The organism is Coprococcus sp. BIOML-A2 (assembly GCF_009875795.1).
GTDB classification, from domain to species: Bacteria; Bacillota; Clostridia; order Lachnospirales; family Lachnospiraceae; genus Coprococcus; species Coprococcus aceti.
Map to the genome: position 1 here is coordinate 57,672 of NZ_WWSI01000004.1, position 57,671 is coordinate 115,342.

At 42.5% G+C, this 57,671-nt stretch carries 45 protein-coding genes and 1 other RNA gene (2 of these 46 cut by a window edge); 2 read left to right on the forward strand and 44 right to left on the reverse strand.

The features are described 5' to 3' along the window. The 34 genes from GT575_RS09865 to GT575_RS10030 form a co-directional block, all read right to left on the reverse strand. Positions 1-81, reverse strand: partial view of a HipA domain-containing protein gene (locus GT575_RS09865; protein ID WP_015534970.1) — the beginning only. Its footprint begins 870 nt before the window's first position; only the first 81 of its 951 coding nucleotides appear in the window; it begins with the start codon at positions 79-81; its stop codon lies off the left edge, out of view. After that, positions 78-413, reverse strand: a complete 336-nt coding sequence (locus tag GT575_RS09870) for a HipA N-terminal domain-containing protein (protein ID WP_022216427.1) — start codon at positions 411-413, stop codon at positions 78-80. Before GT575_RS09870 ends, GT575_RS09865 begins: the two co-directional genes overlap by 4 nt. Further along, positions 413-613: a type II toxin-antitoxin system Y4mF family antitoxin gene (locus tag GT575_RS09875; protein ID WP_015534972.1), complete on the reverse strand. Its 201-nt coding sequence runs from the start codon at positions 611-613 to the stop codon at positions 413-415. The genes GT575_RS09870 and GT575_RS09875 overlap by 1 nt, the downstream gene beginning before the upstream one ends. Before the next feature lie 232 nt (positions 614-845). Further along, a complete protein-coding gene (locus GT575_RS09880; RefSeq protein WP_015534973.1) occupies positions 846-1,427 on the reverse strand; it encodes a dipicolinate synthase subunit B in 582 nt (193 codons plus the stop codon). 47 nt (positions 1,428-1,474) lie between these two features. Next, positions 1,475-2,392, reverse strand: coding sequence for a dipicolinate synthase subunit DpsA (locus GT575_RS09885; protein ID WP_055144393.1), 918 nt, complete (start codon positions 2,390-2,392; stop codon positions 1,475-1,477). A 60-nt stretch (positions 2,393-2,452) separates the two neighbouring features. Continuing rightward, the gene (locus tag GT575_RS09890; protein WP_161171932.1) at positions 2,453-3,640 is read right to left on the reverse strand and encodes a D-alanyl-D-alanine carboxypeptidase family protein; all 1,188 of its coding nucleotides are present in this window, start codon (positions 3,638-3,640) and stop codon (positions 2,453-2,455) included. A 101-nt stretch (positions 3,641-3,741) separates the two neighbouring features. Beyond that, positions 3,742-4,416 carry an SMC-Scp complex subunit ScpB gene (gene scpB, locus GT575_RS09895; protein ID WP_015534975.1) on the reverse strand — a complete coding sequence of 225 codons (675 nt, stop codon included), beginning with the start codon at positions 4,414-4,416 and terminating at the stop codon, positions 3,742-3,744. A gap of 13 nt (positions 4,417-4,429) precedes the next feature. Continuing rightward, the gene (locus tag GT575_RS09900; RefSeq protein WP_022216424.1) at positions 4,430-5,188 is read right to left on the reverse strand and encodes a segregation and condensation protein A; all 759 of its coding nucleotides are present in this window, start codon (positions 5,186-5,188) and stop codon (positions 4,430-4,432) included. A 122-nt stretch (positions 5,189-5,310) separates the two neighbouring features. Then, positions 5,311-6,777, reverse strand: a complete 1,467-nt coding sequence (gene spoIVA / locus GT575_RS09905; protein ID WP_022216423.1) for a stage IV sporulation protein A — start codon at positions 6,775-6,777, stop codon at positions 5,311-5,313. 174 nt (positions 6,778-6,951) lie between these two features. After that, positions 6,952-17,607 (reverse strand): Cna B-type domain-containing protein, encoded by a 10,656-nt coding sequence (locus tag GT575_RS15325; RefSeq protein WP_161171933.1) that lies wholly within the window; start codon positions 17,605-17,607, stop codon positions 6,952-6,954. Positions 17,608-17,824: 217 nt separating this feature from the next. Next, a complete protein-coding gene (locus GT575_RS09915) occupies positions 17,825-18,814 on the reverse strand; it encodes an NAD(P)H-dependent glycerol-3-phosphate dehydrogenase (RefSeq protein WP_022216421.1) in 990 nt (329 codons plus the stop codon). Positions 18,815-19,189: 375 nt separating this feature from the next. Next, a complete protein-coding gene (gene plsY / locus GT575_RS09920; protein ID WP_015534979.1) occupies positions 19,190-19,849 on the reverse strand; it encodes a glycerol-3-phosphate 1-O-acyltransferase PlsY in 660 nt (219 codons plus the stop codon). 2 nt (positions 19,850-19,851) lie between these two features. Next, positions 19,852-21,174 carry a ribosome biogenesis GTPase Der gene (gene der, locus GT575_RS09925; protein WP_022216420.1) on the reverse strand — a complete coding sequence of 441 codons (1,323 nt, stop codon included), beginning with the start codon at positions 21,172-21,174 and terminating at the stop codon, positions 19,852-19,854. A gap of 25 nt (positions 21,175-21,199) precedes the next feature. Next, entirely contained in the window at positions 21,200-22,510 is a 1,311-nt protein-coding gene (locus GT575_RS09930; protein WP_015534981.1) for a DUF512 domain-containing protein, read from the reverse strand. 62 nt (positions 22,511-22,572) lie between these two features. After that, positions 22,573-23,418 carry a peptidoglycan editing factor PgeF gene (gene pgeF, locus GT575_RS09935; protein WP_055222865.1) on the reverse strand — a complete coding sequence of 282 codons (846 nt, stop codon included), beginning with the start codon at positions 23,416-23,418 and terminating at the stop codon, positions 22,573-22,575. A gap of 13 nt (positions 23,419-23,431) precedes the next feature. Beyond that, a complete protein-coding gene (locus GT575_RS09940) occupies positions 23,432-23,791 on the reverse strand; it encodes a YraN family protein (protein WP_015534983.1) in 360 nt (119 codons plus the stop codon). 40 nt (positions 23,792-23,831) lie between these two features. Beyond that, a complete protein-coding gene (locus GT575_RS09945; protein ID WP_161171934.1) occupies positions 23,832-24,587 on the reverse strand; it encodes a ribonuclease HII in 756 nt (251 codons plus the stop codon). 64 nt (positions 24,588-24,651) lie between these two features. Continuing rightward, positions 24,652-25,677, reverse strand: coding sequence for a signal peptidase I (gene lepB / locus GT575_RS15435; protein WP_161171935.1), 1,026 nt, complete (start codon positions 25,675-25,677; stop codon positions 24,652-24,654). Beyond that, a complete protein-coding gene (ylqF, locus tag GT575_RS09955) occupies positions 25,678-26,526 on the reverse strand; it encodes a ribosome biogenesis GTPase YlqF (RefSeq protein WP_015534986.1) in 849 nt (282 codons plus the stop codon). Positions 26,527-26,536: 10 nt separating this feature from the next. Further along, positions 26,537-27,109: a signal peptidase I gene (lepB, locus tag GT575_RS09960; protein WP_082418040.1), complete on the reverse strand. Its 573-nt coding sequence runs from the start codon at positions 27,107-27,109 to the stop codon at positions 26,537-26,539. A gap of 110 nt (positions 27,110-27,219) precedes the next feature. After that, complete coding sequence (rplS, locus tag GT575_RS09965; protein ID WP_055272925.1) at positions 27,220-27,567, reverse strand: 50S ribosomal protein L19; 348 nt, start codon at positions 27,565-27,567, stop codon at positions 27,220-27,222. A 319-nt stretch (positions 27,568-27,886) separates the two neighbouring features. After that, positions 27,887-28,228, reverse strand: a transfer-messenger RNA (tmRNA) gene (ssrA, locus tag GT575_RS09970). Between the two features lie 94 nt (positions 28,229-28,322). Further along, entirely contained in the window at positions 28,323-28,670 is a 348-nt protein-coding gene (locus tag GT575_RS09975) for a hypothetical protein (RefSeq protein WP_015534988.1), read from the reverse strand. A 154-nt stretch (positions 28,671-28,824) separates the two neighbouring features. Continuing rightward, complete coding sequence (gene smpB / locus GT575_RS09980) at positions 28,825-29,298, reverse strand: SsrA-binding protein SmpB (RefSeq protein WP_022216414.1); 474 nt, start codon at positions 29,296-29,298, stop codon at positions 28,825-28,827. Beyond that, positions 29,261-31,444 (reverse strand): ribonuclease R, encoded by a 2,184-nt coding sequence (rnr, locus tag GT575_RS09985; RefSeq protein ID WP_022216413.1) that lies wholly within the window; start codon positions 31,442-31,444, stop codon positions 29,261-29,263. Before rnr ends, smpB begins: the two co-directional genes overlap by 38 nt. A 116-nt stretch (positions 31,445-31,560) precedes the next feature. Then, positions 31,561-31,812: a preprotein translocase subunit SecG gene (gene secG, locus GT575_RS09990; protein WP_015534991.1), complete on the reverse strand. Its 252-nt coding sequence runs from the start codon at positions 31,810-31,812 to the stop codon at positions 31,561-31,563. 91 nt (positions 31,813-31,903) lie between these two features. Next, positions 31,904-34,567, reverse strand: coding sequence for a YfhO family protein (locus GT575_RS09995; RefSeq protein WP_161171936.1), 2,664 nt, complete (start codon positions 34,565-34,567; stop codon positions 31,904-31,906). Between the two features lie 107 nt (positions 34,568-34,674). Then, on the reverse strand, positions 34,675-36,156 hold the full coding sequence (gene thiD, locus GT575_RS15440; protein WP_082431249.1) for a bifunctional hydroxymethylpyrimidine kinase/phosphomethylpyrimidine kinase: 1,482 nt from the start codon (positions 36,154-36,156) through the stop codon (positions 34,675-34,677). 25 nt (positions 36,157-36,181) lie between these two features. After that, on the reverse strand, positions 36,182-36,826 hold the full coding sequence (gene thiE / locus GT575_RS10005; protein ID WP_192934976.1) for a thiamine phosphate synthase: 645 nt from the start codon (positions 36,824-36,826) through the stop codon (positions 36,182-36,184). 71 nt (positions 36,827-36,897) lie between these two features. Beyond that, on the reverse strand, positions 36,898-37,719 hold the full coding sequence (thiM, locus tag GT575_RS10010; protein WP_055144359.1) for a hydroxyethylthiazole kinase: 822 nt from the start codon (positions 37,717-37,719) through the stop codon (positions 36,898-36,900). Between the two features lie 140 nt (positions 37,720-37,859). Further along, positions 37,860-38,279, reverse strand: a complete 420-nt coding sequence (mscL, locus tag GT575_RS10015) for a large conductance mechanosensitive channel protein MscL (RefSeq protein ID WP_015534993.1) — start codon at positions 38,277-38,279, stop codon at positions 37,860-37,862. 145 nt (positions 38,280-38,424) lie between these two features. Next, positions 38,425-39,969 carry a 2,3-bisphosphoglycerate-independent phosphoglycerate mutase gene (gene gpmI / locus GT575_RS10020; RefSeq protein WP_015534994.1) on the reverse strand — a complete coding sequence of 515 codons (1,545 nt, stop codon included), beginning with the start codon at positions 39,967-39,969 and terminating at the stop codon, positions 38,425-38,427. A gap of 109 nt (positions 39,970-40,078) precedes the next feature. Then, positions 40,079-40,837 carry an exodeoxyribonuclease III gene (locus tag GT575_RS10025; protein ID WP_055144946.1) on the reverse strand — a complete coding sequence of 253 codons (759 nt, stop codon included), beginning with the start codon at positions 40,835-40,837 and terminating at the stop codon, positions 40,079-40,081. A gap of 269 nt (positions 40,838-41,106) precedes the next feature. After that, positions 41,107-44,742, reverse strand: coding sequence for an Ig-like domain-containing protein (locus GT575_RS10030; protein ID WP_161171937.1), 3,636 nt, complete (start codon positions 44,740-44,742; stop codon positions 41,107-41,109). 224 nt (positions 44,743-44,966) lie between these two features. Between GT575_RS10030 and GT575_RS10035 the strand changes: the two genes are divergently transcribed. Then, positions 44,967-45,725: a helix-turn-helix domain-containing protein gene (locus GT575_RS10035; protein WP_022216405.1), complete on the forward strand. Its 759-nt coding sequence runs from the start codon at positions 44,967-44,969 to the stop codon at positions 45,723-45,725. 133 nt (positions 45,726-45,858) lie between these two features. On the opposite strand, the gene tpiA is transcribed toward GT575_RS10035, so the two are convergent. From tpiA to gap, 3 genes are all read right to left on the reverse strand, one after another. Beyond that, positions 45,859-46,611, reverse strand: a complete 753-nt coding sequence (gene tpiA / locus GT575_RS10040) for a triose-phosphate isomerase (protein ID WP_004852916.1) — start codon at positions 46,609-46,611, stop codon at positions 45,859-45,861. Between the two features lie 92 nt (positions 46,612-46,703). Further along, positions 46,704-47,918 carry a phosphoglycerate kinase gene (locus GT575_RS10045; protein WP_022216404.1) on the reverse strand — a complete coding sequence of 405 codons (1,215 nt, stop codon included), beginning with the start codon at positions 47,916-47,918 and terminating at the stop codon, positions 46,704-46,706. Positions 47,919-48,132: 214 nt separating this feature from the next. Continuing rightward, positions 48,133-49,170 carry a type I glyceraldehyde-3-phosphate dehydrogenase gene (gene gap / locus GT575_RS10050; RefSeq protein ID WP_004852921.1) on the reverse strand — a complete coding sequence of 346 codons (1,038 nt, stop codon included), beginning with the start codon at positions 49,168-49,170 and terminating at the stop codon, positions 48,133-48,135. Positions 49,171-49,504: 334 nt separating this feature from the next. Between gap and GT575_RS10055 the strand changes: the two genes are divergently transcribed. Next, a complete protein-coding gene (locus GT575_RS10055) occupies positions 49,505-50,326 on the forward strand; it encodes a histidinol-phosphatase HisJ family protein (protein WP_022216403.1) in 822 nt (273 codons plus the stop codon). A gap of 149 nt (positions 50,327-50,475) precedes the next feature. Here the strand turns inward: GT575_RS10055 and GT575_RS10060 are convergent, their stop codons facing one another. The 7 genes from GT575_RS10060 to GT575_RS10090 form a co-directional block, all read right to left on the reverse strand. Beyond that, complete coding sequence (locus tag GT575_RS10060; protein ID WP_055272917.1) at positions 50,476-50,865, reverse strand: hypothetical protein; 390 nt, start codon at positions 50,863-50,865, stop codon at positions 50,476-50,478. A 317-nt stretch (positions 50,866-51,182) separates the two neighbouring features. Then, complete coding sequence (gene mnmA / locus GT575_RS10065; RefSeq protein WP_256364704.1) at positions 51,183-52,268, reverse strand: tRNA 2-thiouridine(34) synthase MnmA; 1,086 nt, start codon at positions 52,266-52,268, stop codon at positions 51,183-51,185. A 39-nt stretch (positions 52,269-52,307) separates the two neighbouring features. After that, positions 52,308-53,489, reverse strand: a complete 1,182-nt coding sequence (nifS, locus tag GT575_RS10070; RefSeq protein WP_161171938.1) for a cysteine desulfurase NifS — start codon at positions 53,487-53,489, stop codon at positions 52,308-52,310. A 173-nt stretch (positions 53,490-53,662) separates the two neighbouring features. Then, positions 53,663-55,141, reverse strand: coding sequence for an MATE family efflux transporter (locus GT575_RS10075; protein ID WP_161171939.1), 1,479 nt, complete (start codon positions 55,139-55,141; stop codon positions 53,663-53,665). A gap of 600 nt (positions 55,142-55,741) precedes the next feature. Next, on the reverse strand, positions 55,742-56,803 hold the full coding sequence (locus GT575_RS10080) for an electron transfer flavoprotein subunit alpha/FixB family protein (RefSeq protein WP_015535002.1): 1,062 nt from the start codon (positions 56,801-56,803) through the stop codon (positions 55,742-55,744). A 27-nt stretch (positions 56,804-56,830) separates the two neighbouring features. After that, entirely contained in the window at positions 56,831-57,616 is a 786-nt protein-coding gene (locus GT575_RS10085; RefSeq protein ID WP_022058361.1) for an electron transfer flavoprotein subunit beta/FixA family protein, read from the reverse strand. Positions 57,617-57,633: 17 nt separating this feature from the next. Beyond that, positions 57,634-57,671: the 3' portion of an acyl-CoA dehydrogenase gene (locus tag GT575_RS10090; protein ID WP_004852934.1), read on the reverse strand. 1,129 nt of this gene lie beyond the right edge of the window; the window shows 38 of its 1,167 coding nt (coding positions 1,130-1,167); its start codon lies beyond the right edge, outside the window; the stop codon is at positions 57,634-57,636.

Below are 57,671 nucleotides of genomic sequence, written 5' to 3' on the forward strand. Positions count from 1 at the left end.
AAAAAATCTCTTCACACAAGCTTTATGCCAGCCTGTTCCGTCGTCATTTTTCAAAGTTTTTCCACAGCACAAACAATTCATATGCGATCCTCCCTGACACTTACATTGCCTATCGCATCGCGGCATGCAACAAGCAGCAATCCAAACCTGTCCCTTACATCTATTTTCCAATTTCTACTGACCACATCAAGCAGCCAGCCCTCGGGGATGAGTCCATCAAAAAAAGAAAATAAAGTCTTGGATCGATACATGTCCTTCGACAATGGCATGGTAAGTGATACAGCACTGGCATTTTCTCTATCAAGATATTCTTCATCGTAAGAAAATGTATATCCCTCGTCGGTCTCACATAAAATTCCCGCAAATTCATTTCTTATATATACATAAGCCGTTCTAAAAGTATTATCCACCATCAATCATCCTTTCTCCCTGGAACCGCCTCCATGCCGAACATTGCAAGAGCTTCATTGACCTTGTCCATACGCACAGTTTCTTTCCCCTGTTCAAGTTCGCGGACAAATCTGAGTCCGAGGCCTGATCTTATTGCGAATTCTTCCTGTGTAAGACCCGCTTCTTTTCTGTTAGTCTTTATAAATTCAGCTATCTTATTCATCGTTATTACCTCTTATATGTGATTCCTCCTACACGTGATTCCTCTTACACGTGATTCTTCTTATACGCTATTCTCCTTATATATTACACCCGATAAGGTATAATTTCAATCAAATATAATATTTTTTATACCATAACGGGTATAAAAAATATTATATAAAACAAAACTACACCCGATGGGGTATAATAGCCGCAATAAGCAACAAACTTATACCCTATCGGGTGCAGTAAAACTACTTTATGAGAACCGGCTGTATCTGCCTTCCCTCAAGAGCCTCCTCTATGGTGGCTGGGATGAGATCAAGTCTGCTTATGAGTGAATTGGGTTTCTTCACACAGTTATCCTGTTCAAATGGAACAAAATAAATATTTTTCATGTTCATGAGCTGGCCGATATTCTTGAAGTTCATACCCATGGCATCATTTGTCGAAACCGATATGATGAGCGGCTTATTGTTCCTCAGATGTGCCTTCGCAGCCATGAGAACCGATGTGTCTGTTATTCCATTTGTCAGCTTGGCGATGGTGTTTCCGGTACAAGGTGCTATGACCAGCGCATCAAGATAGGCCTTGGGACCTATAGGCTCAGCCTCCTGTATAGTGTAAATACCCTTTCGCCCTGCTATCGTCTCAACGTCATTTACGAATTTGTCAGCTTTTCCAAATCTTGTGTCGTACTCTGCGGAGTGAGGCGAGAATATCGGATACACATTTATTCCCATCTCAACCATTTTCTTTATTTCTATCTTAATCTTATCAAAGGTACAAAATGAACCGGTTATAGCCATACCTACATTGCACTTTGATAAATCCATGTTATATACACTCCTATTTATTAAGCGTCAGTTCATACAAATCCATTTCAGCGGTGAGCCGACACTGCCTCTATCACTGCATCGGCAAGAATCATCCCCGAGGTCTTTGGAGACAGCTTACCCGGGATTCCCAGGCTGTGTTTATAAGGAATATCATGTTCCTTGCAATAATCAAAATCCACCCCTCCCGGCATAGATGCTATATCTATTACAACCGCATGTCTGCTGAGCAGAGACAGGATATCTTCACATACAACTCTCGCAGGTACTGTATTGAAGCAAAAATCCACTTCTGACAGTATATGCTTATATATCGGAATATCCTCAAATGACATAACCTTGTAGCCTATGAGCGCCGCATCACTCCTCTGCTTTGGACGTCTTGCCATAACTATTACATCTGCTCCCCAGGATGCAAGCCTTTCGGCAAGAACCCTGGCACATTTGCCAAATCCCGTCACCAGACATACGCTTCCGTCTATATTAATATCAGACAGCTCCTCCGCATCGCAGACTGCCCCCTCCGCGGTTGCAACTGCATTTCTCTCGGCCACAACATCGTCTGCAAGAAAATCAAATACATAAGGACTATTTTCGTTTGTATCAGACATATATTTGCCTATCCCGCCTCCAAACACAATGTCAAATTCCTTGCTGCATTCCAGAATGCTGTTCACGGTGAGAAGGGTTCTGCCGTTGACAAATTCACCATCCCTCGTAACAGGCACAGGAAGAATGATAGCTTTCAGCATTTCTACAGATGGAGACGCACATTCGCCCTCTATCAGTCTGCGAAAGCCCACTCCTGAAGCCCCCGAAATAATGGTGACCGGCGAATGTCTCAGCAGATCGGCATCATATGGATCGAAATGAAACACATTACTGCCTTTCTCCGCCAGACTGAGAGACATATAGCAGCTTCTCCTGTCACCGCCTACCACGTAGTATACACAATCCATATCCATACCTCAGTGCACCGCCCTTATATTATTGATAATTTAGGATATGCCTGTGCCAGGCAAATGTTACATTGCAGCACGATATAAAACTTTTATTATCTCATCCTTAAATGTCACATCTGCTATCTCCTCGGACACAATAACATTCTCAACATCTATAAGTTCATCGTCCAGGTACACTTCAAGCGAACCGGCCACAGCGCCTTTATGCACAGGTGCCTTTAATGTATCCGAGACTTTGTATACATACTGTATACTACCTTCAGATGCTGTCACAGTCCTGTTCAGCCTGCATTTTGTCGCTGTGCTTCCATCTGCCGACGAGCCCGATGAATATGTTATCCTGATGTCAGGCGAAGCAGGCGCCTTAAGCTCCGTGTATATGGTGTGTTCCTGCGCAAATGCCACAAGTGCCCTGGAATCTTTCCATTTATAAGTCTTATTATTCGGCCATCCGCAGCCAAGGAGAGCCCATATATATGTATGTCCCTCAACCTCCGCAGCTCCTATATAGCAATATCCAGCATCGCAGGTAAAGCCGGTCTTTCCTGACAATGCGCATGGCATCATATCGAGAAATGCATTGTGATTAATGCATGCAAATGTTCTATTTCCGGTATTATCAGTGAATGTGTATGATTTTGTTCGGGTAATCTTCAGAAATTCATCCTTTTGGGGTGAAATAAGAATACAATACCTCATGATCCTGACAAGATCCTCCGCGGAGGTGCCATGGACGCCATTTTCATCCTGGGCATCCAGACCATTTGGCGTGATAAAATATGTAGAATGGCAGCCTATCTCCTCAGCCTTTGCGTTCATCATCTCCGCAAAGTGCTGTACACTGCCACCGATATGTTCCGCTATGACTACAGCGGCGTCGTTGTAGCTCTCGAGCATCATGGCGTACAACATGTCTTCAAGTGTGTACTTCTCGCCGTCACGAACCCCAAGTCTGACCTCAGGCATCTTGGATGCATAGGATGAAGCTGTCACATCATCCGCCAGATTCCCGCACTCGATTGCAAGTATGCATGTAAGTATCTTGGTCGTGCTGGCGTTGGGTCTGTGCTCATCACTACATTTGTCATATAGTATATCTCCAGTCTCCCCATCCAGCAGAATCGCATTTCTGGCAAATAGCTGTACATCCGCTGTATTGTCTTCCTCAGCATACGCTTTTATAAATATATTGTTACCAACGAGAAACTGTATTACCAGACTTGCTGCAGTCCAGGCTGCAACAAGCAACATAAACCGCCTTATGCGTGATCTTTTTCCTGTAGAAAACATATGCATATACCGTCATATCCTCATAATATTGGTCATGATATTATATTACAGGAACATGTCTGTTATTCTTCGGATGTCGTATCTACACTGAGCGTGAAATCTGCTTCCTCCAGCGCTTCTTTCTTGAAGTCCTCTATCTTATCAGGGCTTATCATCGGAAGATCATTTGTCGATGACACTCCAAAGCATCTGAGGAATTCCTCTGTTGTTCCAAACATGATAGGTCGTCCAGGAGCATCAAGTCTTCCAACCTCCTGCACGAGATTGTACTCTATGAGCTTGTTTATGGCATGTACACATGAAACTCCTCTTATAGCCTCGATCTCGGGCCTTGTTATCGGCTGTTTGTATGCAATTATAGACAAAGTCTCAAGAACAACATCCGTGAGGGAAAGCTTCTTCGGTGTATTGACAACCTTGGCGAGAATTCCATAGTATTCGTTGCGCGTACAGAGCTGAAGCGAACCGTCAAGATCTATGATCCTGATACCCCTGTCGCTGTTGTTGTAATTATATATGATACCCTCAAGCTGCTTTGTAAGCTTCCTCTTGTCCATCTCAAGAGCTGAGGCAAGTCTGTCGATCGATACAGACTCACCCACTGAGAAAAGTATAGCCTCGATGGCGGATGTGAGATAATCGTCACTGTACTCCTTGTCCGTCCTGGCCTCCTCATTCTCTTCTGAAGGGGTATTTACTTCATCTATTTCCTCATTCTGTAAATCTTCGTTATTCATCGTTACCTCATCTCTATATAGTATCCAGAGAATCAATGATTATCTCTCCGAATATATCTTCCTGTCTGATCGCTATTGCGCCTATCTTCATAAGCTCAAGTATGGCAAGGAATGTGACTATGATATTCATCTTTGATGCCTGCATCTCAAGCAGTGTCCTGAAGTTTATGCCCTCCAGTCCTCTGACTTCTTCTCTTACCTCCGCCATCTTCTCCTCAAGGGAAATCTCCTCCCTCTCGATCTCTTTGAATTTGCTTCGTATCGGATCTACCTTGTCGACCTGCTTACGCATAACCGATTTGAATATCTCATTGAGCTTCTGGAGATCCACATCAGCCTTGGAGATCAACTCATAAGGATCGACCTCCTGCTTGACATTCTTCACCTCAGCCGGTATGGTCGCCTTCTTGAAAAATGCCTTGTTTCCCTCAATCTCCAGATCCTTCAGTTCACCGGCAGCATACTTGTACATCTTGTACTCAAGCAGTCGTCTGACGAGCTCTTCTCTAGGATCCTCTTCATCCTCAGGATCCTCCTCATCCTTCGGCAGGAGCATCTTGGACTTGATCTTGATCAGAGTCGCCGCCATGACCAGAAATTCGCTCATGACGTCAAGATCTTCTTCCTCCATGTTGTTCACATATTCCAGATACTGCTCTGTGATAGTGACGATCGGAATATCGTATATATTGACTTTGTTTTTCTCTATCAAATGCAAAAGAAGATCCAGTGGACCCTCAAATACATTAAGCTTTACATCTATCGCAGACATATGTACGTCTCCATCCTGAATTGATAACCACCATAATGTTCCATGCCCGGACAATCAAATGTCTAAGGCATCCACCAGAACACCTTAGACATTTTAACATAGCCTGCCATAAATATGCAATCTTATATTATTATGCACACCATTCCGCCATTTCCGTCATTTACGATCTTCTCCATGGTATTCTGAAGCTTCTGCTGACTCTCCGCACCTATCTTGCTGACTTTGTTGTTAAGTCCATCGTCAACGAGTTGTTCTATGGTCTTGCCAAATATATTAACTCCCCACATATCTCCATCATCGCTGTTGTCAGATATGTATGTAACAAGATCATCCGCCTGCTCCTTGCTTCCCACAAGCGGCATGATCTCGGTGGTGATATTCGCCTTGATCATATGTACCGATGGCGCGCTTGCCGATATCTTCACTCCAAATTTTCCTCCGGTCTTTATAACCTCAGGACTTCCGAGCTGGACATTCGACTTATCCGGCATAACGAGGCCATAACCTCCATTGTTCACCTGCTCAAGCGCTCCCATGACACTCACACAATACTTACGATTATCTGCCATGGATTTGAGCTCAGTGATAAAATCGTACTCGTTTGTTATATCTGCGCCCATCATATCTGACAGCATTGCGTAATAATAATTATCGTAGATATCGACGTCTATATTCACACATCCATCCGCCATATTTATGCTGGAACACTTATATCTCTTGACATATTCATTCTCAGGGTAGTCCATATGATCGATATCCCTCAGGCTGTCTGCAGCCGCCATTATCTGGACTGCATCACATATAACGCTGCTCTTGATCTCATTGTCATCATCGACAACCTCAAGCCATTTCGGTATCTCAAAATATATAGATGTGACAGGGAAGCTCATAAGAAGTTCTGTAAAAATATATGTAATATCCGATTCTCTGAGCTGCTCCACGTTTACCGGAATAACACTTGCACCATATGTATCGCTCATTTCTGCCGAGAGCGCGGCTGTCTGACTGCTGGATGGTTTGTCGGTGTTGAGAAGAATGACAAATGGCTTCCCAATGGCCTTCAGCTCATCAACAGTCTTCTGCTCAGCTTCAAGATAGCTCTCCCTCGGAAGCTCACCAAAGCTGCCATCCGTGGTCACAACAATCCCAACAGTTGAATGGTTATTTATAACCTTGTTTGTGCCTATCTCCGCCGCCTTGGAAAACGGAATGTCATAGTCAAACCACGGCGTTCTCACCATTCTCTCCTTGCCATCCTCAAACTGACCCTCGGCATCCTTGACGACATATCCCACGCAATCGATCATCTTTACCTTCATATCCAGATTGTCAGCAACATTGATTGATACAGCTTCCTTTGGTATAAATTTCGGCTCAGTCGTCATTATGGTCTTTCCTGATGCCGACTGCGGCAGTTCATCCTGTGCAAGCTGCCTGTCATTTTCCCCTGAAATGTTAGGAATAACCATCTGGTTCATAAATCTTTTTATGAATGTTGATTTTCCTGTTCTTACCGGTCCAACTACGCCGATGTATATTTCTCCGTTTGTTCTCGCCTTGATATCCTGATATACCTGATACTCCTCCATACATCCTCCTGACATGCTATTTATTTACATAATTACATTACTGTAAACACAATAGATCTACGGTCATTTTCTATATATAGCATATGAATGTAACTGCTGTTTTATGAACAAAAAAATCCCCCAGAATACCACCATATAAGGTGATATTCCCGGGGGACATGTCACAGCTTTGTATTACTTGCTGCTCTGATTATCTTTTCTCTTTTTAGATGCCACAATAACACCGCATCCGGCAAGACTTATTAAGAGCACAACTGCTATTGGTACAACAGGAGCTCTGTCACCAGTATCCGGCTTGTTCTTGTCCTCTGTTGTTATTTCAGTAGTCTCAGTTGTCTGTGTTGTCTCGGTTGTCTCTGTGGTTTCCGTAGTCTCGGTCGTTGTTGTCTTCTTATCAACCATTGTGATAGTAACAACAATATCCTCGCCAGCTGCAACCTTATCATCAGAAACTGTGAACAGTATATCATCAGCCTTGTCATAGCCCGAAGGAGCCTTAACCTCTATGAGTGCATAGATCTTGCCAATTACAAGTACATTGTTGACTTCATGCGCACTGCCATCTGTTACCCACTCATCAATGAGTTTTCCATCAGCATCCTCGAGTCGAAGTGTTGCGCCCTTTACAGGAACACCATCCTCATCTACTTTCTCAAAGCTGTATTTTACTGAAGGTTCAAGCCATGTAATGTTTCCATTCTCATCAACTCTGGCTGTGACTTTACCTGTGTCAGTATTAAAACCACCGTCAAATGATTCAACTGTAATCTTTCCGTTCTCATCTTTCTTGAACTTGATTGATATTGGCTGTTCAGATACATAGTATCCATCCGGCGCCTGTATCTCTCTGATCGTATACTCTGTGCCGATCAAAATACCGTCAAACTTGAGAACTCCGTTGCTGTCTGTTGTAGCCTTAGCGACAAGCTCTTCCTCACCATTCTCGTTCTCCTTGTAGAGTCCGTATACTGAATTTGGAAGCTTTATGCCATTGTTCTCCTCTGCAACCTTCTCTATCTTGAGATCTGTTCTAGGAAGATCATTTATCAGTGTGTTATCCTGAACACCATTTAACACTGCATAAGTGTCAATGTTTGCCTCTGTTACCTCTGCTGTGTAGACTGTGTTATCGATAATATAATCTCCGATAGTCTTACTCTCTTTTACAAGATACGTACCAATCTTAAGATCCTTGAATGTCACAACACCATTTACACTTGTTGCTGTCATTACAGGATTCTCACACTCTGTATCTGTACCCTCATAGAGCGCAAACTCTACACCATCAAGCATTTTTACATCATCAGGGTCTTCAGCACATGACTCCTTATAAAGTCCAGCCTTAGTGAACTTGACAGTGCCAAGCTTGTAGGTATCAACGAACTCTACATCGGCTGTATTTCCACCAATAAGTGTTATTCCGGATGCCTCTGTTCCTTCACCGTCTATTCCATCCACAGTATAGCTGACTGTTACCGCTGCTCCATCATATGCATATGATGTTTCCTCAACTGTATATGTACCATCCGGCACATTTACAAGAGTTATCTCATACTTGCCATTTCCAAGCTTTGCAACCTCAGAGTCTGTAAGCTTTATGATCTTACTGTAGCCTGCATTGTTTGTAACATTGAACTTTACATTTGTCGCTGCATCATCTGCTGTAATATCTCCATTTATGGTCTTGGTAAGTTTTATAACATTTGGCTTGTATGTGTTTGTTATGTCATATCCAGTAACAGATGCCTTGTATCCCGAAACAGCATTCTCTGATACAGAATACTTGATCAGGGTTCCATTATCTTTGTACTTTGGTAAATCTGTAAAGCTGTAATTCCAGTCAGTATCTGCTGTAACCACGAGGCTCTTTATAACAGTACCATCTGCAAGAAGCTTAACTGTTATTGAATCTGGTCTCTGACCATCGTGATCATCGTCATCAACCCACGTCTTAGTACCTGATACATTGATCGTCTCAGGTGTGTGCTGATTGTCAACCACATATCCATCAGCTGCATTTCCTGTTATGACTGTTGTGTAACCATCTATAGTTGTAGTCTCCTCAACTGTGTAGTCGATGGTCTGTCCATTTTTCTTCTCGTCAAGAGCATTCCATGTATGTGTCCAGTTATTTGCCTTGCTGAGTGTTACCCCAGAGCCAGCTACAACCTGTCCATCAGCCAGAAGACGAACCATTACGCTAGGTGTTCTCTTGCCGTCCTGGTTATCATTATCACTCCACTTCTTTGTAACTGATACACTTGTCTTTCCCGGTGTGTAACTGTTCGTGATATTATAACCTGTAACCTCACCTGTATATTCTGGTACATCAACCTCAGATACAGAATACTTGATCTGAATTCCACCATCTCTATACTTTGGAAGATTTGTAAAACTATACTCCCAGTTTTCTGCCTCGGTTACCGTCTTTGTAGCATATACGCTGCCATCTGCAAGAAGGTTTACCTTGATATTTCCAGGTCTCTTGCCATCCTGATCGTCCGCATCATCCCATGTCTTGCTGCCGCTCACTGATGTCGTCTCTGGTGTATAGCTGTTCTTTATTGTGAATCCTGTCTCAGCATCGCCTGTGACTGTGGTTGTATATCCATCAATTGCGGTTATCTCTCTTACACTGTAGACGATATTCACACCACTCTTCTTGACATCAAGTCCTGCCCATGTATATGTCCAGTTGTTGTCAGCACTGAGAGTTGTTTCTGATCCAACGACAGGAGTTCCATCAGCAAGAAGTTCAACCTTTACTGAACTCTCTCTCTTGCCGTCCTGATTGTCGGCATCATCCCAAGCCTTTGTAACTGATACACTTGTCTTTCCTGGTGTGTAACTGTTCGTGATATCATATCCATTTACAAGTGTCTGATAATCCTCAACAGCATTTTCTGTGATACTGTATGTGATCTCGTTGCCACCTGCGTACTTTGGAAGATCTGTAAAGCTGTACTTCCAGCCGTTCGCAGCTGTAACTTCCTTATCAGCCACCTTCACTCCGTTTGCAAGAAGATTTACTGTGATTTTTCCTGGTCTCTTACCATCCTGATCATTTGCATCATTCCATATCTTCTTACCACTTATTGAAGTTGTCTCTGGTGTGTAACTGTTCTTGATGATATAACCGGTCTTCGCAGATCCTGTGATAACTGTTGCATATCCTTCAACCGATGTAATCTCTTCAACAGTATATTCAATAGGTGATCCACTCTTATTGATATCAAGATCACTCCATGTATGACTCCAGTTGTTGGCATCACTGAGATCCACCTCAGAATCTGCAACTACGTTTCCGTCGGCAAGAAGTCTTACTTTTATATTTCTAGCTCTCTTGCCATCCTGGTTATCAGCATCATCCCAGGCCTTTGTAACTGATACACTTGTCTTTCCTGGCGTATAACTGTTCGTGATATCATATCCGTTGACAAGTGTCTGATAGTCCTCAACAGCATCCTCTGTGATGGTGTACGTGATTTTATTGCCATTTTTGTACTTTGGAAGATCCGTGAAATTGTACTTCCAACCATCTGCCTCTGTTACTTCCTTCGTAGCATATATGTCTCCATCTGCAAGAAGATTTACCGTAATCTTTCCTGGTCTCTTGCCATCCTGATCGTTTGCATCGTTCCAGGTCTTTGTTCCTTCTATATTGATCGTTTCAGGCGTGTGACTATTGGTAAATGTATATCCGTTTTCTGCGTCTCCTGTCACAGCTGTAGTGTATTCGGAAACAGCATCCTCAGTTACTTCGTATGTTATCTCTGATCCTTCTGCATATTTAGGAAGGTCTGTAAAACTAAACTTCCAGTCATTTGCTGCTGTGACTTCAAGACTCTTGATCTTTGTTCCGTTTGCAAGCAGGTTGACTGTGATACTTGGAGGTCTGATACCATCCTGATTCTCACCGTCGTCCCAGATCTTAATACCCTTTACCGATGTCGTCTCTGGTGTGTAGCTGTTCGTAACTGTGTATCCTGTTGTCATATCTCCGGTTATCACTGGAGTATATCCTTCAGTAATATCTGTTTCTTCTACAGTGTAAGCTATCGCAGCTCCATCCTTGTTCACATCAAGGTCTGTCCATGTATGTGTCCAGTTGTTATCTGCGCTTAATATAGTCTCTGAGCCATCTACTGCTATTCCGTTCGCAAGTAGCTGAACCGTTACACTCGTAGGTCTCTTTCTGTCCTGATTGTCTGCATCATCCCAGCTCTTTGTGACTGATACACTTGTCTTTGCCGGTGTATATGTGTTTGTAATGTTATATCCGTCTATTACGGTTGCATAATCACCGACCGCATCCTCTGTGATGGTATAAATGATCTTGTTGCCACCACTATACTTTGGAAGATCTTTGAAACTATACTTCCAGTCTTCTTCAGCTGTAACAGTCTTTGTCTTGTATAACTGACCATCCGCAAGAAGATTTACAGTGATGCTCTCAGGTCTCTTTCTATCCTGATTGTTTGCATCATCCCATGTCTTTGTACCAGCTATATTGATGGTCTCTGGTATGTAGCTGTTTGTTATGACAAATCCTGTCTTGGCATCACCCGTGACCTTCTTCGTATATCCGGTCACTGTGGCTGTCTCATCTACTGTATAACCTATAGCTGTACCGTTCTTATAAACTGCAAGATCTTTCCATGTATACGTCCAGTTGTTGTCCTCTTTAAGAGTTACCTCTGAACCGGCAACCTCTGTGCCATCAGCAAATAATTTGACAGTGATTTCTTTTGCCCTCTTGCCGTCCTGATTTCCAGCGTCATCCCAGATCTTCGTGACATTGACATCTGTAGTCTCTGGAACATGTGTGTTTGTAATATCATAACCATTTGGAGCTGCTGTATATCCCTCCACACTGTCCTCTGTGATGGTATACTTTATCTCCTGACCATTGCTGTACTTTGGAAGACCTGTAAAGCTGTACTTCCAACCTTCTGCCTCTGTAACAGTCTTTGTCTTGTAAGTCTGACCATTTGCAAGGAGATTTACTGTGATGCTCTTAGGTCTCTTACCATCCTGATCATTTGCATCATTCCAGGTCTTTATTCCATCGATATCTATCGTCTCAGGTGTATGACTATTGGTAACAGTGAAACCTGTCTTGACATCTCCTGTAACTTCAGCCTTATATCCTGGCACATTGCTTGTCTCTTCAACAGTATATGTTATATCCTTACCGCCGGACTTAAGTGGAATATCGTTCCATGTGTTTGTCCAGTTGTTATCGGCATTCAGTGTTACTTCTGAATCTGCAACATCTGATCCATCAGCAAGGAGCTTGACCTTAACACTGGTTTCTCTCTTGCCATCCTGATTATTGTTATCATCCCAAACCTTTGTCACTGAAATGCTTGTCTTACCAGGTGTGTAGCTGTTGGTGATGTTATATCCATCTATCAAAGTTGTATAATCTTTAACAGCATCCTCTGTTATTGTATACACGATCTCTGATCCGTTGTCATACTTAGGAAGATCTGTGAAACTGTACTTCCAGTTATCATTCTTTGAAACCTTCTTTGAAGCAACCTCATTGCCATTTGCAAGAAGTCTTACTGTAATCTCAGGAGCTCTCTTTCCGTCCTGGTTATCTGCATCATTCCATGTCTTTGTTCCGCTGATATCAATTGTCTCAGGTGTATGACTGTTGGTGATTACAAATCCAGTCTTCACGTCGCCGGTTATCTTGGTATCATAACCCGCAACCGCATCCTCTTTAACGGTATAAGCTATCTCATTGCCGTTATCATCGTACTTTGGAAGATCAGCAAAGCTGAAATACCAGTTACCTGACGCATCAGGGGTAACCGTCTTACTTGCGACCTCAGTCGTTCCATTCATAAGACGGACTTTAATATCCTCAGCTCTCTTGCCATCCTGATTATTATTGTCATCCCAAACCTTGGTTCCACTTACCGTGATAAATGCCTTGTATTCATTCGCCACAGTCACAAGTGATGATGACGATGATGAAATAACAACATCCGCAGCCGTATTGCCTGTTGATGAACCTACAGTATATGTAACTTTATGTGTATATCCATCAAACGCTGCACCTGTCTCTGTTACAGTGTATTTTCCATATGGAGCATTATTGATAACGTAGCTTCCTAAGTAAAACTGATCATATGTTACGATTGTAGGTCCCTTGTATCCCTCAGGGCCTGATATTGTAAATGTGATCTGCTTCTTCTGTGCATCTGTAAGCTTTGTATCATCGAGGTCTCCGCTGAAGAACTTCGTGATAACAAGGCTTCCAACATTCAGCTTGTTTGTGATCGTTGCAGCGGTAACTACATCGTTCTCATCCTTTGTGAGCTGAACATCGCTTGTATATCCTTCTACGTCATCCTCATCTACAGTGTAGTTGATAAGATTGCCATCGGCATCCTTCTTATCAAGATCTGTAAATGTTCCACTCCAGTTATTTGAATCATTGAGTGTAAGTGTCTTGTCAACGATCTTTGTTATATTGCCCGCCGCATCCTCTGTGGCAAGTGTAACTTTGATGTTCTTTGGTCTTGCTGACAGAATGTTGTCGCTGTCATCCCACTTCTTGGTTACAGGAATATCGATCGTCTCATTTGTCACCTTTGTGTTGGTGTTCGTGATGGTGATCGTTCCGGTTGCTGTTCCATTATTACTTATTGTGACCTGGTAATCAGCATTATCGAAATCCTCTTCTGCAAAGTAGTAGAGGTAGTTGCCATTTGCATCAGCTACTTTAAGCTCTATCTCATCGCTTGTCCACTTATTTGCACTATTTAAGGTAATTGTCTTTACAACAGGATCTGTGTTCTTGTCATAACTTGATGGATTAGTTGATGCATAAATCTTAACTGTTATACTGTCAACCGGAATATCCTTCAGTGTTCCACCTGCGGCATCCTTCCATACCTTTTTAACAGTTATCTTTCTGTTCTCAGGAGTGTTATCTACTGGCAGTGTATAATCCTGTGAACCTTTGCTGTCAAGGACTATGTCTGAGATAGAATCAGTTGTCACCTCAGCAGGTTTCGGTCCTGTCAGGCTGGATGAGATATTGTTCTCATATATGTATATAGGATCTGTGAGCTTCTCATAACCCTCAGGTGCTTCCACCTCTATAAGCTTGTAATAGTAATTATAATACAAACTTGATAATGTAAGTCTTCCCTGTTCGTTAGTTACTCTTTCCTCATCGCTTCCAGGTACCATGAGATTCCAGTTAGTGTCTGCACTGTTGTTTGGATCACCATATCTGTAAAGCTCAAACTTCGCACCAGCAAGCTTGATTCCTGTCATTATAGAGTCAGTTTTTATTATCGAAAGATTAAACTGCTCTGTATCAGTTCCCATTGATGAATCCTGATCATTGATGTTCGTGTCCGTCGATGACGAATCTGCCGAACTTGTAGATCCAAGAATACCAACGCTGTTCTTAACATCCGCTGTAAGCTTACCTGTATATACAAGAGTATATGTATACTTCAGAATAAACTTTGTCTCATCCGGCATGGTGAGTGTCAGTGTAGACATCTTAGCTGTCGTATCATCTGCATATGTATAGCTGTATTTGTCCGCCGGAACTTCAGCGCCTGTATCTGCGTACAGAAGCTTAAATGAACCATCCTTGATAAATACTCTCTTTACTGCATCCGCATTGCTGTAGTCATACTTGTCAACTACAGTTATGGATCCTGTATTGCCAAGAGCCTCACCCTTCTCATTGATATGCACAGTATATTCAATACTGTTGGTGTCATTATCATAGTTTCCTGCAGTTTTGGTAATATTCGGTCCAGTCACAGTAACCTTTGCGCTGTCATCCTTGGTCTTAGTTGAACCGTCGGTTCTGACAACTGTTGCCGAACAATTGTTGGTGAATTCCACGTCACTGCCACCAACAACGGATGATATATCCTTTGTGACCTTGACTGCATAGTAGACAACAACCTTGACATTTCTGGTATAAAACTCAAGTGACTTTATGTCAAAACTAATACTGTTGCTTGCCACATTAAAGTTCTCTATATAATTATTTGCACCTGTCTGAGGTCTCGTCTTATTATCTGCATAATAAGAAACAAAATATATTCCAGCATGGCCAATAGTCTCTCCTACACCCTCTGGAAGCATATCACTCTTAAGGTATGTAGTATCGAGCTCAGTTCCTGCAGGAAGTGTATCTGTAAAGGAAAGTCTGTCTCCATCTCCATACGCAAAGTCACCGTTGAGAACTACCTTATATACGAACACATTGTTAGCCTTGTCATATACTACAATGCTTTCTTTCTCATCAGTACCATTAGTGTAGCTGTACTTCTCTACAACAGACCCCTTCGTTATTCCAGATACAGGATGTGAATCCTGTGATGTCTTGGATGAACCATCAATAGTAAGAGTACCCTTGTTGACTGCCGTATACTTGCTGTCAGACTTTACTGTCGTATTATATGTGATAACATAATCTATCGGGGTCTCCTCCGTGCCTGTTATATCTCTGAGGAATTCTATTGTATATCCTATTATGTAGTTATCAGATGATGCCGGAACATCTGCAACGCTGTCAATAGTTGAAAGCGTTGGTGCCCATACATTTGAGAAGTCAGCGTATGTTACCTTTACCTTGTAGTCAACTCCCTCTGTGAGGCCAGCTATTGTAAGTCCGTTTATCTGATCTGCCGTAAAGTAATGCTTTGGAAGTGCTCCATTATCATATGTTACAGAGTCAGTATATGTATCATTCGCATTGAGCTTGTCAACGCCAGATATTGTAGACTTCCATGCAAGGGTATATGTATCATCGTTCTCCGTCTCTGATACGAATTCCTTCTTTACTGAATCACCGGCCACCTCTACAGTCGCCTCGGCGCTGTCCGTAACTCCGTTCTTCTCTATTGTCGCTACATTCTTATAAACATCAGTCAGCTTATCAAGCTTGGATGAATCTGTTGTGTAGGTGAACACGATCTTGGATTTGTTCTCTGTCACATCAACCCTTGAAGTTCCATCCGTCAAATAAAGTTTACCATTCTCTTCCACAAAGCTTGCAGGAAGATTGATAGTGGTTGAAACATCTGTGTCATTTATGGATACGCTGCACGTCTTTTCGTCTGTGAGCTCTGTCCCATTCTTTGTGAGTATATCCGATACTGACATTCCTGTCAGATTCTTCTTCTTATCCGCATTCACGGTTACTGTCCATGTTATGGTTGACTTGTCACCTGACAGTGAACCGGTCTTACTTATGGATGCTGTAGACTTGCCGGCATTGTACCATGTACTGCTGTCGTTATCAGTATGCTCGTCATGTGAATCATCTGACACGTCTACACAATTCTTATTGTGTACATTTATGCTTCCGATGTCATCGGCAATATCTGAGACAATAACCTCGTATGTGATCTCATACTGTGAATTAGCGTCAAGCTTCGGAAGCTTTCCATTTATAACTGTTTCACCATTTCCTATGGTTCCTGTTGCAGGAGTCACATATCCATTTGCTGTGACATCCGTGTACTGTCCGTTGCTGTCCTTGAGCTTGCATGTAACATTCTGTACTGTTCTCTTGGCATCAGATCCAAGTTTTGAGTCAAGTTCATTTGCAAGAATATCATCAAGTGTAATATCACCATCGCTTCCATACTCAGAACTTACTATAACCTTGTACTTGTAAACTATCTTGTGATCGTCAGGATCAATGCTCACACCATCTGAGGATTTTGTAACCTTGAGATCTGTGGCACCGTCCTTCACATATTTGTAGCCCTTGTTGGTCTGATCCTTATCATCAACCTTTGAATTCTTAGCCTCTGCAATATTGCTCTGGTTCAGATTGATCACGTCCTGAGAAAGATCATCGACTTTACTCTTTACTGTATAGGTTATCTTATATGACTCCTTTGCACCGAGTGCAGGAAGAGTTCCTTCTATAGTAGAGGTACTACTGTTATATGTGAGTGATGAGCTGCAGTCTGTGTTGTCAGACTTAATCACCTTTATATCTGTAACTTCAGGTGTGACACCTGCTATGTCGTTGGCTATAACATCACTAAAGTTCAGATCCTCACTGGCACTTCCATGATTGGATGAAACTTCTACGGTATAGTCAAAGTATACATATCCATCCTTAGGATCTGTAACTCTACCCTCGGATGCGGTCTTCTTCACATCCACATCAGGCTTGAAATCCACATCCACAGTCACAATCACAGTGCTTGTGAATTTGTTCTCGACCTGGTTTTTCTCATTGTACTTTGTGAGATCCATATCGATCCACGCCTTGAAGAAAGCCTTGAGCTGGGCTCCCCCCTCGAGTGCTGTATGATCGATCGTCGCAGTAAGGACTCCGTTCACAACTGAATACGAACCGATCCTGTTACCACTTCCATCAGTTATATCCTCATTCAGAATATCGGAATTAAACTTTATGGTATCCGGCATCGTATAAGTAAATGTTGCATCTTCACCAGACTCCACTATGCTATTAACAACATTTTCCGGAAACACTATATCCATAGACATCTGGATATCTACACCGGCTTTTGTAGGATCATTTGGATCTACAGGAAGCGGCGTTGTGGACGGTCTGGAACTGCTACCATATATATCACCTGCTTTATCAGCAATCGTAGCTCCAGTAATATAATCTTCAAGATTTCCGGTTACTGCTGCACTCGACAGCATTGCTATCGAATCAGTAGCCGTGGCGTATGCGTCTCCCCCTCTCGTCTCGGCCGCATTGGACCAACTATAATTAGAAGGCGAAATCAACGTAGTTATCATAACTACCGCCAGCAGCAGTGCTATAAGCTTTTTCGTAGTTTTTGCCATTGTAATACCTCTTTTCTAATTATTTTTCGACTTACACACTTGCTTTAAATTTATCATAACACATGGTAATTGTAAACAGTTTGTGAACAAAAAGAACAGTTTTCTGTTGCTTTTTTGTTCACATTTACTTTATCGTTTAATTATTAGGTGATTTTGTACTACTATTCTTCGGCAGCATAATCTATCGAAATATATCAAACATATAAAATATAATCGATTACAATTCACTCTTTCTGTCTCTGTTGAGAAGCTCTGTGAGAGCCTCTTTTGCCGTCATGCCATTAAATAATACATTATTGACTGCTTCAACGATAGGCATCTCAACCCCATGCTCCCTGGCAAGTGCCAGTGTTGCCTTGGCAGAATAAACACCCTCAACAACCATCTTGACCTCCGCCATAGCTTCCTCATAGGTCTTACCCTGACCGATGAGATATCCGGCATTCCTGTTACGGCTGTGCTTGGATGTACATGTAACTATAAGATCTCCCATTCCTGAAAGTCCTGACAGCGTCTTGACATCTGCGCCCATGGCAAGTCCAAGTCTCATGATCTCCGCCATTCCTCTGGTCATAAGAGCAGCCTTCGTGTTGTCGCCAAGTCCAAGTCCATCTGATATTCCGGCTGCCAGAGCTATTACATTCTTCACTGAACCACCCAGCTCAATACCAGTCACATCAGTGCTTGTATATACCCTGAAATAATCGTTCATAAATGCGTTCTGGATCGTCTTTGCAATCTCTATATCACGGGCACCGGCAACTACCGTTGTAGGTATTCCGCGGCCTACTTCCTCTGCATGTGACGGACCCGAAAGGACAGCCACCTTAGCCTGTGGGATTTCTTCCTCAATGATCTCCACGAGAGCCTTGAGTGTGGACTCTTCTATTCCCTTGCTGACATTCACGATAAGCTGTCCGTTGCTCACCTTGTCAGCGATGTTCTTTGCTGTGCTTCTGACAAACGGAGAAGGCACTGCGCACACTATCATCTTCTGACCAATAACAGCCTTTGACGCATCTGTTGTATATTCAATACTGCTGTTAAGTATAACGCCCGGAAGTCTGTCTCTCTGCTCATGAAATTCCTTGAGCATGGCAACCTCTCTCTCATCTATAGACCACACTATAACCTCGTGTCCATTTCCTGCCAGCAGATTAGCAAGTGCAGAACCCCATCCACCTGCTCCGAGAACACCTATTTTCATCGTAAAATACCTCCAAAATATTTATATTTCTTTTTTCAATCCTTGAATCATTTTTTTCTATTTTAACTTTTTTTCATCATTTAATCCAGTCTATAGTGACAATACATGGATGTTTTTGCAAATTTTTACTGTATTTTTAGATTTTGGGCTAGTTATGTAAACTCACATTATTCTAATCAACAGTTTTTAATACACATTTCACTGCGTATAAATATCACATAACCATAATCTCGGTTTTATGTATACTCATTATGTTATCTGATTTTGTTTTATCCAGACATCTATAAAACGTAGCTCACTACAAAAAATCCCCTCCTTCCTGTTTTATCCAGTAAGGAGGGGATTCAATAACTCTCTATTCGCTTCCGCTTTCCATCAAGCCTTCTTAGAACCAAACGACAACTTATTCTCCGTTCCCGCTATCAGTCTCTTGATATTCTGCCAATGTCTTATCACGGCCATTCCGGCTATGATTCCCGCCATGATTATTCCTTCGATCATTTTTGCATTCGATGTGAAATTATAATCTCCATGAATTGCAAATACTGTGTATAATATGAAGAATCCGATCATGATCGTAAGTGATCCAACCGATACATATCTTGTTATCACAACACTTATAACGAACGCTGCAAGGAGTATCACTACCAATCTCCAGTCCCACAGACCTACTATCATTCCGCCGCTGGCAGCAATTCCCTTGCCGCCCTTGAACTGCATATAGAATGGGAAGTTATGACCAAGCACAACTCCAAGTCCTGTATACAGTACGAACATGTATGCATTACCTATACCTAGCTGGCCAAGTATGATATGTGTCAGTGAGCAGGCGATTATTCCTTTGAGGAAATCCCCCAGGAAAACTATCAGTCCAGCTTTCTTTCCAAGAACTCTCAGTGCATTTGTCGTTCCCGCATTTCCACTTCCATACTTTCTTATATCAACACCTTTTATCCTGCCGTAAATATACGCTGTCTGAATGAGTCCTACTCCATAGCCCCCAACCAGACATATAGCCCTAATCAACATCTCCATGACTACTTCTCTTTCCTCTCCCTGATTATGAATTTTAGAGGTGTACCTCTGAATCCAAAGGATTCTCTTATCCTGTTCTCTATATAACGTGTATATGAGAAATGCATAAGCTCCTTGTCATTTACAAATATGACAAATGTAGGAGGTTTAACTGACACCTGGGTAATATAATAGAGCTTAAGTCTCTTACCCTTATCTGATGGTGGCTGCTGCATAGCAACCGCCTCACTCATAATCTCATTCAGAACACCAGTAGCTATGCGGAGTGAATGATTCTCTATAACAGCATCTATGGTCTCGAACAGCTTTGGAAGTCTCTGTCCGGTCTGGGCTGATATGAAGAGCAGCTCCGCATACGGCATGTATGAAAGCTTGTTTCTGATCTCCTCTGTAAACTTATATATGGTCTTGTCATTCTTCTCGATAGCATCCCATTTGTTCACAGCTATTATCATTCCCTTGCCACGATCATGTGCGATTCCCGCGATCTTGGCATCCTGATCGGTTATTCCCTCCGTTGCGTCTATTACGAGGACTGCAACATTACATCTCTCAACCGCTGATACTGTTCTTATGATACTGTATCTCTCTATATCCTCTTTAATCTTGCTCTTTCGTCTGAGTCCCGCTGTGTCTATGAATACATATTCTCTGCCATTTCTGACGATCTCTGTATCCACGGCATCTCTTGTGGTTCCGGCTATATCTGATACAATAACCCTGTCCTCACCGAGAAGCTTATTAATTATAGAAGATTTTCCTACGTTTGGCTTTCCTATGATGGCGATTCTAGGTCTCTCATCCTCCGTGTCATCCTTTGCAGACTCATTGAAGTGTGATACCACCTCATCGAGCATATCTCCTATTCCAAGTCTGGATGAACCTGATATAGGATGTGGATCTCCAAGTCCAAGATTATAGAACTCATACACATCCGGCATGAACTTTTCAAAGCTGTCTACCTTGTTGACAACGAGAACTATAGGTTTCTTGGATCTTCTGAGCATATCGGCAACCTTGGCATCATCATCAACCATTCCCTGTCTGACATCCGTCATGAACAGGATGACGTCCGCTGTCTCTATGGCTATCTCCGCCTGTTCTCTCATGCTCTTAAGTATAATATTGTCTGACTCCGGCTCAATTCCTCCTGTGTCTATCAGAGTGAAATTGTAATCCAGCCAGTTGATATCGGCATAAATTCTGTCTCGCGTAACTCCCGGTGTATCCTGAACTATGGATATCTTTTCTCCGGCAAGCACATTGAACAGAGTTGATTTACCTACATTGGGTCTGCCCACTATGGCAACTATAGGTTTACTCATTCTATCTTCCTCCATATATAATTAATTACATATCATCGCCAATTACTGCATGAATAAAATCAGCACCACTTGATTCTACAATACAAACATCGACTTGTAAAGCATCTGTGAGCTCTGCAAGCGTCACATCATCAAGGAATTTTGGCTCATCCGCCATAAGAGTATTGGAAGGCAGTATAAGCCGCTGCCCAAGAGGCTTTCCTGTGAGCTGCTTTCTTATATCTCCCCCCGTAAGCAATCCTGTCACGGTTATTCTATGTCCAAAAAAATCATTAATGATCTTATACAGATGCACCTTCACATTAGGGAACTTCTCAGGGATCCTGTTAGCAAGGAGCTTTATGGAATCATATACGAGCACTCCAGTAACCATGGACACCTCATACTCTCTGTCATCGCCCTCTACGCAGCTCCACTCTTCATCAAACTCATCTATGAGCAGTCTCACCATGCCCACACCATTTTCAAGCTGGATAAAGCCATCATACCTGTCAGCCTCAGGGAAATCCCTGCCAGCATTTATATACCATTCATCACTTGCCTGGACAAAATGTGTGCCATGCTTTTCAAATGCCTTTTTCTGAAAATGTTCTATTATATCAATAACCTCGCAGGCGTCCTCTCTGTTGAACGGTTCAAGATGGAACAAGCCATCTCTGTAATCTGACAAACCGACAGGGACCACGGATAAGCTCTCCATAACAGGAACAAACTCCATAAGATCAGAGATCGTACGCCACAATTCCTCCCCATCATTTATCCCCTTGCACAGAACTATCTGTCCATTCATAGGAATACCAGCTTCATAAAATTTCCTTATATAGTCAAGTATGGCACCGGCAAATCTGTTGTTCAGCATACTGCAGCGCAGCTTGGGATTGGTAGTATGCACCGATATATTTATCGGAGCAAGGTGATAATTGATTATTCTGTCAATATCCTTTTCCTTCATATTAGTAAGGGTAATATAATTTCCCTGAAGAAATGACAGTCTGGAATCATCGTCCTTGAAATATATAGTGTCTCTCATACCTTTCGGGTTCTGATCGATAAAGCAGAATATACACTTGTTATAGCAAGACTTGTAATTATCCATCAGGGAATTTTCAAAAACAATCCCTAGATCCTCGTCATAATCCTTATCTATCTCCAGAAGCCACTCCTCGCCGTCAGACTTCCTCACGAGAAGTTCTATATATTCGTCATTTATGAGATACTGATAGTCAAATATATCCTCTATAGGATGGTCATTGACCGCCAGAATATTATCTCCCGGTTCGATCTCCATCTCCTGGGCTATACTTCCCTCAAGTATTTCCTTTACAATATGTTCCATAATTTCCTCTTTTATATTAATTGTCTACTGATCAAAAGCTGCAGCAAATGAATAACGCCCTATCATTCAGGGAGCATGATCACTGCCGCAAGATTACCCCGCAGGCCTTTGCTCGCCCTGTGTGAAAAAAGCCATTCGCTGTTACAGCATGTACATATATTTGTCACGTCAATATTCTCAGGTTTTACACCTGAATCAACAAGATTGTAATAGTTGGCCTTGTGGAGATCAAGCAGATATTTGCCATTACCCTTGCTAAATACGATCTGAGCCGCCTCTGCTTCCGTATATGCCGCCATAAAGCGTTCAGCTACATCTTCACTCACCTCATAGCAATTCTTGCATATAGAAGGTCCTATGGCGCAAATGAGATTCTCTGGAGATGTTCCATATTCAGACTTCAATCTGTTTATCATATGTCCGCTTATCTTGCTGACGGTTCCCTTCCACCCGGAGTGATTCGCCGCAACAACCTTTTTCACCGGATCATAGAACAATACAGGGACACAGTCCGCATAAAATGTCATAAGTGGTATCCCCGGAACATCCGTCATAAGTCCATCGATCTCCAGAATATCCGACTCTCTGATTATTCCCTTTCCGGCATCCTTCTCTGTAACTTTATATATGTCTGTCTTATGCACCTGATCTGAGAACACAAGCTTTTCGTAATCATACCCCACTGCAGTGGCAAATCTGCGGTGATTCTCCATTACCAGATCCGCATCATCGCCTCTGTGGAAGCTCAGGTTCATGGAACCCAGATATCCCTCACTCACTCCGCCGATCCTGGTGGAGAATGCATTTACAACTCCGGCTCTGTCCAATTTGTCAAATGATATATAATCCACGCCATCCACCGTGTGGACATGTGTTGAATTGTCTTTCCTAATATACTTTATATCCATATCCGCCATCCTATCAATATCCCGAATACTCAAATGCATTTTCTATATGATGTATATCCTCACCAAGTATGGTTATCACATCAAATCTAACCGGGGTGTCCATTCCATATCCATATTTGTTCAGGAAGAATAATGCAGTCCTACATATCTGTCTCTGCTTGCGCACATCGACAGCCTCCTCCGGCAAGCCCTTATGTACTCCGGACCTATACTTCACCTCGATAAACACTATATATCCATCGTGTTTTGCCACTATATCTATCTCACCGCTGGCCACCCTGAAATTCCTGCACAGGATCTCATAGCCCCTGCCAGCCAGATGATCAGCAGCTAAAGCTTCCTTTTCATTACCGGTTGCTCTGCTGTTATACATCATTTCACCTTTCCATGAATATATGTGTGATGATCAATTGTTATACAAAGTTCTTGATAAACGTCCTTCTGTGTATTGCGCACGGACCGATCTTCTTGAGCGCATCAATGTGCTCTGCCGTACCATATCCCATATTTTTTGCAAATCCATAACCCGGATACAGACTGTCATACTCAACCATAAGCCTGTCCCTTGTAACCTTTGCAATTATACTTGCTGCCGCAATCGACGCAGACAGCGTATCACCTTTTATTATGCCTACCTGCTCGATATCAACACCCGGAATATTAACCGCATCGTTTAACAGGAGCTGTGGTTTAACCTGAAGCTTCGATATAGCCTGCTTCATCGCCTTGTAATCTGCATTGAGAACATTTATCTCGTCAATTACTTTCTCGTTTGCCATACCCACGCCTACAGCTACAGCCTTCGCCATGATCTCATCGTATAGAGCCTCCCTCTTCTTCGGTGTGAGCTGCTTAGAGTCGTTGAGGTATAAAATATCACAGTCCTTTGGAAGAATGACTGCAGCAGCCACTACAGGACCTGCAAGCGGGCCTCTTCCGACCTCATCTATACCACATATATATCCCTTATCAGCGTATTTTCTCTCAAATTCAAACATTTTATAGCTGCGGGCTTTTTCCTTTTCAAGAGCATTGATCTTTTTCTGAGCGGACGCTATGATCTTCTTTACCCCATCTCTCTCATCGTCGCCATACTTCTCGATAAGCCCCGAATATTCACTTATATCAGCATCAGCAAATACTTTTTTTATCTCCGCTATACTTTCCATATGTCCTCCACCTAAAAACAAGGACCATTGCCACTTTTTAGGCAACAGCCCCTGATATCTTATCCTATTCTATCTTGCCAAAACCGCCTGTAAATCTGAATACAGCCCTGCCAATGATGTCTTTCTTGTGTATATTGCCAACATCCTCCACACGGCTGTCACGGCTGTTGTTTCTGTTATCTCCCAGAACAAAGTACTCGTCATCACCCAGTGTGATCTCCTCGGCTGCAACTCCGCGCTTGTCGCTGGCTATGGCCTCTCTGCCATACACATCGCCCTCCAGAGGCTCGTCATTTATATAGATAACACCATCTTCGTCTATATACACTGTCTCACCCGGAAGTCCGATTATACGCTTGATGAAGAAGGTCTCATCATCGTCTCCATACGGAAATACAATCACATCAAATCTCTTCGGCGAGCCAAATTCATACTCAAGCTTGTCAATCCATAATGTATCTCCGCTGTGAAGAGTATTGCTCATGGACTCTCCACTGACCTCTGTTCGCTGTCCGACAAATGTGAGCACAGCCCAGCATATGCCAATTACTATTATTATATAAATACACAGAAATATGAGATCCTTGACAATATTGACTTCCTTTTCGGCCTTTTCTTTCTTTTTTGCCTCTTTCTTCTCTTTCCTGAGTTGCTTCTTTAAAGCCTTCTCGTCGAGTTCTCCATCCTCATTGTACACTTCTTCAGAAGAGTCTGTATTAACCGCATCTGCAGTTTTATCTGAGCTCTCAGATTTAGCTGCTCCTGCAGCTTCTTCCGATGTCTCCTTCTGAGATGCTTCTTCCGATTTATCTGCTGTCTCCGCCTTTGCATCAGCCGAACTCTCAGCGACTGCTTTGTCCCATGACCAGGAGGACTTCTCCTTATTTTCCTGCTCATCGTCGGCAGTTTTCTTTTCAGCTTCCTTTGCTTCCTTCGCAGCCTTTTTTGCAGCCTTCTTCTGTTCTTTATCTATCGCTTTCTGACGCTTCTTCTCATATTTGGCGATCTCTTTGTCCCTTTCCTTCTTCGCAGGGTCATCCTCAAATATATCGTTTAACGCATCAGCAACATTCTTGTTTTCTTCACTCATCTAGTCTTCCTTCGGGGTCTCCAATGTAATACGCCCCAGCTTTCCCGATCTGAAATCATCGATCAGCAGAGCCGCAGCCTTGTCATAATCGAGCTCCCCGCCCTTCTTAATGCATTGTCTCTTCTCTGCGATACCTGTCAGCATCTGTACAGGATCATCAACACTTTCAATATTATACCTTTGAACAAGGGTATTACAATAGTTTGCCTGTAAAAATTTAATTAATTCAACCGCTATATCCGTTATGCTGAGTATCTCATCATTGATCGAACCTATGAACGCAAGTCTGAGACCAACGGCCTCATCATCGAATTTCGGCCATAAAATACCGGGAGTATCCAGAAGCTCAATATTCTTTCCAAGTCTTATCCACTGCTTGCCTTTTGTGACACCAGGCTTATTTCCAACCTTGGTGCAGGCCTTTCTCGCATAGGAATTGATAAACGTGGATTTGCCGACATTCGGGATACCGACTATCATCGCCCTTATCGGACGGTTTATGATTCCCCTTTTTCTATCCCTCTCTATCTTCTCTTTGCAGGCCTCCTGCACGATATTGTTGATACTCTTCATCCCCATACCGTCACGGGCATTTATCTTTGCAACGGCAAAGTCTTTATTCTTATAATAGTTTTCCCACTTTGTTGTGACTGCATCATCCGCAAGATCTGATTTGTTGAGGAGTATGAGTCTGTATTTGTTCTTTGCAAGCTCGTCTATATCAGGATTCTTACTACTGAATGGGATTCTTGAATCCACCAGCTCTATGACGATATCTATAAGTTTTATATCCTCCTGCATCATTCGTCTTGCTTTTGTCATATGTCCGGGATACCACTGTATATTCATATCTCTACCTCTATTTTATCTTTACTCTGCCCAGCATCTCGCTCTTTTGTACATTGCCAACCGCCTGAAATCTTGAATCCTGGCTGTTGTCCGGATTGTCTCCGAGCAGGAAGTATTCATTCTCTCCAAGTGTGATCGCAGATTCCGCTATTCCGGCTGTTTTTATCTCACAGTCGACGGGATAATCTGCAAGCGGATTGCCATTTATATATACCTGACCATTCTGGATAAGCACAGTCTCACCCGGCAGGCCTACCACTCTCTTGATGGAATAGTATTCGTCCTGATTCTCAACTATACGATACGCTACCACATCGTATCTTTCCGGGGATGTCACCAGATAAACAGCCTTATTGACCAGATACGATTCTCCATCCGTCAGTGTCGGCTCCATGGATGGTCCTACCATATATACCGTCTGGAATCCAAATGCAACAAAACCATAACCAAGTATAGCCGCTGTCAGTATCGATATGAACCAGCCAAGTGCGCTCTTCATAGTCTTTTTCAATGATCTCTGTTGTCTTCTCTGACGCCTTTTTTCTCTCCTTATCCTTCGGAGTCTGTCATATCTCTCACTCATGAATTCTATCCTTCAATCATCAATATATTTGTTCAGTTCATTTCATCCATTCTAAAAATGGCTGGAGTAGAAATACTCCAGCCACTTTTACTTTCATGTTACAAGCTTTATTATTTAACAAGCTCCTTAACCTTTGCTGCCTTACCAATTCTTGAACGTAAGTAGTAAATCTTAGCTCTTCTAACTTTACCTTTTCTTACAACTTCAATCTTCTCAACGAAAGGTGAGTGTACAGGCCATGTCTTCTCAACACCGCATCCGCTAGAGATCTTTCTAACTGTGAATGTCTCTCTGTTGCTTCCGCCCTGTCTCTTTACTACAGTACCCTCGAAGATCTGGATTCTCTCCTTGTTACCCTCTTTGATTCTGTTGTGTACCTTAACAGTGTCTCCTACGTTGAACTCATCAACGCTCTCCTTCATCTGTGAAGCTTCAAGATTCTTAATGTAATCGTTCATTGTGTTCCTCCTTAATATTCTGATGTTCTTACTACCATATCCACCGGATATATGGGCACAGAGGACCATCACTCTTTTCACAACTCATTTAATATAACATACTGAAATTGTAGATGCAAGAAGAATTTTCGGATTTTATCCGTTTTTTAGCAAACAGGGCATATAGATTGATTTCTATATGCCCTGTTGCATTAAATATCTTGTTCGACTTAATTCAGTCAAGTGGAGCAGACGCATTAGAAGACGAACTTCGTTCGCAGGCGTCTGCGTGCTTAACAAGGATTCCTCCCACATACGGCGGGCCCCTCCTTATGAAAATTAGTGGAGCTGGCGGGAGTCGAACCCGCGTCCAAAAGCTCATTCACTACAGTTTCTTCCATCACAGTCAGTGCTTTAACATTCCCTCAGCCTATCGCCCACTAACATGCTATAGACCTTAGTAGCTTCATGGATTTTCCTACATCGCAAAGCTTAGATGCAGGAGTTTGCCGAAAATCGACGCCATTCCTAAAGGCTCGGCGTTCCTAAAGGATGACGACTGCCCTTAGGCAGCGTATGCTAAATTATCGTTAGCGTTTATTTTTTTTCCAGCTTTTAGCGTGGCTCTGGTCCACGGATGGCTTCCATAGCTTCAAAACCCCTGTCGAAACCAGTCAACCCCTGATCATAGATCAGTGATAACCAATCATTTATAATATATGCAGCAAATATCAAAATAATACTTGCGCCTATATATCTTAATTTATCAGATGCTCTTACTCAGCGTCAGCAGTTGTATCTTCCTCTGCATCTGTCGCCTCTGCTGTATCTTCTGCATTTTCAGTTGTGTCTGCTGTGTCCTCAGCATCGGAAGCTGTGGCAGAAAACAGAGTGTCATAACCGCTGTCCTTCCAAGTCTTGTCTACATATTCTGACAAGCCTGAAGCATCAACATACTTAGGTATCGCCTTATATATCTTCACACCCGCAACGCTTCCAACTATAGCAGCGATAACAACGATCGTAACTGTTATAGCAATAATCTTCTTGATCTTCTGCTTCCTGAGTATCTCCTTGCGGTGCTTTTTCTCATATTTCTTCTTATCTACTTTACTCTGACTCATAACGTCCTTCTCCAGACTATCGTTTATTTGATTCCGATACACACATTATATCTGAACCAACTTATCTTATTCAACACCTTGTTAGTATAACACAAGCTGCATTATAATTCCAATAATAAGTTTGATTTCACAGAAATTCCACAAACGCTCACGATCAGAAGTCCTTGCTCCTGCTCTTAAGATCTCTCTCCATCTCGCGCTTCATATCCTTCTTGGCGATATCCTCACGTTTGTCGTAGAGCTTCTTACCTCTTGCCAGACCTATCTCCATCTTGACAAGTCCATCTCTGATATATACCTTGAGTGGCATAATTGTATAACCCTTCACCTTCTGCTGTCCGATGAGCTTGTTGATCTCGTACCTGTGGAGCAGCAACTTTCTCGTCCTGAGCGGATCTTTATTGAATATATTCCCCCTCTCATATGGGTTGATATTCATTCTGTACACATACACCTCGCCGTGGTCTATTCCGACAAATGCTTCCTTGATACTGCAGTGTCCCTGTCTTATGGACTTTACCTCGGTTCCCACAAGCTCTATTCCGGCCTCAAACTTCTCTTCTATAAAATACTCGTGATATGCCTTTTTGTTATTTGCGATGAGAGTGTTTCCTCTTTCCTTTGACAAATGTATCCTCTCCTTTATATACAATACTGAAATCTATCGACTTCGTCATCTTGTCTGTATTCTTCACCTTTATCTGTATAGGATCACCGATGGCATATTGTTTGCCCGTGTCCTCACCTATCATAGCATAATCTTCCTGAGAAAAATAGTAATAATCGTCGCGCATATCTGCCACGTTCACAAAGCCTTCCACCGTATTCGGCAGTTCCACGAACATTCCCCGGTTTGTAACTCCTGAGACAAATCCGTCATAGACCTCGCCAATGTGAGCTGACATATATTCCACCTTCTTGAGCTTCTCCACATCACGCTCAGCTTCCTCAGCTCTTCTCTCCTTGCGCGAATTGTCATCAGCCACCCTGTCAAGTATCATGCTGTAATGTTCTATTCTCCTCGAGTCAAGTCTGCCATGTATATTTTCCTTTATTATACGATGTATCTGCAGATCTGGATATCTCCTTATAGGAGAAGTAAAATGACAGTAATACTTACACGAAAGTCCAAAATGTCCTGTGCACTCCGTTGAATACTTCGCCTGTTTCATGGTCCTCAGCGCCATCCTGCTCACAAGATTCTCATAAGGCTCACCCTTTATCCTGTCAAGCAGCTTCTGGAATTCTTTCGGATGTATATTCTCCTTTGATGCCTTAAAGTACATTCCAAAATTACTTATAAGGAGCGCCAGCTGCTCAACCCTGTCTGCATCAGGTGTCTCATGGACTCTGTACTCAAATGGTATATCCTGCCAGAAATAATCCTCAGCAATCGTCTCATTTGCAGCAAGCATAAAATCTTCAATGATCTCATTGGATCTGCGTCTCTCATATACACCTATTGATACAACTTTGCCGTCGGAGTCTATCTTGATCTTCGATTCGTCAAAATCAAAATCTATTGAGCCTCGCTTTCTTCTGTTAGCTCTGAGAAGATCCGACACATGAAGCATCATCTCGAACATAGGCACAAGCTCCTCATATTTTCTGGTCTCCCCTGGATCGTGATCCTCGACAATTGCAGACACACTTGTATATGACATTCTACGGTCCACATTGATCACAGTCTCACATATCTTATGTCCTACTATGTGGCCCTTCTGATCTATGTCCATAAGGCAGCTCAGCGCCAATCTGTCCTGCCCTTCATTCAGCGAACAGATACCATTTGACAGCTTGTGCGGAAGCATAGGTATTACCCTGTCCACGAGATAACAGCTTGTACCTCTGTTAAGTGCCTCTTTATCCAGAGGGGAATTCTCCTTTACATAGTGGGTCACGTCAGCTATGTGCACACCAAGCTTGTACATTCCGTCCGCCTCATAGAGTGTTATGGCATCGTCCAGGTCTTTTGCATCCTCGCCATCTATCGTCACTGTCTGAAGATGTCGGAGATCCGTTCTGCCTGCCATCTCCGATGCGCTGACAAAATCAGGGATCTGTGAGAGGCTGTCCATGACCTCGTCAGGAAAATCGACTGGAATGTCCAGAGCTCTGACCACAGACAGCACGTCACTCTCCGGATCATTTATATGTCCAAGTATCTCTATAATCTTTCCCTCCGGAGACTTCACTTTGTCTCCATAACTGATGATCTCCGCCACAACCTTATGTCCAGCCATGGCGCCCATGGAATTTTCCTTGGATATAAATATGTCTCCATCTATTTTCAGATTGTCAGGTATGACAAATCCAAAGTTCTTATTCTTCTGATAGACTCCGACAACCTTCTTTAGTCCACGCTCAAGTACCTTTATAACCGATGCTTCCTGCTTCATTCCCTTCGGTCTGTCCTCCGCACGTATGAGGACTGTATCACCGTGGAACGCTCCCATGGTATTCTTCTCAGGGACAAAGAAATCCTCCTTCATGCCCTCAACGCGGACAAATCCAAAACCTCTCTGATTGCCGATAAATGTTCCCTTGTATGTCCCTTCTCCGACCTTCTGATATCGTCCTTTTGCCGATCTGATGATCAGTCCCTCCTCTGTGAGGTCATTCAGTATATCGAGAAATGTCTGTCTCTCATCTCCCGGGACCTGAAGGAATGTACACATCTCCTTGAACTTCATAGGCGGATAATCATCATCGCATATAAATTCATATACCGTCTGTTTTCTTCTGTTGTATAACTCCAAATCCTTATTATCCATAACAAACCCTTTCTATATACATTATGCCCGCATCCCTACCGCACAAATACATTGCATAATGAGCAAAAAAATGCTTACATATATCAGTTAATATATGTAAGCATCAGAAATCATTATTAGTTGAAAAGCTTTGAGTCAAGCAGTAATGCAAGTACAAAGAAGAGAACTGTGAGAACTGCTGTTATCTTCTTAAGTATCTCCTGCTTTGAGCTTCCCTTATTCTTGCTCCAGTAGGAATTGTCAAATCCGCCGCCTGCTCCTGATATGGAACTTGTAAGGCTCGCATCCTTTCCTTCCTGTGAAAGAACCACTATTGCTAATACTATACATACTATAACATAAATTACCATTAATATTGTCTTCAGCATCTTAACACCTCCGTTTCCGAAAAAATGGTGTGTGTATAATTTTAACACCAACTTGAAACATAATAACACAACAAAATAATATATTCAATAACTATTTTCTTCGTTTTCTGTAAAACTCCGCAAATACCAGCATTGCGATACCTATTATCGAACAGGCAATACCTGCGCCTGCATATTTCACATGGAATTTCATCTCAACAACATTCTCACCCTCAACAAGACTTATAGAATACAGGCTGTCTACCACCTTATCCGGCTGTACCTTCTGGCCGTTAACTTTGACTGTCCAACCATCACAGTAAGGAATAGATGTGAATAAACTCTGTCCTTCCTTGGCATTTACAACAAATTCTGCGCTGCCATTTTCTATATCCATCACATCAGGGGTATTTTTCTCAAGCTCCTCTGCTATGCTTTTCAGCAAATCCAGATCAAGAACATAAAACTGCTCTGCTCCATCATCCAGATCTAGCTTCTGCTTTGAGTGAAGCACAACCTTGTAGTAATCACGATCCTCATTTACAGGAATATTGAACACTGACGGCGAAAGCCATCTGGCATATCCGGTCCTGTATATTCCATTGACATTCAGCTTTGCGTTAAACAGACTGTTCCATGGGATATTGCCATAAGCGATGTAATTGCCTTCCGGGATCTCCATCTTGTATACACGCTTCTTCGCTTTACTTACAACCGTCTCGTACTTTAAAGGCTTATAGATCTCAACCTTTCTGCCGAGCAGCTCGCTGTAGAGCTCATTTTGATATTCAAACGGATTGCCGTTATATTTTGCCGCTGTATATTTGCCTGAATCATATACAAATGCCATAGGCAGGCTGTATGGGTTCTCGTATACACCGGCTCCATTTGCATTGTCTGCAATATCCTCTACTTTATCCATGCCCTCCAAAGCATAATCAGATACGATGTATCTGACTCCCAGCAGTGAATCAGTTCCAAGCACCGGCATGTTGACAACACTTAGGTTATCGCCTTCGCTCCTGTATCCCGTGTCCACAAGGAAGTTCAGCACTGTGCTGTCAGCGGTTGACACATACGATCCTATCGCCCAATACCCATAACCAAACGACTCGTCATAATTTGCTCTGACATTGTTCTTATATTTAAAATTATCATCCGTATCTTTGCCATTATTGTTTTTCTTTTTTTCGAGTGATCTTGTCGCCCTTGATCTGGTCTGGCTGATCCTGTATGTATCGGAATCATATTCTTTCAGATCATTTATAAGGCCTTCCATAGCCGTCTCATACTCAACAAAACTCTCACCGTTGTCGATATGGATATTGTCCATTTGCAACATCACGCTGTATCCTGTCTCAACAGTCAGCACTGCACACAGAATGACCGTAAATATAATCCCGAACACTCTTCCGGCTCCTACGTTTTTCGAAAGCCTGCTTATGAGTGCTATCAAAACGGCTACCCCTACAATAAGCGCATCGGTCAGCCATACAAGTTTGTTATCCTGGACTCCATGCAGATAGTTTACACCAAGCATAGCCGCACTGAATATCGCACTTGCAATGATAACCCGCCATTTTACAGCATTCAGATCCTCCGAGAGGAAAAATTCAGCGGCAAAGAATAATATGCAGAATATTCCAACATGTGAATATCTGTACCAATATGATCCAACCTCTTTGAACAGAGAAAATGCCATGCACAATGGATTCCAGTAAAACATGAGCAGCATTACCACAAGCGTGACAAATGCTAATATCTTCTGCTTTACATTGTGTTTCTTACCGATGAAGATTCCAATAAATCCTATCAACGCCAGACATCCGCAGTACAGAGACACGCTTCCCTTCTGACTCTGTGCGCCAAGCGAATATCCGTCTATCACAGATGAAACATCACCGATAAATGACATGTCGAGCAGAGAGCCTAAATCAAGACTTCCTCTTACACTGTAACGCATCGCACCTATCGTCGGAAGGAACAACACCCCACTGATCAGAACTCCCGCCAGCATTGAATATATAAACCGTCCAAGTTTTCCGGCAAAATCCTTTATGACAGTCTTCTCAGCCTTAGTATCCCCACTGTACAATCTTGAATATGCAAATTCAAACAAAAACCAGAAACAGGCAAATACACAGTTGATTCCGCCCATATACCAGTTGAACAGAACTGCCAATGCAACTGATACGGAAAGCATAACAGGCCTGCCACCGTTAACCACTCTGTACACGCCCAGCATTATGAGCGGTAACATATAGAAGCCGTCAAGCCACATTATATTACATGCCTGGGCGATTCCATACTGACTCACTGCATAGCTCACCGCCAGAAAAATGATAAGTGCCTGTTTTTTCACAGAACCATCATTCCACTCTTCAAATCTCATGTTGAGATAAAATGCAAATGTCGCCGCCGCACAGGCAAGCTTTAACGTTATGATCACATGTACGAACAATACAAGCTGGGATTTGTCGAATAACAACAGCAATAAATTGAACGGGCTGGAAAGATAGTAACTGAATACTCCTATGCAGGCCCCTCCTATAGATTTGCTGAAAGAATAATCTATATTATTTTTGCCGTCAAATACATCCTTCAGATATGCCAGAAAATCAAGATACTGAAAATCAGCATCCTTGGATGCGAGTGAATGTACTCCGAACGGCACATACTTTTTTATATAAAACAGAAGCCACAGCAGGCAGAATGTGATAATGCCCGCTGTAAGCATCTGAATAACGAGCTGTTTTCTCTGTTCTTTCTCCATCATATTCTTCTCCAGATTATTTAGTTTTAATATAATACTACACAATCTGTGAAAATACTATATAGATTAAAACTTTTTAATGAAAGAATTTCTAACTTTTACATACTGATTTATAACATATACCTACTTCGTATATCGAAACCATGATTCAGCGGTCCACTGCCCGATCCCAGATCCAGCATGGCCGCCAGGGCACCGGATATATATTGTTTGGCCATTCTAACTGAATCACTTACATCATATTCCTTTGCGAGATTTGAAGCGATCGCACTTGAAAGCGTACATCCTGTGCCATGTGTATTCGGATTATCAATACGCTTACCCGAAAACCAGGTGATATTCTCCCCGTCAAAAAGCATATCATTTGCATCATTTATGCTGTGTCCACCCTTTACAAGGACAGCGCAGCCATACTTTCCGTATATACATCTGGCAGCATTCTCCATATCAGCTACGCTCTTCACCGATATACCAGTGAGCGCCTCAGTCTCAGGTATGTTTGGCGTTATGAGCTTTGCAAGTGGGAACAGTTTACCGGTCATGACCTCCACCGCATCATCGCTTATAAGCTTAGCACCACTGGTCGCCACCATCACAGGGTCAAGCACGACATTCTCCGCATTGTATCTGGCAAGTCTGTCAGCTATCACATCAATAAGTTCAGGAACAGATACCATTCCTATCTTGACCGCTTTCGGCCGTATATCGGTAAACACCGCATCTATCTGGGCGCCAAGTACATCAGGGATAACGTTCATGATAGCAGTCACTCCTGTGGTATTCTGAGCCGTGAGGGCTGTGATCGCACTCATACCAAATACGCCATTTGCCTGCATGGTCTTGAGATCCGCCTGCACACCTGCGCCACCTGAGGAATCGCTTCCGGCTATGGTGAGGACAGGCACAAGACGGCTTCTGTCAGAATTTATACTGCACAGCATGTCATCCATACTCTTAAAATAATGATCACAATGTGCTATAAGATCTCCCTGTCTGTCCCTGCTGGATTCGTCAAAGAGACCGACCACAACAAATCCTCCGTTCTGTGCTGTCTCCGCCGCATGATATGCGTCCTCGAATACAAATGTATCCGAAGCCGGAGTTCCCATAAACTCAGCCGCCATCTCATATATCTTAGGTGAGGCTGCCTTGCCCACGCCCACCTCAGAACATGTAAATATCCTGTCAACATACTTCATAAGTCCTGTCCGCACAAGTGCTGCCTCAACATGGCATCTGTCTGTGGATGTTGCAACAGTGACCGGGATATCATATCTCTTTAAGAACCTCAGCAGTTCAGGCACACCTGACTTCGGCTCAACTTTATTTGCATAGAAATCGCGCACAGTCTCATTGATACCGTCTATAATCTCCTTCGCGCTGAGTTCAAGTCCATAGTGTTCCTGCATATATTCTGCGCCCTTCATCATGGTCATGGTGAAAAGCACCTTCTCAAGATCAGGTTCTGCCTGTATCCCTTGCCCCGCCAGATACATCTCTCCGGCATGATCCCACATAGGCATAGAGTCAAGCAGAACCCCATCCATATCAAATATCGCACCTTTTATATCACTGATAACTATTTTTTTCATGTACACCTCTATATCATATATTTAGTCAGGCATCAAGCATATTCTCTACAGAAAACTTGAGCTCCTCTGTGGCCTTCTGTATGTCCTTCTGTCCGAATATGGCACTTATAACTGCCACACCGCATATTCCAGAGCCCGCAAGCTCGGCCACATTATCCTTTGTTATGCCGCCTATGGCAATGACCGGTATGGACACCGCCTCACAAATGGCCTTGAGAGTTTCATGGCTCACATCGTCCGCGTCATCCTTTGAACCTGTTGTAAACACTGCTCCTACACCAAGATAATCTGCGCCGTGCTTTTCCGCTATAATCGCCTGCTCGACAGTCTGTGCAGACACTCCAATTATCTTGTCAGGGCCGAGTATCTTTCTGACGTCCATGGCCTCCATATCACTCTGTCCCACGTGTACACCGTCAGCATCTATATCCTTTGCTATGCTGACCTCGTCATTGACGACAAATGGAACTCCATATTCCTTACAAAGCTTCTGTATCTCCTTCGCCTCAGCGAGGAAGACTTCTCTGTCGAGATTCTTCTCCCTGAGCTGTACAAATGTTGCACCGCCGTCAAGTGCCTTCTTTACCTGATCATACAGAGTCTCTTCACCAAGCCAGTGTCTGTCAGTTACTGCGTAGAGCAAGAGCTCTTTCTCACTGCAATTTATCATACTATCTGTCCTTCCTATATGTTTTGATCCCGATCTGATGCAGATCCAGGCAATTATTAGACTTCCGTCAATTATCTGATTTCAAACTTTGCGCCCTGTTCAAGTGTATCCCCGTCCATATTGTATATGGCGTCGATTATCCTGTTCCTGTATGTTGAATTACCCTCAAATGCCTGCAGATGGGAATAACCGATCTCCCCAGCAAGTCCCATGACCATGACAGCCACTGCAGCAGCCTCAAGCTTGTTGTCCTGATTTGCCACAACATATGCTGTCATCATTCCTGAGAGCTGGCAGCCTGTTCCAGTGATCTTACCCATCTCAGGACGGCCGTTTCTGATTACATAACATTTCTCGCTGTCCGCAACAAGGTCTATTGCGCCTGTTACAGCTATGATAGATCCCGTTTCAGCAGATAGCTTCTTGACAAATGCCACTGCATTATCAAGCGTATCCTCCGTAACCGCATCTGCCACATCGGCATCAACACCCTTTGTGCTGCCGGAACCATATGCCAGAGTTTTGATCTCAGAGATATTTCCCCTTATAACATCAAATCTAATCTCCTTCATAAGTCCAACAGCCGTATCAGTTCTGAGCTTACTTGCTCCTGCTCCAACAGGATCGAGAAGTACAACATGTCCAAGTTCATTTGCCTTCTTCCCTGCCAGGTACATTGATGGAATAGTGTTCTTGTTAAGTGTTCCTATGTTGATATTCAGACCACCACATATACTTGTGATATCCTCCACGTCACCCTCATCATCCGACATGATAGGACTTCCACCGCACGCCAGAATGACATTTGCCACATCATTTACAGTTACATAGTTTGTTATATTGTGTACCAGAGGTACATTCTTTCTCACATTTTCAAGGCACTCTTTTATCATGTTTTTCTATCTCCTTTATATATACTCTGTTGTTTATCTGCTAATCTTTTTTGACGAAAAGCGGCCATACCATAAGGCACAGCCGCTTTTCTTATGCTGTATGTATCCCTACGCCGGCGCTGATCCAGGTCAGACCTGATCTACTCCTGGGCAGGAGGTACATCAGATGTACAATGCATACACTTTGTTGCTTTGATATCTATCTCACCCATACAGTATGGGCACTTTCTTGTGAGAGGAGCTGCCTCCTCTTTCTTCTTACCAAGATCCATGATCGCATTGATCCCCTTCATGATGACAAATATAACAAATGCCATGATTATGAAGTTGATAACTGCTGAAATAAACGCTCCATACTCGATATACTGTCCTGTATGGAATATCTGAAAATGTCCACCAATCTCTGCTCCACCGATACTGTTGATTATTGGTGTGATGAAACAGTCTGTAAAAGATGTAACCAATGACTGGAACGCTCCACCAATGATAACACCGATTGCAAGACTCATCACATTTCCCTTAAGGGCAAACTCCTTAAACTCTTCCAAAAACTTCTTCATATGTATCCTTCCAACTGAATACAGCACCAATCATAACAAACTTATATTATAATTCGGTGCCGTATCTTTTATTTATTGTTTCTCGCGCAATTGATATGACATATATCTACATTTGCTGTCATCGCTAATCGCACATCATCTTTTTTTACTTTCTTACAATAAGTGACTTGCCTGTCATCTCCTTAGGCTGAGGAAGTCCCATAACCTCAAGAAGTGTAGGTGCGATATCTGCAAGACATCCGCCCTCACGAAGCTCTACATCTTCACCATAGTTGTAAAGGATAAATGGTACAGGGTTAGTTGTATGAGCTGTATGTGGAGCACCGGTCTCATAGTTGATCATCTGCTCTGCGTTACCATGATCAGCACAGATAAAGAGAACACCATCAACCTTATCAATTGCCTCTACAGCAGCGCCAACGCACTTGTCAACTGTCTCTACAGCCTGGATAGCTGCTGGGATAATACCTGTATGACCAACCATATCAGGGTTTGCAAAGTTGATGATGATCACATCATACTCGCCACCAAGGATAGCTGCATTGAGCTTCTCGCTTACCTCTGGAGCACTCATCTCTGGCTGAAGGTCATATGTTGCTACAGCAGGTGACTTTACAAGGATTCTGTCCTCGTTCTTGTTAGGCTCCTCAACACCGCCGTTGAAGAAGAATGTTACATGAGCATACTTCTCTGTCTCAGCAAGTCTGAGCTGCTTGAGGCCCTTAGCTGCAAGGTACTCACCAAATGTGTTGTCAATCTCTTCCTTCTTGAATGCTACAAGCTTGTTAGGTATTGACTCGTCGTAGTCCTTGAAACATACATATGTGAGTGGCATGCGGCCATTTGCTCTCTCAAATCCATCAAAATCATCACAGCAGAATGCTCTGGTGATCTCGCGTGCTCTGTCTGGTCTGAAGTTGAAGAATATAACTGAATCATTTGGCTTAACAAGTGATACAGGCTTACCATTCTCTGTGATTACTGTAGGAAGAACGAACTCATCATATACTTCCTTGTCATATGACTCCTGCATAGCCGCAACCGGGTCCTCAGCCTGAACGCCCTCACCTGTTACAAGTGACTTGTATGCAAGCTCTACTCTGTCCCATCTGTTATCTCTGTCCATTGCGTAGTAACGGCCTGACATAGATGCAACCTTACCTACACCAATCTCCTTCATCTTTGCGATAAGCTCCTCAAGGTATCCCTTACCTGATGCAGGCGGTGTATCTCTTCCATCGAAGAATGGATGAACGTATACGTTCTCAAAGTTCTGCTTCTTGCAGAGCTCAAGGATCGCATAAAGGTGTGTATTGTGGCTGTGAACACCACCATCTGAGAGAAGTCCCCAGAGATGAAGATCTGAATTGTTCTTCTTGCAGTTTTCTATTGCAGCAAGCATCTCCTCGTTCTCAAAAAAATCTCCATCAGCGATTGCCTTTGTGATTCTTGTAAGCTCCTGATATATGATACGGCCTGCGCCGATATTCATATGACCTACCTCTGAATTGCCCATCTGACCGTCTGGAAGTCCTACAGGAAGTCCTGAAGCTGCGCCCTGCACAAATGGTGCTGTAGCCATAAGTTTGTCCATAACAGGTGTCTTTGCAAGTGCTACTGCATTGCCCTCTGTCTTGTCACTGAGACCATATCCGTCGAGGACCATTAAAACTACTGGTTTCTTACTCATAATTTTTCTCCTTTTTATTTATTCCGGCTAAATGCCTCTTAATCATAATTCACTCATTTGAGATTATACTTATATAATGCCTATTTTTCAAGTTCAAATCCAACTCAAGTCACAGGTCAATATCCAGTTCAACCGGGCAGTGATCAGATCCCATGATATCAGTGTGTATCTTAGCATCGACAAGCTTGTCCTTCAAACTCTCAGATGTGAGAAAATAGTCGATACGCCAACCTGCATTCTTCTCCCTTGCCTTGAATCTGTACGACCACCATGAGTAGATATTTTCCTGATCCGGATAAAAATATCTGAATGTGTCGATGAAGCCATCATCTAGAAGCACCGTCATCTTCTCTCTTTCCTCATCAGTAAATCCCGCATTCTTCCTGTTTGTCTTTGGATTTTTCAGATCTATCTCATTGTGAGCCACGTTCATATCGCCGCACACTATAACAGGCTTATTCTCCTCAAGCTTTTTCAGATATGCTCTGAAATCATCCTCCCACTTCATCCGGTAATCAAGCCTTGCAAGCTCGTTCTGTGAATTTGGTGTATATACAGTCACCATGTAGAAGTTCTCATATTCAAGTGTTATGACACGACCCTCATGGTCGTGTTCATCTATGCCTATACCTTTTGTTTCACTCAAAGGTTTCTCTTTTGTGAAAATAGCCGTACCTGAATATCCCTTCTTATCCGCATAGTTCCAATACTGATAATATCCTGGCATATCAAGTGTGAGCTGTCCCTCCTGCATCTTGGACTCCTGTATACAGAATATGTCTGCATCTATGCTGTTAAAAAAGTCCATGAAGCCTTTACCGGCGCATGCCCTTATTCCATTTACGTTCCATGAGATAAGTTTTTTCATAAATTTATATACCATTTTATCCTTTCATTATTATTTGGGGAAAATCATGTTTTATTTTAACATGTCGCCTACCGGCTCCATGCAGGCATTCGCATTATGACGGCTTGCGCAAGCGCATCCGTCGCAATGCTCATTATATCATACAAACACCCATTCTGACTGTCAAATCATTAAAAATTCACCAAAATCCTGCTATGGCCACAATGAAAAAGGCAGCGACGATCCGCCGCTGCCTAAGGGTATATATTATTGTTTTTTAGGGGTCAAATTTAGTTTTTTACAAATGATACATTTGATATAGAAACTGTATGTGCTCCAAGTGTGTATCCTTCAACATATCCCATTGAGAAGAATAATCCGGCACCTGTATCAACAGTGATACCATCTGTGAAAACTTCTTCCTTAGGTGTAATTGTGAGTGTTATATCTTTAGCCTCACCAGCTGTAAGAACTACATCTTCACCGCCATGCCATGCATATCCGGCTGAAGGAGTCATAACAGCAACCTTCACAACTCTATCAACATCAGAAAACAATGTACATTTAAGCGTATATGACTCGCCCTGCTCAAGAGACAATCCCATCTGCTTAAGCTGGATGTTCCAGTCTGCCTCACCCACGTTTGCAACACTGTATGTGATCTTTCCATCTCCAGTCTCAATTGTGGCATCTCCAGGAGCAGTCACTGCATTTTCCCAACCGGCAAGGCTACCATCCTCATCCATCTCAAATTCTGGGTTTGTGAGAAGATTCTTACCTACAGGCACATCTATCTCTGGAGCTGAAGTCTTTTCAAGAATAATGTTATCAATACATATTCTATGCTGATCTGTAATTGCCGAACCATTTTCTCCGCCTGCGCCAAGTGCAATATTGAAAATACTCTCTTCGTCTGTGTCACAGGCCATCTGGAATGTGTTTGAAACAGTCATATATTTCTGATCAGCCTGATCGTATGCATCAAGCTTTACTGTCTCCTGAACATACGGTGTCCAGTCCTCTGCACCTGTACTATCCTTATGTGTACTTCCATCCCTCTGTATCGCATACTGAACAGTTCTCGACACAGAGCTCTTTATATCAAATGAAAGCTTGTACCACTGTCCTTTCTCAAGCTTGATATTATTCTGCTTGAGCTGTATCTTCCAGTTCTGGTCACCTGAATTCTTTATTGTGAAGTCAGCAGCATTGTCCTCCTTCTGGCTGTCCACAACAGACTCTGCATCCGCACTGCTGTCTATATACACATCATATCCAGCAAAATCTGCTGAAAAGTTCCCATTGAGAAGAAGTGAATCCTGCATTATCTTCACATTGTCTAACAGAACTTCTCCGCTGTTACCAAAATCAATGCTGATTGAACTGTCAGTCACTTCTTCTCCGGTCTCAAACTTGTAAACATAATTCTTAATTCCTTTATCCAGAGTTACAGCAAACTTTGAATCTCCTGTAGTGATAATTATATTCTTTCCCTCAGTTGCAGTCTCAGCATCAAATTTAAGTACATACTTTGTATTTGGGGCATACGCAAGCTCATCCTGTGATAATACGAAGTTGCCATCTATACTCTCATCCAATGACTTGTATGAAAATCTTCTTCCGTCAGACAGACCTGTCACCTTATACTCAGCACCGCAATTGTTGCTGACTGTCCAATATCCAAGTCTTCCTGTTCCTTCCTGAAATTCTCCATTGTAAACTAGGTTTCCATCAGCGAGGATCGTCTTCTTGTCAACTATCTCAGTCTGATTTGTCTTTACCAGCTTTACATTTGCAATATGTACACCAGCCACGCTTCCCTGATTGCCGAAGTTGAATTCTATTCTTCCCTTATCATCAGATGAATCAGTCATCGTATACTCATACTCAAATGTCTGTTTCTCTGTTGTCATATCAAATTTTGTATCCTTAAGATATCTTCCCCATGATCTGGTTGGCGCTGAGACATCAATTATGCCTGTTCTCGCCTCATCCGCCCACGCATCAAATGAAAGCTTGTATGTGGCACCTTTTTCTACAGGAATATCAGGCTGTACCAACTGTATGCTGTAATCAACCGTTCCTGCATCAATTGTATTTATGTTGATTGTATTGTTCTCGATGACCGCTGTTCCTTCGCCGCCATTCTGCGCCATAAAAATCCAGTTTTCTGCATCTCCCAGATCCTCGGTCTCACTAAAATCACCATTTATTACATAATTGCCATTTTCATCCGGATCACGAATTATAACTTCACGCTCTGGCTTTGTCACATTTTCGTCATAAGACTCCTTCTGGTATACTCTCACATAATCAACATATAAGCTCTCACTGTTAATATAATCTGCATCTGCATCCGGATTTCCTGGCCAATTGCCGCCAACTGCAAGATTGAGTATTACATAGAATGGCTGATCAAACGGTGCCGGATAAGTAACTGTACCTTTTCCGGCAGTTGTAGAATACCAGTCATTTTCCTCATGCATCTTAACTCCATCTACATACCACGTAATTTTTCCAGGCTCCCAGTCGCATGTAAATACATGATAGCTGTCCGCAAATGACTTTCCATTTGAAAGTGTATATTTTCCCTGTGACTCTGAATGCGGATTGCCATAGTGAATCGTTCCATAGGTTGTATATGTATTGTCTCCAAGAACCTCCATCACATCTATCTCACCACATCTAGGCCACTGTCCATACAGACTCTCATTTGTAGGCATCATCCATGCTGCAGGAAGATAGCCCTTACCTGTAGGTACCTTTGCTCTGAACTGTACTCTGCCATACTTGAAATCCTGCTTATTCTGTGTGTTTACTCTTCCCGATGTATATGATATAGAACCATCCTCATTCACTTTTTTCTTTGAGCTTATAATAAGTGTGCCATTCTTGACTTTTATATTATCTTCAGAATCAACATATGACTGAAGCTCATTATTGACCCAGCCAGGCTCATGGAGTTCAACATTCCAAATATCACGGTTTAGCTCTGTTCCGTCAAATTCATCATGCCATAAAAGTTTATACCCCTGCGACTCGTATTTATTTTCTACAGTCACCTTCTTATTTACAGTCACTTTACATGTTGCTTTCTTTCCTGAACCGTCAGCAGCTTTTGCTGTGATTGTAGCTGTACCTGGTGCTATAGCCTTCACAACGCCTTTTGCAGAAACCGTTGCAATCTTTTTATTGCTCGATGTCCAACTTAACGTCTTGTTGGTTGCCGATGCAGGAGCGACAGTAGCTGTAAGAGTTTTACTGCTTCCCTCTGTGATAGTGAGTGTTGCCGCTGAAAGCTTGATAGAAGTAACTGGCTGTTTTACTGTAATCTTACATCTTGCATATTTGCCACTTCCATCCATAGCCTTCGCAGTTATATATACTCTTCCAACCTTAACTGCTTTTACAACACCTTTCGAGGAAACTGTTGCTATTCTTTTATCTGATGATGACCACTGAATTCTCTTATATGTGGCATTCTTTGGAGCAATTGAAGCTTTTAACGTCCTGCTGGTTCCTTTAAACATGTTCACAGCCTTTGCAGACAATTTAACAGTCTTCGTAGGAACCCCAACATAAACATTAAACCTATACATTACCTTTGGGTTTGCAGCACTCTTCACTGCTACAACCGCTTTTCCTGATTTTACCGCTTTGACAACACCCTTGTTATCTACTGTAACTATCTTCTTATTTGATGATACATATGTTACTTTTTTGCTGATCTTACCTGTAACTACAACTCTAGGTTTCACCCGAAACTTTGTACCCTTTTTTAATACAAGTTTATTTGTGACAAGATTTGTCACAGTTACAGACTTTACCGCAGCTTTTGATGTTCTAGCGCTAACGTCTGATGGACACAGAGTGATCAACATACAAACTACAAGTATCATAGCCACAAGCTGTTTTAACCTTCTCATAAAATACTCCTCTCCAAAAATAAAATAATAATATTTACGACGTCGCATCTTTATAAAGTATTTTGATAATAACATCTTATACATTTGCCATATATCGTTTTATTGCTTTTTATATAGTTTACATGATATATTATAGAGGAGTTGTAAAGTAAGACTTTTATAAACTTTTGATAACATATAAATTTTTACCCTGACACAATTTACTGGAAAGGATTTATACACATATGAAATACTCAAAGGAAATATTCTACCAGGAATTTATAAGACGCGAAGATTCAACCAATAGAGCGCCCTATAACCCTGAACTTGAATTTTACTCAATAATACAAAATGGAGATATAGAACAGGTTAAAGAATTGTGTAAAGCCTCACCACTTAAGGATAAAAAAGGACTCGGCTTACTATCTGAAAAGCCGGTCAACAACATAAGATATCATTTTGTCATAACAACAGCCCTTGTTGCAAGATACTGTATTGAAGGTGGTCTCGATGTGGCAACTGCTTACAATCTCAGTGATTTTTATATAAAAAAGTCAGATACAATGAAGTCTGTGGAGGATATATCTGAATTACATGCGTTCATGTGCATCGACTATGCAAAAAAAATGCGAAACCTTAAGAAAAATTCCATATGCTCCAAACCGGTCGCAGAGTGCATAGACTACATATACGATCATCTGCATACTAGGATCACTGTTGAACTTCTGGCAAAACGTGTCAATCTCACCCCGTCATACCTGTCAAGGCTGTTCAAAAAAGAGACCGGAGATAATATCGGACATTATATAAAAATGCTAAAACTTGATACTGCAAGGAACATGCTCATATACTCTGATTATAGCCCTGCCCAGATAGCACAGACTCTCGCATTTCCAAGTCAGAGTTATTTTACCGAACAGTTCAGATTACATACTGGTCTAACACCTGCGAACTATAGAAATATAAATTTAAGGCAAACCCCATTTCATAAAAACAATACTTAGTTCCTGAAATATACCTCCTTGTTTTTCTAAGCGTAAACAAAAGGGATTACCTTGTGATAAAGCACTTGATAATCCCTTTCAATATTCTATATCAGATTTAATCTAAAACTAATATATTTTGGCCTGTTTAAAATTACTTTCCGGCATTTACAACCTGACCGAAATCAGCCTTGAGTGAAGCACCGCCGATAAGACCACCGTCGATGTCTGGCTTTGCAAGGAGCTCAGCAGCGTTGCCAGCGTTCATAGAACCGCCGTACTGAATTCTTACCGCCTCAGCTGTATCTGTATCGTAGATCTCAGCGATGAGATCACGGATTCCCTTACATACTTCCTGTGCCTGATCTGATGTAGCTGTCTTACCTGTTCCGATAGCCCAGATTGGCTCGTAAGCGATAACCATTGACTTAACCTGATCTGCTGTTACGCCAGCGAGATCTGACTTGATCTGAAGACGGATCCAGTCCATAGTAACACCGAGCTCTCTCTGCTCAAGTGACTCACCACAGCAAAGAATAGGGGTGATACCAGCCTCAAATGCCTTCTTAACCTTCTTGTTGAGAAGAACATCATCCTCCTTAAAGTAATCACGACGCTCTGAATGTCCGATGATAACGTACTTAACACCAGCATCAACAAGCATTGCTGCTGAGATCTCGCCTGTGTAAGCTCCGCTCTCCTCGAAGTACATGTTCTCTGCACCTACAGCTACGTTTGTTCCCTTTGTTGCCTCAACAACTGGTACGATATCGATAGCTGGTACACAGTATACTACATCTACGTCATCATTCTTTACTAAGTCCTTTAACAGGTTAACAAGCTCAACAGCCTCGCTAGGAGTCTTGTTCATCTTCCAGTTACCTGCAATAATCTTCTTTCTTGCCATTGTAATCTACCTCTTATATTTGTATTTTTTGATGAGTACCGGCCTGAACCGGCACCCACCAGTATAATCTTTATATCTCAGTGATATACAAATTACTTGTCGTTAGCTGCTGCTACGCCCGGAAGCTCCTTACCCTCAAGGAACTCAAGTGAAGCTCCACCACCTGTTGAGATGTGGCTCATCTTTGAACCGTAACCAAGCTGGTTAACTGCTGCTGCTGAATCTCCACCACCGATGATTGTTGTAGCATCTGTATCAGCAAGTGCTGCTGCAACTGCCTTTGTACCGGCTGCAAGTACAGGGTTCTCGAATACACCCATAGGTCCATTCCAAACAACTGTCTTAGCTGTCTTAACTGCGTCTGAGTAAAGCTCGATAGTCTTAGGTCCGATATCGCAGCCTTCCTTGTCTGCAGGCATCTTGTCAGCGTCAAATACCTCTGTCTTGATGCTTGGATCGTCGATAGGGTTAGGGAAATCCTCGATCATAACTGTATCAACTGGAAGAAGAAGCTTCTTGCCAAGGCTCTCTGCCTTTGCCATCATCTCCTTGCAGTAATCGATCTTAGAATCGTCTACAAGTGACTTACCGATCTCATATCCCTTAGCCTTAAGGAATGTGTAAGCCATACCACCACCGATGATAAGTGTATCACACTTCTCAAGAAGGTTTGAAATAACATTGAGCTTGTCAGCAACCTTAGCACCACCGAGGATAGCTACAAATGGTCTAACTGGGTTCTCTACTGCATTGCCAAGGAAGTCGATCTCCTTCTGCATTAAGTAACCAACTACTGCTGTGTCAACAAGTCCAGCAACACCAACGTTTGAGCAGTGAGCTCTGTGAGCTGTTCCGAATGCATCATTTACAAATACATCACAGATGCTTGCAAGATCCTTAGAGAAAGCCTCTCCGTTCTTTGTCTCTTCAGCTCTGAAACGTGTATTCTCAAGAAGGATTACATCTCCGTCCTTCATAGCGTCAACTGCAGCCTTAACTGTGTCGTCAACAACCTCAAGGCTTGGTACAAACTTAACCTCCTGTCCAAGGAGCTCTGTAAGTCTCTTAGCAACTGGTGCAAGGGTCTTAGTCTGCTTGTCTTCCTCAGTCTTAACCTTTCCAAGGTGTGAGCAAAGAATAACCTTTCCACCGTCAGCGATAAGCTTCTTGATAGTAGGAAGAGCTGCAACGAGTCTGTTCTCGTCTGTGATCTCTCCGTTCTTTAATGGTACATTGAAGTCGCATCTGCAAAGCACGCGCTTGCCCTTAACATTGATATCATCTACTGATTTCTTGTTTAATGACATTTCTAATTCCTCCTAAATAATGTTATAGAACAGAAAACTATAAGTTGTCCTCTGCCCAGCTACCTACCCGCTCTTATGCGGGAACATAGAAACGCATAATTGCTTCCTACGAAGAAAAAAGGGCCCGGTCCTTGGAGACCGGACCCTCTATTAGGTCTAATAAATACTTTTAAATGAGCTTACATTATAAAAGCTAATTATAGCTTGAAATAACTTATGCTAACTCTGCGAAGTACTTGATTGTTCTAACCATCTGGCTTGTGTATGAGTTCTCATTGTCATACCATGAAACAACCTGAACCTCATATAAATCATCAGCGATCTTTGATACCATTGTCTGAGTTGAATCAAATAATGAACCATATCTCATACCGATAACATCTGATGAAACGATTGGATCTGTGTTGTAACCGAATGACTCTGAAGCAGCAGCCTTCATTGCAGCGTTGATTCCATCAACTGTTACATCAGCACCCTTAACAACTGCTGTAAGGATTGTTGTTGAACCTGTTGGAACTGGAACTCTCTGAGCTGATCCGATAAGCTTGCCATTTAACTCTGGGATAACAAGACCGATAGCCTTAGCAGCACCTGTTGAGTTAGGAACGATATTAGCAGCACCTGCTCTAGCTCTTCTTAAATCGCCCTTTCTGTGTGGTCCGTCAAGTATCATCTGATCACCTGTGTAAGCGTGGATTGTTGACATGATACCAGACTGGATTGGAGCATAGTCATTAAGAGCCTTAGCCATTGGTGCAAGACAGTTAGTTGTACATGAAGCTGCTGAGATGATCTGATCATCAGCTGTTAATGTATCCTGGTTAACTGAGAATACGATAGTCTTAAGATCATTACCAGCTGGAGCTGAGATAACAACCTTCTTAGCACCTGCGTTGATATGAGCCATTGACTTCTCCTTTGAGCAGTAGAAACCAGTACACTCAAGAACTACATCAACACCGATCTTACCCCAAGGAAGGTTGTTTGCATCTGCCTCCTTGTAGATTGTAAGAGTCTTACCATCAACTGTGATTGTGTTAGCCTCATCATCAGCTGAAACTGTGTGAAGGTTCTCACCGATCTTGCCACAGTATCCACCCTGTGCTGTATCGTACTTGAGAAGATCTGCAAGCATTGAAGGCTTTGTTAAATCGTTGATTGCAACAACTTCATAACCCTCTGCACCGAACATCTGTCTGAATGCAAGACGACCAATACGTCCAAAACCGTTAATTGCTACTTTTACTGCCATTTTTTATTCCTCCTAGGTTTTTGAAATATAATAAAAGTATTTATCAATCTGCTACGCGGGAACGTAGCAAATAAATCGTGTTAAATACACAAGCTAATCATACATTCTTTAGGTATAAATTTCAAGCCTTAATCTCATTTTTTTAGTTATCATCTATCCAAAATAGACAAATTTGTTTTAACAAATTATACTAATGGGCTGAGGCTATAGAAAAAATGTTTCTACTACAATTTGATAATAATAAGATTACTCAACAGCTTTACTTTATATATTTTTTTCAGTGTTTTATGTTATAATATGAAACGCAATGATTATAAACGGAGGTATACAGAAAATGATCATCTGTGATTCGCATATACATTCGGAGTTCTCAAGCGACTCTTCCGCTCCACTGGACAGTATAATCCAGAAGGCAATACAACTTGGAATTCCAAAGATCTGTCTGACAGATCACCACGATATAGACTTTCCTATCAATCCGGAGGACGGTTTTGACTTCCAACTTGATTTCGATTCGTACTTTGCTGCGATAGACGAAATACGACACAGATACGGAGATCGGATTGACGTGAGAAGCGGCGTGGAACTCGGTCTCATGAATACGGTTGCCGGCAAGGCAAGGGACATTGCTGATAAATACAAAAATGAACTGGACTTTATCATAGGATCATCACACCTTGTCAGGGGCCTCGACCCATACTATCCAGCTTACTATGAGGGACGTACAGAGATAGAAGGTATACGTGATTACTTTGAGTCCATTCTTGAGAATGTGACTCTGATAGATGACTTTGACGTATATGGTCATCTTGACTACGTAGTAAGATACTGCCCATCAGGCGAGAAGATCTTTAGGATGGCAGATTATAATGATGTGCTTGAACAGATTTTCAAAATAATCATCCCAAAGGGAAAAGGTATAGAGATCAATACCGGAAGCCTGTACAAGAATATGAGTTACGCACATCCTCACATGGATATCCTGAAACTCTACAAGGATATGGGTGGCGAGATCATCACAGTGGGATCTGATGCACACAAGCCCGAATATCTGTGCTATGATTTTGAGACATATGCAAGGGATGCCCTCACATCACTCGGCTACAGATACTACTGTACATTCAAGAACAGAAAGCCAGAATTCAATCCGCTGTAAAAAAAAATTGCAAAATATCAATTTATATACTTATAAATATAAAAAGATGGAACACATACGCCAGTTCAATGGCTTATATGTTCCATCTTTTTTATACCGTAAATTCAATTCCGGCAGTCACCTGACTGCTCTATTTGTTTCATATCTCATTATGTATTGTTTCCTGTATAGTACGGACTATGTGGTATATCATGAATGTCTGTTTTTCTCATTTTTTCAAGATAATCGCCTCCGGCGCCATCCAGATCACCATATATCGCATTTGGGCAATAACTGAGGAGCATGTCAAGGACTTTCTTTTTTCTCTTTCCGGTCACAAGTCCTCTTAAATTAATATATACATTATTTTCATGATTTCCAGTATACATACAGTAATATTCCAATTTGCCTCTTCGCATACTCGTATATACATATGTTATAAGATACACATCCCATCTGTACGCAAGGTTGTATCTCATTGTCTTTGATGCGATAACCTCATGTGAAGCCATAATGTATTTATTCTCATAGATAATATCACCATACAATTTGTCTGCCATTTCAAACACACTGCCACCATGATTTTTATTCTCTCGGTTGAGCAACTTCTCCGGAGTCCGTATAATCCTAATGCCATCCCATATGCATATAACCGAAATTACAGTCAGAAAAATCAATGGCCCTGTGAAACTATTCAATTCAAACTCTCCATTATGTATCATGGAGCATATAGTGATTATCATAAAAACAAAAATCACTGAAAAGATACCAAACAATATCCATCCACGCACTTTGACGTCTTTGCGCAAAACTTCTCTGCCTGTATCACCCATACGAAATCTCCTTATGTCAGACCATCACCCTTTGTAAAACCCTGTCAACAGATGCTTCCTCCGCCAAGCACATGATCATCTTCATAGAACACTACAGCCTGTCCCTTTGTCACAGCTCTTACCGGCTCGTCAAATACTGCTTCTACCAGATCTTCATCTATCTTTCTGATGGTACACATACTTCCCTTATGATTGTATCTGATCTTCGCCTTGACATGCATTGGCTCCGTGAGATCCTCTATGGACATAAAGTTCAGTCTGTTGCATATCAGCCTTTCTGAAAATACATCTCCGTTCTCTCCTATAACAACCTGATTTGTCTCAGGTATGATGTCCACCACAAATACCGGATGCCCCATCGCAAGTCCAAGTCCTTTTCTCTGTCCTATGGTGTAGTGTATGATTCCCTTATGTCTTCCGATCGCATTGCCATGTATGTCTACAAAATCTCCCGGAACCGCCTTAAGTCCTGCTTCATTCTCAAGATAACCGGCGTAATCTCCATCTGGCACAAAGCATATATCCTGGCTATCCGGCTTGTGAGCCACCATAAGTCTGTGGTCCTCTGCAATTTTTCTGATCTCAGGCTTGCTGTACTCTCCAACCGGCATGAGTGTCCTGGCGAGCTGCTCCTGGGTGAGATTGTAGAGAGCATATGTCTGATCCTTCTCTATTCCCCTGGCCTCCTGGAGAGTATATCTGCCATTTGGAAGCTGTATGATCCTTGCATAGTGTCCCGTAGCAATATAATCGCCCCCGATGGCCATGCATCTCGTAAGCAGAGACTCCCATTTTACATATCTGTTGCATGCAATACATGGATTCGGAGTTCTTCCGCATTTGTATTCGTCCACAAAATAGTCTATTACGTACTTCTTGAATTCTTCCTTGAAATTCATAACGTAATACGGAATATCGAGCTGCGATGCCACACGCCTGGCATCATCCACAGCAGAAAGTCCGCAGCATCCGGCATGGGCACTCACCACGTCCCTGTCCTCATCCTGCCATATCTGCATGGTAACTCCTATTACATTGTAGCCCTGCTCCTTGAGCAAAAGTGCGGCAACCGACGAGTCGACTCCGCCTGACATACCAACACACACTGTCTTCTTATCTGTATCGACCAAATTTTTTCCCTCTTTATACATAGTTATATCTTGTGTAATTTACATGTTTCTCCTGGCAAAATCCTGATACGCAGGTGACATTTTTCTGAGATTTTCCACGATTCTCTTGAGATTATCTACCACCGCATCCGCCTCATCCATGGTGTTCTCATATCCCAGAGTCAGTCTGACCGCACCATGGGATATCTCCTTCGGAAGCCCTATAGCTGTCAGCACATGGGAGGGATCAACAGAACCCGATGTACATGCGGAACCGGCAGAAGCACATATGCCCGCCATATCAAGCATGATGAGGATCGTCTCGCCCTCAACGAACTGGAAGCTGACATTTACATTGTTCGGAAGTCTGTCTTTGTCATGTCCGTTCAGTCTGGAATAAGGAATCTCCGATAAAATTCTGTGTATTATATGATCTCTGATATCTGTCTCCTGCTTCATCCGATCTTCCATTGAGAGCATCGCAAGCTCCGCAGCTTTGCCCATTCCTACAATCCCCGGTACATTCTCTGTTCCGGCACGTCTTCCTCGCTCCTGCTGGCCTCCGTGGATAAAGCTTCCAAGCTTTATTCCGCTCCGTATATACAGAAACCCGATTCCCTTCGGGCCATTAAGCTTATGTCCGCTGCTGCTGAGCATATCTATGTTCATGGCATTTACATCCAGTGGTATCTGTCCATACGCCTGAACCGCATCCGTGTGGAATAGAATGCCATGTTCATGCGCAATAGCTCCTATCCTGCTTATCGGCTCTATGGTTCCTATCTCATTGTTTGCAGCCATAACCGAGATGAGGATCGTATCCGGTCTTATCGCCGACTCCAGCCTGTCAGGATCAACCATCCCCTTCTCATCCACATCCAGATATGTCACGTCAAAGCCCCTCTTCTCCAGATACTGACATGTGTGAAGAATGGCATGGTGCTCTATCCTGGTCGTAATTATATGTTTTCCCTTATCCTGAAAGGCTTCCGCTGCAGCCTTTAAAGCCCAGTTATCCGATTCCGAACCACCGCCCGTGAAATAGATCTCCTCAGGCTTTGCGCCAAGCGAATCAGCAATTATATCCCTCGCCACATTTATCACATCCTTATTTCTCGATGCAAATGTATATACGCCTGAAGGGTTTCCAAACTTTTCTGTAAAATAAGGCAACATGGCGTCGAGCACTTCAGGTCTCACCGCCGTCGTCGCTGCATGATCCATATATATTAACTTTCCCATTTTCGCTCTCTTTCCATTACCTTTTCTGTCACTTGTCAATGACAAATGCAACACTGCATTCATCACACGAAACTATATTACTATATAGTATTCTACCACAATACAAATGCCACGTGCTATGTATATATTATTATGCTCTCATCATATCTCATTATCTTCGTCTCTTAATCTCTTTAGACGCTTTCCATAGGCTTTACTATTTTCTTATAGACCCTGAGAAGAAAGATCGTCGATATGATCACGCTGAAAACCTCTGCGATAGGGAACGCTGACCACACACCATTCACACTGTTCATTGCTTTCGACAGGAAATATGCCACAGGAAGTATGACAAAAAGCTGTCTCGCCATAGACACTATCATACTGTACACGCCCTTTCCTACAGCCTGAAACATTCCCGAACATGTGACAGAAAATCCCGCAAATATAAACGCTGTACTCATGATCCTGACCGCTGGTATCCCCATCAACAGCATCTCATCTGTGGCATCAAATATTTTAAGTATCTGTCCCGGAAATACCTGCATGATAGCAAGACAGAATACCATAATGGAACAACCGACCATCACACCAAGCTTCATGGTGCGTTTCATTCTGTCAGGTTTCTGCGCTCCGTAGTTGTATGAAATTATCGGTATCATTCCGTTGTTCAATCCGAATACAGGCATAAATGCCATACTCTGCACCTTGAAATACGCTCCGAACACTGCAACGGCCAATTTCGAGAATGAGTACAGTATCAGATTCAGGAAATAATTCATCACAGAACCTATTGCAACCATGATAACCGACGGCACACCTACGCTGAGAATCTTACCAATTATCTCGCCATGTGGCCTGAATCTTCTGAGTGTTATATGGAGATCCGGATTCTTCTTGATATTGAATATCATAGCAAGAGTTCCGGCTATACACTGTCCACATACAGTTGCAATGGCAGCACCCTTTACTCCCATTTGTGGACATCCGAGAAGACCAAATATCATTATAGGATCAAGTATAAGATTGATGACAGCACCGAGTATCTGGGTTATCATACTGTACATTGTACGTCCCGTGGACTGCAGCAATCTCTCAAATGTCATCTGGAAAGCTATACCGAAAGCACAACAGCAGCACACCTTGAGATACTCTGTTCCATATTGGATTACCCGTGCATCCCCCGTCTGACTTTCCATGAATGTCCTTGCAAAGAATAAACCTATTATCAGGAATATCACATATCCTATCGCCTCAAGGAATATTCCCTGTCTGGCAACTTCATTTGCCCTGTCAAATTTCTTCTCTCCAAGTGCCTTGGATATAAACGCATTAAAGCCAACTCCCAGTCCCGAGAAAACTCCTATCATCAGATTCTGTATCGGAAATGCCGTGGACACAGCCGTAAGTCCGTCCATGCTGAATCTTGACACAAACACACTGTCCACAACATTGTACATAGCCTGGAACAGCATGGAAATTATCATAGGAAGTGACATTGACATCAGAAGCTTTCCCTCAGACATCACACCCATCTTATTTTCTCTGCTCTCACCTGCGAACGCCTTTCCATTAGCAGATATTGTTTTATTATCAGATATTATTTTCTCACCAGATTTTTTTCTGTTATCAGGTGATTTTTCATTATTTTCGACGCTGTCTTTCTCTTTCATATGTACCTCTCCTCTGCATGCTCCTGCTGTGCATAATGTACTATACCTGCCATTTGTGCTTATCCTCACACACACTTATCTTCACTTGCACTTATCCTCACATGCATACTCTCTTTATCTACTATACTCAAACTAATTAATATTACATTATTTTTGTATTATTTACAATACACTTGTATTTTGATTTTCGATCTCTATTTTCTGATTTCTAATTTTCGATTTATCGATTTCTCATCGACTCAATTCACCGACTCGTATATTGGACCCATATATTCACATTTACAATCATCAATTCATTTATAGCTCACTAATAATGCTATTCACTCATCATCGAGCAGAGTATCCCTAGTAATGAAAACGGACACTCAATAAAAAACAGCACATAATTTTTCGCAAGTATATCCTCAACACAACCCTCACGTAGCCGCACACAAATCATTCCGTACCTGAATTCATCCTGCAACAGCCCTATGCAATTCAAACGATTCTACAATTCAGACCACCATACAGCTCAAAAAATCCCCCTCTTGAACATCAAATCCAAGAGGGGAACTTATAATTGATAATCTAAAATTATCTATATGACAAACAATCTGTTAATTACTTATTAGCAAGCTCTGCTTTGATAGCCTCTGTAAGAGCTGGAACGATCTTGTTGAGATCTCCAACTACACCATAGTCAGCTACATCAAAGATAGGAGCATCCTCATCCTTGTTGATAGCAACGATGATGTCTGACTCTTCCATACCAGCTACGTGCTGGATAGCACCTGAAATACCGATTGCGAAGTATACCTGTGGACGAACTGTCTTACCAGTCTGACCAACCTGAAGCTCCTTTGGCTTCCAGCCTGAATCTACAACTGCACGTGAGCATGATACCTGTCCACCAAGTACCTCTGCAAGATCATCAAGGAGCTTGAAGTTCTCTGCTGAACCAACTCCACGACCACCTGAAACAAGGATTTTAGCATCCATGATATCCTTGATATCTGAGATAGCCTTTGAGATCTCAAGAATCTCAACATACTTGTTGTTAGGTACGAATCCTGGATTGTACTCGATAACCTCTGCCTTCTTACCAGCTACCTTGTCAAGCTTCTGCATAACACCTGGACGAACTGTAGCCATCTGTGGACGGTTGTCAGGACATGCGATTGTAGCGATTGTGTTACCACCGAATGCAGGACGTGTCATAAGAAGCTGATTGTGCTTCTGCTCCTGATTTGGAAGTGCAACAAGAGGGAAATCACCGATCTCAAGTAATGTACAGTCTGCTGTAAGACCTGTAGCAACTCTTGCTGAAACTGTTGGACCAAGATCTCTACCGATTGCTGTAGCACCAACTAAAACGATCTCTGGCTTGTACTCATTGATAACTGATGCAAGTGCGTGTGCATATGGCTCAGTTCTGTACTCCTTGAGCTCTGGATCGTCAACAACGATAACTCTATCTGCGCCGTACTCTGCAAGCTCATCTACAAGACCCTTAACGTCTGAACCGATAAGGACTGCAGTTACCTGCTCATCAAGCTTCTCTGCCAGTCTCTTTCCTTCGCCGATAAGCTCGAAAGAAATACCACTTAACTTATTATCTACCTGCTGTGCAAAGACAAATACGCCTTTGTAGTTCTTCATTTCTTCTGCGTTCATTGCGCCCATTTTATTCACCACTTTTCCTTTACTATATTAGATTACATGCTTATCCTTTAACTTGCCAACAATATAGCTAACTGCCTCATCTGGAGAATCAGGAACAACCTTCTCGCCTGCACCCTTTCTTACCTTATCTGAAGCCTTAGCGATCTTTGTAGGTGAGCCCTTAAGACCGATGTTAGAATCATCAACATCAACGAGGTCTGCTCTGCCAAGTGTTGTGATCTCTGCATTAACTGCATCGAAGATTCCACCTGGAGTCATGTATCTTGGCTCATTTAACTCAGAAAGTGCTGTTACAAGGCAAGGCATCTTAGCCTTTAACATATGATATCCGTCATCATACTGACGCTTAACGATAACTGCGTCTCCGTCAACCTTGATCTCCTGTGCATATGAAATTACAGGAATTCCAAGATGCTCAGCGATCTGTGGTCCAACCTGAGCTGTATCTCCATCGATAGCCTGACGACCTGTTATGATCAGATCATAATCAAGCTTTCTGAGAGCTCCAGCGATTGTTGTTGATGTAGCCCATGTATCAGCTCCACCAAGAACACGGTCTGTTACAAGAACACCCTTGTCAGCTCCCATAGCGATTGCTTCCTGAAGAACGTCAGCAGCCTTTGGAAGACCCATTGTAAGAACTGTTACCTCTGCACCATACTGATCCTTTAATCTAAGTGCAGCCTCAAGTCCTGCCTTATCATCAGGGTTCATGATTGTAAGCATTGCTGCTCTGTTTAATGTACCGTCTGGGTTGAACTGTACTCCACCCTTTGTATCAGGTACCTGCTTTATACAAACTATAACCTTCACGTTAAGTACCTCCTATATTACTTTAATAAGTTTGCAGAAATAACCATACGCTGAA

Excerpts from the sequence above, each read along its gene's own strand:
- thiE (WP_192934976.1), bottom strand. The coding sequence starts at position 36,826 with ATGATAAATTGCAGTGAGAAAGAGCTCTTGCTCTACGCAGTAACTGAC.
- spoIVA (WP_022216423.1), bottom strand. The coding sequence starts at position 6,777 with ATGGAGGAGTATCAGGTATATCAGGATATCAAGGCGAGAACAAACGGA.
- rplS (WP_055272925.1), bottom strand. The coding sequence starts at position 27,567 with ATGAACGATTACATTAAGAATCTTGAAGCTTCACAGATGAAGGAGAGC.
- GT575_RS10080 (WP_015535002.1), bottom strand. The coding sequence starts at position 56,803 with ATGGGCGCAATGAACGCAGAAGAAATGAAGAACTACAAAGGCGTATTT.
- mscL (WP_015534993.1), bottom strand. The coding sequence starts at position 38,279 with ATGAAGAAGTTTTTGGAAGAGTTTAAGGAGTTTGCCCTTAAGGGAAAT.
- GT575_RS10075 (WP_161171939.1), bottom strand. The coding sequence starts at position 55,141 with ATGAAAGAGAAAGACAGCGTCGAAAATAATGAAAAATCACCTGATAAC.
- secG (WP_015534991.1), bottom strand. The coding sequence starts at position 31,812 with ATGCTGAAGACAATATTAATGGTAATTTATGTTATAGTATGTATAGTA.
- GT575_RS09945 (WP_161171934.1), bottom strand. The coding sequence starts at position 24,587 with ATGGAAAGTATAGCGGAGATAAAAAAAGTATTTGCTGATGCTGATATA.
- thiD (WP_082431249.1), bottom strand. The coding sequence starts at position 36,156 with ATGAAAAAAATAGTTATCAGTGATATAAAAGGTGCGATATTTGATATG.
- GT575_RS10025 (WP_055144946.1), bottom strand. The coding sequence starts at position 40,837 with ATGAAAAAACTTATCTCATGGAACGTAAATGGAATAAGGGCATGCGCC.
- GT575_RS10045 (WP_022216404.1), bottom strand. The coding sequence starts at position 47,918 with ATGTCATTAAACAAGAAATCAGTAGATGATATCAATGTTAAGGGCAAG.
- GT575_RS09870 (WP_022216427.1), bottom strand. The coding sequence starts at position 413 with ATGGTGGATAATACTTTTAGAACGGCTTATGTATATATAAGAAATGAA.
- GT575_RS09915 (WP_022216421.1), bottom strand. The coding sequence starts at position 18,814 with ATGAAAATAGGTGTTCTCGGAGCAGGTGGATGGGGTTCTGCACTTGCT.
- nifS (WP_161171938.1), bottom strand. The coding sequence starts at position 53,489 with ATGGGAAAGTTAATATATATGGATCATGCAGCGACGACGGCGGTGAGA.
- GT575_RS09930 (WP_015534981.1), bottom strand. The coding sequence starts at position 22,510 with ATGGAACATATTGTAAAGGAAATACTTGAGGGAAGTATAGCCCAGGAG.
- GT575_RS09900 (WP_022216424.1), bottom strand. The coding sequence starts at position 5,188 with ATGTCTGCGATAGATGTAAAGCTTAATGTATTTGAGGGTCCACTGGAT.
- GT575_RS09875 (WP_015534972.1), bottom strand. The coding sequence starts at position 613 with ATGAATAAGATAGCTGAATTTATAAAGACTAACAGAAAAGAAGCGGGT.
- GT575_RS15325 (WP_161171933.1), bottom strand. The coding sequence starts at position 17,607 with ATGGCAAAAACTACGAAAAAGCTTATAGCACTGCTGCTGGCGGTAGTT.
- GT575_RS09880 (WP_015534973.1), bottom strand. The coding sequence starts at position 1,427 with ATGGATTTATCAAAGTGCAATGTAGGTATGGCTATAACCGGTTCATTT.
- GT575_RS09885 (WP_055144393.1), bottom strand. The coding sequence starts at position 2,392 with ATGGATATGGATTGTGTATACTACGTGGTAGGCGGTGACAGGAGAAGC.
- plsY (WP_015534979.1), bottom strand. The coding sequence starts at position 19,849 with ATGGAGATGTTGATTAGGGCTATATGTCTGGTTGGGGGCTATGGAGTA.
- lepB (WP_161171935.1), bottom strand. The coding sequence starts at position 25,677 with ATGAGTGAAGAAAACAAGAATGTTGCTGATGCGTTAAACGATATATTT.
- pgeF (WP_055222865.1), bottom strand. The coding sequence starts at position 23,418 with ATGGATATAAAGTATATTAGGAAAGACAATTCAACACATGTCCACACG.
- scpB (WP_015534975.1), bottom strand. The coding sequence starts at position 4,416 with ATGAATAACGAAGATTTACAGAATGAGGAAATAGATGAAGTAAATACC.
- GT575_RS09940 (WP_015534983.1), bottom strand. The coding sequence starts at position 23,791 with ATGTATAACAGCAGAGCAACCGGTAATGAAAAGGAAGCTTTAGCTGCT.
- GT575_RS09890 (WP_161171932.1), bottom strand. The coding sequence starts at position 3,640 with ATGTTGCTTGTTGCAGCCTGGACTGCAGCAAGTCTGGTAATACAGTTT.
- GT575_RS10030 (WP_161171937.1), bottom strand. The coding sequence starts at position 44,742 with ATGAGAAGGTTAAAACAGCTTGTGGCTATGATACTTGTAGTTTGTATG.
- ylqF (WP_015534986.1), bottom strand. The coding sequence starts at position 26,526 with ATGAATATACAGTGGTATCCCGGACATATGACAAAAGCAAGACGAATG.
- gap (WP_004852921.1), bottom strand. The coding sequence starts at position 49,170 with ATGGCAGTAAAAGTAGCAATTAACGGTTTTGGACGTATTGGTCGTCTT.
- lepB (WP_082418040.1), bottom strand. The coding sequence starts at position 27,109 with ATGAGTGAGAGATATGACAGACTCCGAAGGATAAGGAGAGAAAAAAGG.
- GT575_RS10060 (WP_055272917.1), bottom strand. The coding sequence starts at position 50,865 with ATGGCAGACAAATTGTATGGTGATATTATCTATGAGAATAAATACATT.
- GT575_RS10035 (WP_022216405.1), top strand. The coding sequence starts at position 44,967 with ATGAAATACTCAAAGGAAATATTCTACCAGGAATTTATAAGACGCGAA.
- der (WP_022216420.1), bottom strand. The coding sequence starts at position 21,174 with ATGAGTAAACCTATAGTTGCCATAGTGGGCAGACCCAATGTAGGTAAA.
- GT575_RS09995 (WP_161171936.1), bottom strand. The coding sequence starts at position 34,567 with ATGATGGAGAAAGAACAGAGAAAACAGCTCGTTATTCAGATGCTTACA.
- GT575_RS10055 (WP_022216403.1), top strand. The coding sequence starts at position 49,505 with ATGATCATCTGTGATTCGCATATACATTCGGAGTTCTCAAGCGACTCT.
- GT575_RS09975 (WP_015534988.1), bottom strand. The coding sequence starts at position 28,670 with ATGAGTCAGAGTAAAGTAGATAAGAAGAAATATGAGAAAAAGCACCGC.
- rnr (WP_022216413.1), bottom strand. The coding sequence starts at position 31,444 with ATGGATAATAAGGATTTGGAGTTATACAACAGAAGAAAACAGACGGTA.
- tpiA (WP_004852916.1), bottom strand. The coding sequence starts at position 46,611 with ATGGCAAGAAAGAAGATTATTGCAGGTAACTGGAAGATGAACAAGACT.
- gpmI (WP_015534994.1), bottom strand. The coding sequence starts at position 39,969 with ATGAGTAAGAAACCAGTAGTTTTAATGGTCCTCGACGGATATGGTCTC.
- thiM (WP_055144359.1), bottom strand. The coding sequence starts at position 37,719 with ATGATAAAAGAGTGCCTTGAAAATGTGAGAAAGAATGTACCTCTGGTA.